This is a genomic window from Candidatus Binataceae bacterium (genome assembly GCA_035294265.1).
Classification (GTDB): domain Bacteria; phylum Desulfobacterota; class Binatia; order Binatales; family Binataceae; genus DATGLK01.
Map to the genome: position 1 here is coordinate 1 of DATGLK010000052.1, position 55,067 is coordinate 55,067.

Sequence of the window (55,067 nt, forward strand, 5' to 3'; positions counted from 1 at the left end):
TGGGCCTTCTCACCGCTGCTGTTTCATAACGAGATGAGCGTGCTGCTGATTTTCCTGATGTTCACCAACATGTTCGCCGGCGTGCTGGTGCTGCCAGCCTTCATCGCCTGGTCGCGCACCCGCTTCATCTCCAAGTACGAAACCCAACGCGTGACCCCAACGACGGGCCAACTGGCAACCAATTAATCGCCTCTCGTGCACCGAGCGCAGCCGGATGTCCACAGGCATCCGGCTGCCGACCTCTTCTTACTTCAACAGGATGGTCAGCAATGGGATGCAGGCGGTGGATTGTGGCAGGCATGGTAACCTTGATGCTCGGGCTGGGCCCGGTTGAGAAGGCGCAACCCGCTCCCCCCCAATTATCCGGCTATGCGGGACGGCTTCCCGATTCTCAGTTTCTTAACCTGCCGGCGGTCAACCGGCCGCTACACGAGCTGCTTGGCGCCCGTTATACCGCCTTCAGGAACCGCTTCCAGGTGCTATTTCCGATAGGATTGGTAGGACGCGACCTCGTTGCGGAAGCCTGCGTGCGTAGTCAATGCGCCACACGCCGCGCGGCTTTTGCGCTGGATTTGGATACTGGCAAGGTTGCCGCCGCCTTCTTTACCCGTCACACCTTCGAGATCTACGGCGACGCCGACCATCGCTATCTTGATCTGCCACCCGGCCTGCGTCATTGGATAACCCGGGTGACCGACGAAAATTCCCCCGGTCGAATCCAGTTTCAATTTCGCTAGGTAAACGGGCTCTGATGGCGCCCTAGGGGCGACAAATCACTACGCGCTGCCCGCGCGTTCCACCCTTAGTCTGCGCGTCGGCTGTCACGGAGAGGTCAGCTAGCGCCGCAAGCCGCGCGCGCGCTGACTTTGCGCCGGTGCCTGTGTCGCGCATCTCGTGGCCGGGGCCGTTTGTTATTTAATGGCAAAGAATACTTGCGTGTCCGAGATCCACGCGCCACAGTTAGAAGCAGCTTTATGCTAATTGATGAAGGTTTGGCCCGATATATATCGATGTAAAAAGCGGCCTACAAACCTTTTGGCTGATAATTAAGCAGATAAACTCAAGACTCCAAGAGTGGCGTTACCGATGCGTATTCTGTTGGCCCATCCTGGTCCGCTTACCTACAGCGAGATTTACCTGCGCCTAGAGCCGCTAGGCTTGGAACGGCTGGGCGCGGCGTTGCTGGCCGCCGGCCATGAGGTCCGTCTGGTGGACCTGCAGGTTTTTTCCGGCGCCGATTATGCCCGCGAGTTGCGCTCCTTCAAGCCGCGTGCGGTGGGGCTATCGCTCAACTATCTGGCCAACCTACCCGAGGTGGTGGAATTGGCCAAACTGGCCAAAGCCCAGGGCTGCTTTGTATTCGTGGGCGGCCACAGCGCGTCGTTTGTAGCAGGCGAGCTTATCGAACACGGCGCAGGTGCCATTGATTGCGTGTTGCGCGGCGAAGGGGAGGCAGCGGGCGCGGATTTGATGGAGGCGATCGGGGATCGCGACCTGCTCCAGGTGCCCGGGGTGGTGACGGCGCAGGGCTTTGGGCCGCCGCCGCGGATGGTGGATTCACTGGAAAGTTTCCTGCCCGCCCGTCATCTGGCCCGCCGCCGGCGGCGCTATTTTATTGGCATGCTCGACCCTTGCGCCTCGGTGGAATTTACCCGCGGGTGCCCCTGGGACTGCTCGTTTTGCAGCGCATGGACTTTTTACGGACGCAGCTATCGCAAGCTGTCACCGGAGGCGGCGGCGCACGAGTTGGCCTCCATCCACGAACCCAACGTATTCATCGTGGACGACGTAGCTTTTGTCCATCCCGAAGACGGCTTCGCCATCGGGCACGCTTTGGAGCAGCGCCGGATCCGCAAGCGTTATTATCTCGAAACCCGCACCGATGTGCTGTGCCGCAATCAGGAGGTGTTCGCCTACTGGCGCCGCCTGGGGCTGGAGTACATGTTTTTGGGTCTGGAGGCGATCGACGCCGACGCCCTGCGCGCCCATCGCAAACGCTCTTCGGTCAGTGTTAACCTGCAAGCTTTGGAAGTGGCGCGCAAATTAGGATTGACGGTCGCGATCAATCTTATCGCCGATCCTGACTGGGACGAGCAACGCTTCCGTTTCGTCCGCGAATGGGCCCTTTCCATTCCGGAGATCGTCCACTTGACGGTGGCCACTCCCTATCCTGGCACTGAGATTTGGCAAACCGGCGCGCGTAAACTGACTACCCGCGACTATCGTCTATTCGATATTCAGCATGCGGTACTGCCTACGCGTTTACCGCTGCTTAAATTTTACCAGGAGTTGGTCAAGACCCAGGCGGTTATCGATCGCAAGCATCTCGGCTTCGCCGCGCTGCGCGATCTGTCGTGGACTACTCTGGGTCTGCTGCTGCGCGGGCAGACCAATTTCGTGCGGATGTTATGGAAGTTCAACCAGGTCTACAATGCCGATCGACAGTACGCGGACCATTTCCGCGAGGTTACTTACCAAATTGACCATACCGACAAAGCGGCCGGCCGCCTTCACAACACCGAACTCTACGTCTATCGCAATCCGGCGGCCACCGAACGAACCAGGGCTATCCACGCCGCACCGGTCGCGATGGGCTCGGGTTAAGCCTCACCCGCGCTGGCTGCCAGTGATGGTATTGGCGGCGGGGTGTGCGCTGGCCAGCGCGCCCTCCCAGTCCTCGTCCGCGGCGCCGCCCTCCCAGCCCGCCTCCGCCGCGGATGTGCCACCTGGACCATGGGATCCACCGGCCGCCCTGGCGGACTTGGCGCGCACTCCAGGAGTGGTCTTTTCCTTCCGCGAAGAGCTTAGCCACGACCACGTGACCTTGCCAATGTGGCGCACCGCTTTCGATCCGCGCACCTATGCCGGCCATCCCCTGGGCTACTATCAAGTAACCGCTTTCGCTTCGGTGGCAATAACGCAAGGCGCCCAAGTTCTAGGTAATTACACCGCGCAAGCGCAAGTGGAACAGCCCTACACCATCTATTCGGGCCCCACCTTCATGCAACTGGAGCGACGCGCCCGAGCTGAGGTACGCCGGGCTCTGGCGGCCGATCTGGTGAGCGATGCCGCCCGCCTGCGCGCGGCGGTGGCGCACGCTCGCCAGCCCCCCGTTCAAGGATTTACCGAGTGAAGGCCCGCGCATGTTGGGTTATGGTTGCGGGCTTGATGCTCGGGGCCTGCGCCAGCAGCGGACCGGCCTTCAAACCGGTTGCCATCCAGCCGCAAGACGCGGTGATTTACGTCTATCGTCCCTATCGCTTCGGCGGCTCGCTACTCCATCCCGTGGTAACCTGTGGCTCACTGCGCGCAGCGGTAGGCCCAGGTGGTTACCACGCGTTCGTCGTCAAACCCGGCACGGTACGCTGCCGTGCTTCCACGGACCGGGAAGATCAGGTCGAGCTGGATATTGCACCTGGAAGCGTCAATTATGTGCAAGAAGAGATTGGTTGGGGCGTTTGGGTCGGCCATCCCCATCTCTATCCGATGGACGCCGACCGGGCCCAGAACGACGTCCAAAGCTGCTGCAAGCTAGACCAGTAAGCGACAACAAGCCTCGCGTTGCATTGGCGGCGATCGCGAAGCGCTCTTGGTCAGAGACGCGACACTAGCCCTCGGCGATTACCGCGACCACTGCCTGCTCGGCGCTGTGGCTGATACTGAGGTGAAAGGCGTTGATTCCGCGCCGCGCCGCCAGCGTAGCCGCTGTGCCCCACAGCTTGATGGTGGGTGGCCGCCCGCGCTCGCGCACCACCTCGATATCGCGCCAGCCTACGCCGGCGCTCCAACCCGTGCCCAACGCCTTCATGGTCGCCTCCTTGGCCGCGAAGCGCGCGGCGTAACTTTGGTAGCGCGCCCGCCCGCGGGCCTCGCAGTAGCGAGTCTCGCCGGGCGTGAAGATGCGCGCGCAAAAGCGCGGCCCGGTATGCGGACGTTCCAGCGCTTGACGTACCCGCGCCACCTCGATCAAATCGATGCCGCTACCAATTATCAACTTGCCACTCCTTTCCAGGTTGAGGACCCTGCCCGGGCACTTGCGCAGCCCGCCCGACAAACCTATTGTGAGGCAATTTCACGAGCAACCCCAACCGATGGTCTCGGCGCAGGAGGGAGCGATGGCCAAGCTTAAAATCATGGTTGACAAGGAGCTGTGTATCGCCAGCGGCGATTGTGCTGAAACGGCTCCTGCGGTTTTCGGCTTTGACGCGGAAGGCAAGTCGGAGGTGGTCAACCCCGAGGGCGCGTCCGCAGCGGTAGTAATCTCCGCAGCGCGCAGTTGCCCAGTACGCGCTATCACGGTGATTGACGAAGAGAGCGGCGCACAACTTTTCCCACCCCAAGCCTGATCGCCAAGCGCGCGTGCACCCGCTCACCCGCGGCTACGCGCCTACACTCTATGGCACTGTTCGAACTGATCGTGGCCGCCGCGGGCTATGCGCTTGGCGGCTTTTTCATGAAGCTTTCTCACGGACTATCACGACCACTGCCCAGCATTTCCTTCCTGGTCCTGTTCGTGGCCTCCGCCAGCCTGCAGGCGGTTGCGATGCGCCGCGTCGACCTGGGCTTGGCATACATCTTTGTGCTTGGGGTAGAAGCTTTGTTTACGCTGGGGCTGAGCCTGTTCGCTCTGCATGAGAGCTGGAGCCCGGCACGCCTGGGCGCGGTGATGCTGGTGTTGGTTGGAATCGCCTGGCTGTCGCAGACCTAGCCAGCCCACGGCATGTTGAGCGCCGTTTGCCTAGCCGCCTAGGCGATCGGCCTGAAAGATCCCCTCCTCTACCAATCCGCCACCTTGATAGCATTCGTAGCTACCGTTCAACTTGCTTCCCCTCAGCCTTCCATTGAAGCGGCAGGTCGAACCGTCGGAAAGAATCTCCACCGTTATGAAAACATTGGCGCCGCTAACCCAGCCGTTGCTGATACGACCGGCATCATCGGAACCGCCATCGCGACAAATCATATTGCCGTACGAGCAATGATAGGCTCCGCTCAAGTCGGTACCGTTTTGACTGAGCGAAATGCTGATCAAATTGATGGCGTTGCATCGCGCCATCGAACCTGTCGCCATCAGCCCGCAATTAGTCACCTGGCTCTGACCATCCCAGGTGCCAGTGGCATCCACCGCCGGCACGTTGCTGGCCGGGTGAACGCTGGCACAACCGCCCACGCCGGCCAGCAGGCCGCTGACGATGGTGGCTATCAAGATCCGTCTTAAGCCGGTCCAGTACGCTGCCATGGCAACTCGTGAATCCAACACATACTGACAAAGCGTCCGCCGCGCAAACCCGCGGGGCTACTTAGCGATATTTTGTTGCGTGGCGCTAGCGAGCGGTTAGCCTTGGTTGAAAGGCAACGCCTGGCCTGCTCTCGGTTTGAGATTTCAAACCATTTACTAGGTGGAGGTTTCGCTTATGCGCACAGCTGCACCAATTTCGTTCAAGGTTTCCCTACTTATTGTCGTGCTTGCCCTCCTGGTGGAATTCATTGCCGATCCCGTTCAAGCCCAGACCCCAACCAAAGCCGCCAAGCTGGTAGCTGCCTCGATCGTTTTTCACACTACCGACCGCGCCAAGCCGGCGGACACCGCGGTGTCTGTCACCCTAAGCCGGGCCGGAGCGCAAATCGCACAGGTACGCGATCTGACCGGCCGCTTTGATTCCAACTCCACCAACGGTCCCTTCGCCCTGGATGTCGCTACCTCGATTAGCGCCGACCAATTGCCAGGCTTAACGCCACTGTCAGCTTTGTCCCTAAAAAAAGTGAGACTTGGAAATTCAATTACACCATCCGTTTGACGTTTTCCGACGGCACCAAGCTGGGTCGCGACGTCAACGATGTAGTACTCACTCAGGACACTCGTACCCGGGTGCAGACCCTAACTCCCACGGCTTGAGGGAGGGCTCTTCTCTCAGGCGATGCCGGCTTATCTCGAAAAGTGGCACCGCGGCCGGTATCGCCTGCGTTTACCTTGCAGCTGCTAAAAAGTGCTCATAAAGCGCTTAAGAATTCGAGTGCCCGAGGTGCGCCCTTCGATCTTACACTGCCTGACCTGCGCACCAGCCACTGGCCCAGGCCCATTGGAAGTTATAACCGCCCAGCCAGCCGGTCACATCGACGGCTTCGCCGATAAAGTACAAACCAGGGACCTCGCGCACCGCCATTGTGCGCGAAGAAAGAGCAGCCGTATCGACCCCGCCTACTGTCACCTCGGCCTTGGCCCATCCCTCCGACTCCGATGCTCGGATAGGGAACCTTTTGAGCCTGCGCGCGAACGCTTGCAAGTCTCGGTCGGACAGGCTGGCCATTGGGCCTGACAAACCCTGCAGAGCAACCAGCGCGCGGGCCAACCGCGCAGGCATCATCTCGGCCAGCACGGTTTTCAGTTCCGCCGCAGGCCGGCTGCGCTTGCGGTCCTTGAGCCAGGCCTCGCTATCGACATCAGGTAGGAGGTCGCATCGCACCATATCGCTGGCTTGCCAGTAAGACGAAATCTGAAGTATCGCGGGACCTGAAACGCCGCGATGAGTAAACAAGAGATTCTCGCGAAAGGCCTGCCTGCCGCAGCTTACGGAGATTTCGAGCGAAACCCCCGCCAGTTCCTGGCACAGCGCCAGCGCTTCGCCCTCAACACGAAGCGGCACCAGCCCCGCCCGCGGCTCGATTACTCGCAGACCGAATCGGCGGGCAACATCATAAGCAAAGCCACTAGCGCCAAGCTTAGGAATCGACAGGCCGCCGGTGGCAATCACCAAGGCCGCAGCCTCCAGCGCGCCTCTAGCCGTGGCAAGGCAAAAACCATTGGCATGGACAATCTCCCTCAGCGCGCAATTGAGTCGAATCTCGACCCCGGCCTGGGCGCACTCGTGCAGCAACATTTCGACAATCTGGCGTGCCGAACCATCGCAAAACAATTGTCCGAGGGTTTTTTCATGATAGGCGATTCCATGGCGTTCGACCAAAGCGATGAAATCGGATGGCGTGTAACGGCTAAGGGCCGACTTGCAAAAATGTGGATTGACAGAAAGAAACCGCTCCGCGCTCACCTCGCGATTGGTAAAATTACACCGCCCTCCACCGGAAATCAGGATTTTCGCTCCCACTTGCGGGCCATGTTCAAGGACGCAAACGCGCCGGCCCCGCTGGCCGGCGGTAAGGGCGCACATCAGGCCGGCCGCCCCCGCACCAACGACCACCGCGTCGAACTTTTCCATCTACTAAAAATTATTAAACGGCTACTTGCCAAACCAGGCGATTGTTGATAATGATTCTCAATATCTGAGGTGTCCGCATGTATGTCTGTGTCTGTAATGCCCTAACCGACCGCCAACTCCGCTCGCGCGCCGCGAGCGCCGAATCGGTCGCCGCGCTGTATCGCGCGATGGCTGTACGCCCAGCCTGCGGCAAGTGCGTACCCTCGATGCGCACGTTTTTGCAGCCCTCCCAGCAGCAAGCGGCCGCACGTACCCCGTTGGAATGCGCTAGCAAAGGGTGACAAGGCATCCACCCATCCCTGCGACCCCCGCATCGCCGTTTCTGTGATAGGCTAACCAATTGGCAGGAGGCTGGTCGATGAAGACCGACCCTCGGATCATCCAATTCCTCAACCTCGTTTTACGTAACGAACTGACCGCCATAAATCAGTACTTTCTCCATTCGCGCCAGTTGAAACACTGGGGCACTCACAAGCTGGGAGAGTACGAATATAAGGAATCGATAGCCGAAATGCGCCACGCCGATGCAGTCATCGAACGGGTGCTGTTTCTGGAAGGTCTGCCCAATCTACAGGATCTCGATCGGCTGCTAATCGGAGAAAACGTCAAGGAAGTGCTTGACGCAGACCTGCGCTTGGAGCGCAAGGCGCTGGGAGATCTGCGCGACGCGATCGCCTATGTCGAGGGTGCGCGCGACTTTGCCACGCGCGACTTGCTGCAGAAGATTCTGGTGGACGAAGAAGCCCACGTCGATTTTATCGAGACTCAGTTGGACATGATCGCCCGGATGGGCCTGGAGAACTACATCCAGTTGCAATCCAGCGCGGCCTGAGCGCATTTGCTCAGCCCGCGGGATGGCGCAGACGGACGAAATTCAGCGCCCGCATGCTCATCACCAGCTCGTTCCGTTGATTGAAGACTTCCATCAAGGATTTGAGCAGCCCGCGGTCGGGCTTGGTGCGCGAGCGGCGTGCCTCTAGCACCGTCACCCTGACGCGCAGTTCATCACCCGGCCGGACCGGGAGCAGCCAGCGCAGCTCATCGATGCCGGGCGAGCCCAGGCTGGAGGCGGCGGGAATGAAATGCTCTACCAATAGCCGCATTGTAATACTAGCAGTATGCCAACCGCTGGCGATCAAGCCGCCAAAAGGGCCGCGAGCGGCTGCCTCGCGGTCGATATGCAGGTATTGCGGATCGTAACGGCTGGCGAAATCGATGAGTTCCGCTTCATCAACCCTGGCGCTGCCAAACTCGTGGATGGCGCCCACATGGTAATCTTCGAAGAATTCCGGTTTCACGTTTTAAGCTTTCTTCCAACGCAAGGTGGGCGCCGTCAGATCACTTTGTCCTGGCGCAATTTGCCGATCGCCGCGTCGTCGTAACCCAGCTCGCGCAGGATGGCCTCGCTGTCTTCGCCCAAGTCCGGAATCCGATCGAACCGCGGCGGGCTGTCCGATAGCCGCATCGGCGAGCGCATCACCGGCAGCCGCCCCACCGGCGAATCGACCTCTCCAATCATCTGTCGAGCCTCGATCTGCGGGTGGTTTAGGACCTCGCCGATTCCTCGCACCAGGCCATAGGCCATGTCGGCGGCGCGCAGGCGTGCCAGCCATTCCTGATGGGGCTGGGTCAGGAACAATCTTTCGACAATTTCCTCCAGTACCGCGCGATTGTGTCGCCGATGCTCGACGGTGTCGAAGCGCGCGTCCTCCAACAAATCAGGGCGCTGAAGCACCAGCTTGCAGAATTTGACCCAATCCTGGGCCGTCGCCACCGCAACGCTAACCCAAACTCCGTCACCCGCCCGATAGGGTCCGTAAGGCGTGATATAGGGATGGCGCATTCCGGTACGCTCGGGCTCCTCGCCGCGATGCCAATAGTAATGGGGGAAGTAGCCCAGCCAGGCGGTCATCGCTTCGAACATCGACAGATCGATGGTCTGCCCGCGACCGCTGCGTTCGCGCTGAAAGAGCGCCATCATGATGGAAAGCGCGGCATACATCGAGGAGGTCAGGTCCGCGATCGCGATGCCTGCTCGTGCCATCTGATCCTTGTAACCGGTGGTGGCGATAATTCCGCTTTCACCCTGAACTAGCAAATCGTAGGCCTTGACGTCACGATAAGGGCCCTGCTGGCCGTAGCCTGAAAGCGAGCAGTAGATCAGACGCGCATTGAGCTGGCAAAGGTCGGCAGGTCCCAGTCCCAGCCGTTCGACCACTCCAGGCGCGAAGTTTTCCAGAAACACGTCGGCCTGGGCGACCAGTTTGAGAATGACTTCCTTGCCCGCCGGTTGTTTGACATCGATCGCAAGGCTGCGCTTGTTCCAGTTAAGCCACACATAGCCTGATGACAAGCCATGCACGGCGCTGTCCCAATGGCGAATCAGGTCACCCTCCCCCGGTCGCTCGATCTTGATTACCTCGGCGCCCATGTCGGCTAGCATCCGGCTGCAATGGGGCGCGGCTACCGAGGCTTCGAAGGCCACCACCTTGATTCCGTCAAGCGCGCGCCGCACCGGCGCGGGAGAAGCCGCCTTGCCCTCGCTCATCGCGCCACCGGCTCGGGGAACAGGTCCTGTTTGGGGGCATAAGCCCTCTTCCAGACCATTACGCTGCGTACAAAATCGATCACTACCTTGCCCTCCTGCTGGATGCCGCGGGTGCGCACCTTCAGAATTCCCCACTGCGGCTTGGACTTGGACTCGCGCTTTTCAATCACCTCGGATTCCGAATACAGGGTGTCACCGGCGAACAGCGGGTTAGGCAACGTGATCTGATCCCAGCCCAGAGCAAAGCCGTTTTCACTCACGTCGGCCACGCTCATCCCAGCGACGATCGCCATGGTAAGGGCGCTGTTGATGAGGCAGCGGCCGAACTCAGTGCGCTTGCCGTACTCGTTGTTGAAATGGATTTGGTTGGTATTGTTGGTCAGCAGCGTGAACCAGATATTGTCGGCTTCGGTGACCGTGCGCCCCAGCCGGCAGCGATAGATGTCGCCGGGAGCGAAATCCTCGAAATAACGTCCTTCCCAGCCCGCTTTGATGGGCATGTTGATCCCTCCTGAGCCTCGCCTAAAAATGACGCGGGACGTGCGACGAAAGGCAGCGGGCGCAAGTTGGCGCCCTGCTTCCCACTATGCTGGCGCATATATTACAACCGTAGGGTGAAGGAACAACAGATGAGCAGCGGGAGTGCCGAAGATCAGGCCGAAATTCGCGCCGGTGTACAACAGCTATGCCGCGAGTACCCCGACGCCTACTGGCGCGAGCTGGATCGCCGCGGCGATTATCCGCAGGCTTTCGTCGACGCCTTGGCGCGCAGCGGCTATCTGGCCGCGCTGATCCCCGAGGAATACGGCGGCTCGGGCTTAGGTATCACCGAAGCCAGCATCATCCTTGAAGAGATCAACCGCTGCGGTGGCAACTCGGCCGCGTGCCATGCCCAGATGTACACGATGGGCGTGGTCCTGCGCCACGGTAGCGAGGCGCAAAAGCGCCGCTACTTGCCCGCGATCGCGCGCGGCGAATTGCGTTTGCAGGCCTTCGCCGTGACCGAACCCAATGCCGGATCGGAAACCACCAAGCTGGAGACCCGCGCCGTGCGCCGCGGCGACCATTACGTGATAAACGGCCAAAAAATCTTCATCTCGCGAGTCCAGGAGTCCGATCTGATGCTGCTTTTGGCCCGCACTACGCCCTACGCCGAGCTCAAGGACAAAACCCAGGGTTTGTCGGTGTTCTTGCTCGATATGCGTGAGGTCAAAGGGGAGTTGGAGGTCCGGCCGCTGGACTTGATGATCAACCATCACTCCAACAGCCTGACCTTCACCGACGTCGAGATTCCCGCCGATTGCTTGGTGGGCGAGGAAGGGCGCGGCTTTCGCTACATCATCGACGGTTGGAACGCCGAACGCATCCTGATTGCCGCCGAGGCCGTGGGCGACGGCCGCTGGTTTATCGAACGAGCGACTAACTATGCGCGCCAGCGCGAGGTTTTCGGCCGTCCGATCGGCGCCAACCAAGGTATCCAGTTTCCAATCGCGCAGGCTTATGCGCGGATCTGCGCCGCCGATCTTATGCGGATGGACGCCGCAGCCAAGTTCGATCGCAATCACAAATGCGGGGCCGAGGCCAACATGGCGAAATGGCTGGCCTCCGAGGCCTCCTGGGAGGCCGCCAACGTCTGCCTCAATACCCACGGCGGTTACGGCTTTGCGCGCGACTTCGACATCGAGCGCAAGTTCCGCGAAACTCGACTCTTCATTACCGCCCCCGTCAGCAACAATCTGGTGCTCGCCTTTCTCAGCCAGAACGTGCTCGGCCTTCCCCGCTCCTATTAAACGGCCGCGCTCAGGGAGAATTACGTGCAAAAGCTCTTACGCTCCTGGATGTTCGTGCCCGGTAGCCGCCAACGCATGATCGACAAGGCGCTGGCTTTGACCAGCGTGGACGCTATCATGCTCGACCTCGAAGACGGGGTAGCACCGGCGGAAAAGGATCCTGCTCGCCTGTTGGTCGGTCAAAGCTTGGCGCGAGCCCACCAAATGGGGCCGACACCCGCCCGCTACGTGCGAATCAATGCTATCGGCCATCAACGTATGCAGGACGACCTGGCCGCCGTCCTGGCCCCGGGGTTGGAGGGGTTGTTGCTGCCCAAGGTGGAAACGGCCGAACAAATCAAATTGGTGGCTGGCCTACTCGATGCGCGCGAGACACACTGCGGGCTGGAGGCAGGCGGAGTTAGGTTGATGGTCGCGATCGAGAGCCCACGTGGCCTAATGCAGGCCCACGCTATCGCCAGCGCTTCACCGCGGGTCATTGGTCTGATGTTCGGGGCCGAGGATTTCGGCCGGGAATTGGGCTTGCCCATCAAGCGCGAGGGCGAGGCCAGCGAGCTACTCTATCCGCGCTCGGCCATCGCCCTAGCCGCCGCCGCAGCCAACGTCCAAGCTGTCGATGGCGTCTGGCCCAATCTGCAGGATAGCGCGGGTCTGACCCGCTACGCGACCCAGGCCCGCCGGCTAGGCTTCACCGGGATGTCGCTGATCCATCCCTCGCAGATCGAAGCCATCAACCAGGTCTTTACCCCCACCCCAGACGAATTGGAACATTGCCGCCAGGTCATCGCCGCCTTCGAGCAGGCCCAGGCTCGGGGCGACGGCTCAATCGCCTTTGGCGGCCAACTCATCGACTTGCCCATCGTCGAGCGCGCCCGCCGCACCCTGACTTTGGCCGGATAGAAAAGGCAGACAGGAGAGACCGTCCGCGGCACCGCCGCCTGGGGACGATTGCAAAGCGCGATAACGCTTTCGCAATTCGCATCAGATTCTCTTCGACGGATCGTTGAAAAGTCTAGTCGAATGGTTAGGTTTATCTTCAAAGGGCGCTGGTCCAGAAATTGCTTATACCAGTGCTCGTCAGGAGGTAAACAAAATAATGACACTACTAATTGCGGTTTTTGCGGCAGCGGCGGCTTTTATCCCAGCTATTTGGTGGCCCGCTCGCGACGACGCTCTGGCGCGAGCTGCTCAGCCCGCGCTCACCAAACGGCCTGCTTCGCCCTCCCCTAACGCGCGGCGGCCGCGGCTGGTTGCGGCCAATTAGGATGGCGTCTACCTTGAAGCGGCCTCCGCTGCCGCGCGGCGTGGTGAGGGCGGAGGTCGAGGAGGAGTGTGGCGACGCCGACCCAGTTCGGCCCACTGTTGGCACCACGGGGTTAGGGAATGATCGGCAAGACCAAATGAGAGGGAGCGCGGACATCATGGAAGACGCGCTGCTGCGCGACTTGCATACGTGTCCCCAACATAGGGTCCTCGCCGGTGTTGAGGTTGCGGTCATAGCGCGGAAAGTTGCTGGAGGTAATTTCCAGCCGCAAGCGATGGCCGGGCTTAACCACATGACTGGTTGCCCATAAATCAATTGAAAAGCGATAGACCTCGCCTGGCTTGATGGGGCTTGGCTGCGACAACGATTCGCGAAAGCGAGCGCGGATGACGCCTTCTACTAAATTCTGCACGTAGCCGTCGAGCCGCACGTCGCAAAGCTTGGCGCAAAAATCCGTATCTGGCGCCGACGATGATGCAAATAGCGTCAAAGTAACCGGACCGGTAATCTCCAGCTCTCGCTCTAAAATTTCTCCCGTATACACCAGTACGTCAGCTCGCTCTTCGATTTCCCGCTGGTCGTAAACCCCGTTGGGAAGGCTGAGCACGGTGCCTCCGCGAGTGGCAACTGGATTGCGCGGATCGTAGGCATAACCATCTGCCGGCTGCTCGCCAGGCGGGGTGAAGGAAAGCCGACCGTCGCCGCGAAGGCTATTGGCATGCCCCTCGCTATGCAGATAAAGCTTGGTATAGCGCGTTCTTGTCAGCGGCCATTCCTGTTCGTCGCGCCATTGATTACGCCCCATCACGAAAATGCGTACCGGCGGCTCCTCCAGTACCCCGTTAGCCATGCCCTTGAGAAAATAATCGAACCAGCGAAGCTGATAAGCGTTGAGTTCGATTAGGGCCTCCGAACCAAAATCGCTTTCCCCAGTGCCCTTGGAGGTGGGGATCGAATAGGGCAGCAGATGGGCCCATGGTCCCATCAGCAGCTTCTGCGCACGTCGGCTCGCCTCGCTTTTAGCCTGCCGGCGCATCCCCTGGTACATCATCAGGGTGTCGTACTGAAAGACGTCGTACCACGAGCCGATATGGAACATCGGCAGGTCGATCTCACCTATTCGTCCACGCAGGTCGGTTTGCTCCCAATACGAACCGTAGCGCCAGTTGCGCAAATAATCGCTGAAATAGGGTGCGCCTTGGCCCAATCGCTCGCCCCAATCGGCCAACGGCAGATGGAGGTAATGCTCCAGGGTAAGTGGCGAGAAGCGTTGCTTCGGATCCTCCAAATAGCTGTCCAGTCGCGCCCGCTCCTGCTCGTAAAGCCCCTGGCGGGCCAAGCTGTCACGTACCATTGTGATGAAATAACCCAGCATCCAGCCCAGCTCGAAGACTCCGCGCCGATAGATGAAGTCTTCGAAATAAGTGACCGGCCCCGATGTCACCGCGGCCGCGCGCAGTTCGGCGGGAGCGTTGGGCGCGGCCAAGTACTGCACCAGTCCCAGGTAGGATTGGCCCACGCTGCCTACCACCCCGTTGCATTGCCCCAGCCGCGCCGCCCATCGCAGGGTATCGTGGCCGTCGTTGTGCTCGTGCACGAAGGGCACGAACTGGCCCTGGGAGGAATGGCGGCCGCGGGTGTCCTGCACGATTACCAGATAGCCACGGCTCGCAAAGTATTCGCGCTCGGGGGAGGTGGATTGCCCCTTGTCGTAAGGGGTACGCATCACCAGGGCAGGAAAGCGGCCAGGCGCGTCGGGGCGATACAGATCGGCGTAAAGGATCGTGCCGTCGCGCATCGGCACCGCCAAATCCCGCTCGACCACCATTCGAAAACGAGCCTCGCGAGCCGTGGCTGACATGACTTTGTCCTCCCCGCGCGATTAGCGCCACGTCGAGTGCTAGCATTTTTAGCAATCCGCTTTAAGGGAGCTGCGTCGGGATGGCTTTTTGGCCGCTACCCGCCTAGCCTGTGGCGCAAGCTTCAAAGCTCGCCGAGGAGGGTCCAGAATGAAGCTGGTTTTATTTCAGACGGAGCAAGGAGAAATCTGCCCCGGTCTGATGACCACGCGTGGAATCGTCAATATTGCGGCGGCGGTGCCGCGAGGTCACACTCCGGAACTCACGATGGAGGGGATCATTAACCGCTTCGAAGAGCTGCGGCCGGTGTTGGCGGAGCTTGATTCCAAAGGCCCCGCGCTACCCTCCGATCGGGTGCGATTGTTACCGCCGTTGCCGCGGCCGGGCAAAATCCTGTGCTGCATCGCCAATTACTGGGAGCACGCCCAGCGTGAGCCGCGCCCCCTCAACATGTTTCTGAAAAACCCCGACGCCGTGGTCGGGCCCGGTGACACGATTCGCCTGCCCGAGTTCACCGAGCCTTGGATGTTCATGCACGAAGCGGAGCTCGCCCTGGTAATCAAGGGGCCGGCCAAGATGGTGGCGGCGGCGGATTGGCGGCGCGCGGTCTTCGGCTACACGGCGCTGATTGACGTGTCGGCGCGCGGCCAGGGACGCTACACCTGGAAACAGGGGAGCTGGCTGGGCAAATCCTTCGACACGTTTGCGCCAATCGGTCCCTGTATCGCTACCGCCGACGAGATTGCCGATCCCAATGATCTGCACGTGCGGTTCTGGAATAACGGTGAATTGCGCCATAACTACAGCACCGACGACATGGAACATCGCGTGCCGGAGTTGGTCGAGTTTGCCTCCACCGTCATGACCCTCAACAGCGGCGACTTGATAGCCTGCGGCACCAACCACGAAGGGTTGGGTGCGCTACAGGACGGCGAGCTGGTCGAGATCGACATCCAGCATATCGGGCGGATGGCACTGCGGGTGGCCGACCCCTTGAAGCGCACCTGGGAGCGAGGCGTTTACATGGGTGCCGATTCCACTAATCCCGAGGCTGTGCGCCGCCATCGCCCACCAAGCGCATGAGCCCCGAGCGGGGGATCGTTGAAGCCTAAATTCGCCTGGCTGACGGTTGTTGGAGCATGGCTGGTATGCGCCCTGCTTTTTGGCTCCGCTATCCCTACTAGCGGTTTGTACTACCGCGCGGTCACGCTGGCCTTTCATACCAGCCGCGCCGGCGTCTCGCTGCTGACCAGCGTGGGCGCGGTCGGGATGTGCCTGGGCGCGCTCGTCTCTGGCGCGCTGCTGATCCGGTGGCCGGCTCAGCGCGTCATCATGGCCGGAGCGCTGCTGGAAGCGATGGGCTTCGTATTGGCCAGCCGCGCTCATAGCTTCCGATTGTTGTTGGGCGCCAACAGCCTGCTGGGCCTGGGGGTGGGAATTGGCGCCCTGATTCCGGTCTCCTTCATTATCGGCAATTGGTTTGGCACCGGCGCCGGCCTGGCGATGGGCTTGGCGATGACGGGAACATCGATCGGCGGCAGCGTGATGGCCCTGGTCATCAACTTTCTCCTAAGCCATTGGGGCTGGCGCACGGCGTACTGGGTGCTGGCGCTACCGGTCATGCTCATCATCCTCCCTCTTGGCTTGGTTTTGCGCGGGTCCCCGCCTCAATCTGTCGGCGCCGGCACCCCTGCCCCGCATCTGTACGGCCTGGAAGTTGGCGTGGCTCTGCACGGGCGAGAATTCTGGCTGATCGCGCTTTGTCAATTTCTGTTCGGTGCCGTGGCGGCCGGCATCCTGGCCCACTTGCCCTCTTACCTCCAAGGTCTGGGCTATCGCGCCGGGCAAGCCGCGCTGGCAGTCAGCGTGGCCTTGGGCATCACCGCGATCGGTAAGATTTCGCTGGGTTTGGTCGCCGACAGGATTGGTAGCCGAGTGACCGTGTCGCTGAATTTTTTGTTGGAAGGCATGGGAGTGGTGCTGCTCATCGGCGCCGCGCGCCCGGCCTTTTTGATCGCAGGGATCGCCTGTTACGGCGTGAGTTGGGGCGCTCCGCTAGCGTTGTTGCCGCTGCTTACCATCGAATCGCTAGGGCTCAAACGCTACGGCGCCATTTCCGGCCTGACCAACTTGGCCTTTACCGCCGGTAACGTGATTGGGCCATTGGCTGCCGGTCGGGTCTTCGATTTAACTGGCAGCTATCGTCCAGCCTTCGTGGCGATGGCGCTGGCGGTCATGATTGATGCAATGGCAGTACTCGCCTGCCGTCCGCTGGCCAGGGTTTCCCGCGGCGCGCTCGCCGCGCAAAGCAGCGCCGCGGTAATTTAGCGCGCTCGGAGAACAGAGGGATGCGATGACGCAACGGACCCGAGGATGGTTGACTGTGGCAGGATTATGGATCTCGCTGGCCCTGCTGTGGGCCACCGTGATCCCGACTACCGGCCTGTTCCTGGGCCCCATTTCGCAGGCCTTCCACACCAGCCGCGCCGCCGTCTCGCTTATTTCCAGCCTGCTAGCAGTCGGCGCCTGCGTGGGCGCTCTAATTTCGGGCTGGCTTATCGGCTTTGTCGACGCACGCCGCGTAATGCTCCTGGGCGCGCTCGTGCTGGTGTTCACTTATGTCGTGGCCAGCCAGGTCCAAAGCTTCTCCCACCTGCTGGTCTGCTATGTGATTCTGGGCATGGGAGTTGGAATCAGCACCTTGGTGCCGGCTTCCTTTATCGTCGGCAACTGGTTCGAGGAGGGCAGCGCCGGGATTGCGATGGGAATCACGATGACCGGTAATTCCGCCTCCTCCGCGGTCACCGTGATGCTCATCAACTACGCCATCACCCATTGGGGCTGGCGCCATGCCTATCTAGCCCTGGCCATTCCGATCGTGATCATCGAAATTCCCTTGATCACCCTGTTACGGCCGCGGCCCATTCGCGAGATGCCGGAGGGCGCGGCCAAGCTACCGCTGCCCTCGGAAGGATTCGAGCTGGGCCAGGCGCTGCGCACGCGCGAGTTCTGGCTTATCGTGGTTGGCCAATTCCTTTTCGGCTGGGTCGCCAATGGCATCCTCACTCACATGGTGCCCTACCTGCAAAACCTGGCTTACACCCGCAGCCATGCCGCCGAGGCTCTCAGCCTGGTAATGTTGCTGACCTCGGTGGGCAAAATTTCGCTCGGCTTGACCGCGGATCGCGTCGGCGCGCGCTGGGCGGCGGCGCTCAACTTCGCCATCGAGGCAGTCGGGGTAGCCTTTCTGATTGGTGCCGCGCGGCTCCATTTTCTGATCCCCGGCCTGATCTGCTACGGCCTGACCTGGGGCACGCCCCTCGCCTTGCTGCCATTTCTGACCATTCAATCCTTGGGTCTCAAACGCTACGGCGCGATTGCCGGCCTGACCAACGTTGCCTTCACCGCTGGCAACGCTTTGGGGGCGCTGGCCACTGGCTGGATTTTCGATATCACCGGCAGCTATGCCGACGCCTTCGCGGTGATGGCTGCCTTTACCTTCGTGGGCGTCTTTGCCGCCGCCGCCTGCCGGCCGCTGAGCCAGACCATGCCGCCGGGAGAGCGGCAAACTGTACGCGCCCGTCAAGCCGGCGGCGCGCCGCTGTAGCCGCGCAGCGCAAGCCCGGATGGGGACGATGAAACAGCGACACCGAGCCTGGCTGATGGTAGCCGCCCTGTGGCTGATCATGGCCCTGCTCTACGGCTCAGGCGCCAGCGTCACCGGCCTGTTCTACAAGCCGTTATCGTCTTTCTTTCATACCACCCGCGCGCAAATCTCGCTGCTCTCAAGCTTGTTTGGAATCGGCGCCTGCGTGGGTTCGCTAACTACCGGATGGCTGCTGGGGCGACTCAATCCTCGCTATGCGATGGCCTTGGGAGCCGTCCTGGAAGGCACGGGCTTCCTTCTGGCTTATCACGTCCACAGCTTTCACCTCCTGCTGCTGTGCTATGGAATGGTCGGTGCTGGCGTGGGGTTGAGCACGCTTATCCCGAGCGCGCTGATCGTGGGCAACTGGTTCGGCGCCCGACCGGGCTTGGCGATGGGCGTCGCTATGACCGGCCCGACTTTGGGCGGAAGCGTCATCGTGATGGTGATCAGTGCCAGCATGGCGCACTGGGGATGGCGCACCAGTTATCTGCTGCTGATGACCCCTGCGCTGCTCGCGCTACCCGTGATCTATCTGTTACGGAGCCATCCCGAAGGCGAATTCGCGCCGCGCCAAACTCACGCCACTCTGGCCCCTGGACTGGAAGTGGCGCAAGCGGTGCGCACTCGCGAGTTCTGGCTTATCGTGCTGGCGCAGCTGATCTGTGGCTCGGTCGCCAACGGTATCCTGGCCCATCTTGTCGTTTATTTGCAGGGTCTCAGTTATCCCACCCACCAAGCCGCCGCCGCGCTGAGCGCCGCGCTGGCCCTGACCTTTGTCGGGAAGATCTCATTAGGGGCCGCGGCCGATCATCTGGGCAGCCGCCTGACCGTGATGATCGATGCCCTGGTCGAAGCCAGCGCCGCGATTTTACTGATCGGCGCTGCCCGCGGCTTCATCCTGGTCGCCGCGGTCGGCGCCTTCGGCATTAGTTGGAGCGCGCCAGTGGCTTTGCTTCCGCTGCTGACGATAGAGTCGCTTGGTCTGCGCCGCTACGGCGGTATTGCAGGGCTAACGATGGTCGCCTACACCGCCGGTAGCGCGCTTGGACCCTACACCGCCGGGCGCGTGTTCGATGCTACCGCGGGTTACAATGCAGCCTTCATCGCCTTTGCCATCGCCGCGGTTACCGCCGGCCTCGCGGTCCAAGCATGCCGCCCCTTGGCTGTGATCAGTGCCGGCCTACCTGCACCGGCCCAACCCTCCGTCGTTGGTGCGTAGCAGTGTCCCGCCTCGTTGGCTGTCGAGGACGTGGCGCGGTGTTTTTCATGGCATTTTGAGAGCCTTTTGGTAAGCCTCGCGCTCCAGGCATCGATTGAGCCAGGAAGAAAGCGCTGGGTAGGCCGCCAGATCCACCTTGACCCGCGGCAGTGTGCGCAACATTCCAGCCACGTTAAGATCAGCCACGCTGAAGCTGTCGCCGATCAAATACTGGCGCCCGTTCAAATAGTTGTTGAGCACGCCCAGGGGATGGGCAAACTGTCCTTTGACCTGCTCCACCACCTCCGCCGAGCGCTGCTCGGGAGGCAAAATGACGGTGTGGCGCAGGACCAGCGCATAAGCCCATTCCACCTCGGTCTGACTCCACAACGTCCACTGGTAGAGCGTGGCTCGATCACCCAGAGTGGCCGGCCAGAAGGGCGCCTTACCGTAGGCTTCGGCCAGATGCATGTTGATCGCCAGCGACTCGAAAATGAGCTGACCGTTGTCCTCCAGCACCGGCACATGACCATTGGGATTGCGCTTTAGATGCTCTGGGGTGCGTGCCTGCCCCGGCAGCACCGGAAAATGCTCGAACTGCAAACCCAGTTCGTTGAGGGTCCACAAAACCCGCACGCTGCGCGACTGCGATGATCCGTAAAGTTTAAGCATCGGTTACGCTCTCCACTCTTCCCGCGATATACCGCCAGTGGCCATTAAATAGGATAGATCCGCTCCCGGTGGAAGAGCGGACACGGACGACCTTTGTTTATCGCCACTTGCCGCCGGGACCGCTTCTCGCTCCACTCCTCATTGCCGTGCACCACCGCGTACGGGCAAACTGCTGTTTCCCACCGCCCCAAGCGCCAAGTCCTTCGCATATGCTCGCCGACTCGCCGCACCAACTCGACGGTGGCGAGCGACTGCGTTGACCGCGGTCGTTTTACGCAAGCGCGGAGCCGTGGTAGGATTGCCGCGATTTCAGCCTAGGACGCCTTGTGGCACGCCACAAAGCCCGAAAGATGTGCCATTGACCGACAAGGTAAAGAGTATAGCCGAAGTCGTCACGGCCATTCCCGACGGCAGCCATATAGCCTTGGGCGGGTTCGCGATCGCGCGCAATTCGATGGTGGCGGTCCACGAACTGATTCGCCAGGGAAAGCGCGACCTGACCGTTTCCCAGGCCGTAATGGGGATGGACACCGATTTGCTGGTGGGGGCCGGCGCGGTCAGCCGCCTGATCGCCGGCGGCGGCTCTCTCGATCGCTTCGGACGCGTCGAATGTGTCAACCGGGCGCGCGCTGGCAGCACCCTAGTCGCCCTTGACATGAGCAGCCTGTCGGTGACTTTCGCTTATCTGGCCGGCGCGCTTGGGCTGTCCTGCATTCCGATCAAATCCTTGATGGCTTCTGAGATCGAGCGCCGCTTGCAGGCCGGCCCCGGCGCCGAGATGTTACGTGATTTCACCTGCCCCTTCACCGGCGAACAATACCTTTTGCTGCGCGCCCTTACCCCCGAAGTCGCCTTCGTCCACGTCCAGCGCGCCGATCGCCAGGGGAATGCGCAGATCGACGGCCCCCGCTGGGAAAACGAAGAAGCGGCCAAAGCCGCGCGCCAAGTGGTGGTGGTCACCGAAGAGCTAGTTCCCACCGAGATTATTCAGCAACAGCCCGAACGCACCCTGATTCCCGCCCATCGGGTCGGGGCGGTCGTCCATCAGCCCTTCGGCGCCCATCCCAGCGCCGTCTTTCGCTGCTACGATTACGACGCGCGCCACCTGGAGCTGTACGTTTCGCATGCCCGCGCGGCCGATCGGATTGGCGTCTACATCGACCGCTTTGTAAGGGACACGCAAGACTTCTGGCAATACCTGGAGCTGGCGGCCGGCTTCAAACATCTGGAGAGCCTGCGCGCGGATCGAGTGCTGGGCTACTGAAATTTTCCGGCGCGACGAGTCAGACAATGGCGCAAGTGCGAGGAAGCGAAATCATGGCGGCGGCGGGCGCGCGCGAGCTGCGCGATGGCGAAGTGGTGGTGGTGGGAATTGGCCTGCCCCAGGTCGCCACGATCCTGGCACAGCGCACCCACGCTCCAGGCCTGACCACGCTCTTGGAGATCGGGGTCACCAACATGAGTCCGATCGACACGCCCGCCGGCCTGGCCGATTCGCGCATCTTCTATCGCGCCACCTGCTGGAGCGGCTTCGTCGACATCTTCGGCATGAACTTGCATCGGGGCGTGGTCGATGTGGGCTTTTTAGGCGCCCTGGAGGTCGATGGCCAGGGCAACATCAACACCACTCTGCTCGCCGAGGAAGGCGGCCGGGTTCGCTACTTCAACGGCAGCGCGGGCGGCAACGACGTGGCTTCGCTGGCCCGCCGCGTGATCGTGATCATGCGCCACGAAGCGCGTAAGCTGCCGGCCGCGGTAGCCCATCTGACCAGCCCCGGCTTCGGCCAGGGCCAGAGCCGCGAGATGATGGGGTTGCGCGGCGGCGGGACCTACCGCCTGATTACCGATTTGGCCGTGATCGGTTTCGATCCTCAGGGTGGCGGCGCGCAACTGCTCTCGGTCCATCCCGGAATTGATCCGGAACGGGTACGCGCCAACACCGGCTTCGCCTTGCGCATCGTACCGCCGGTAGCACTCACCCCGTTGCCTACCGAACATGAACTGCGTTTGCTGCGCGAGGAGATCGACCCCAAGGGAATCTACCTGGGTGCGAGCTAAAGCCGCGCCGGGCGCGACGCTTAAGGTCAAGGAGGAGCCGTGCATTACGATATCGAGCTCAATTCCGCCGCCCATTATCCGGTGGCTGGGTTGCTGGAACTGGCGCCTGCGGTTGAGGCCGCGGGCTTCGGCGCGTTTTGGAAAGGCGAGTCCAACAGCACCGACCCACTGGTGCTGATAAGCGGAGTAGCGGCGCGCACCCGCACGCTCAAGGTCGGCACCGCCATCTATCACATCTACGGCCGCAGCCCGGTCACGATGGGGATTCAGGCCGCCACCTTGCAGGATATGTCGGGCGGACGGCTGCTACTGGGACTGGGCGTGGCCAACAAGACTATCGCGGGCTGGCATGGAGGTACTTTTGATCGGCCGCTGAAACGAATGCGCGAGTATCTGGAGATTGTACGCAAGACCGCCGCCGGCGAGCGGGTCGAGTATCAGGGCGAGGTCTATTCCACCGGCGAGCGCTTCCAATTGTCTTGGAAACCCGCCCATACCCATTTTCCCATTTACCTGGCCGGACTCAGTCCGCGGATGCTGCGCCTGGTGGGACGCATCGCTGACGGCATCTTCATCAACATGGCGATTCCCTCCAAGATCAAGGAGCTGGCCGAGGCGGTGCGCGAGGGCGCGCGCGAGGCTGGACGCGATCCCAACCAGATCGAAATCATCGCCAAGGCGCGGGTCTCGCTCAATCCCAATCGCGCTACCGCGCGCGGCCGCCTGCGCCAGGTGTTGACCTTCTACAATATCGCCGACTACTACAGCGATATGCTCAAATCCTCGGGTTTCGAGCCCGAGGTAAGCGCGGTTCAGGCGGCCTTTCGTGCTGGCGGCTTCAAGGCCGCGATGGCTAAGCTAACCGATGAGTACATGGACAAGTTGCCGGTGGTGCCGGGCACTTCGATCGCCGAGATCAAGGAGCGGCTGGCCCCCTTCGAGGCCGCAGGCGTGACCCGCCTGGTAACCCCTTACGTGCCCGCCACCGACGACGTGATTGCAGACGCGCGCCGCTTTATTGAGGCTTGGGGCCGCCAAGCCTGAGACGCGGAGCCCAGATCAACCCCTACCCTCACGAGGATTTACGAATGTGTGATTTCGCCGCTGATGCCGCCGCCGCCGAGCAGCTCCTGGTCGGACGCGTACTTACCGTCAAGCGCGTGCGCGAGCTCAACGCCAAGGATTACTTCTACCAGATGCTCAAGGACAACCCCGAGATGCTCAAGATCTATCCGGGGATCGAAAACGAGCTGCTGGTGGGCGCGATCGATTGCCATATTCACGCCTATCCTGATTTTGTCCATCGCTCCCAGGACATGATTCAGATTGGAATCGATGCCTCCAAGGCGGGGATGCGCGCGCTGGCCTTCAAGGATCATTGGAATATCAGTTGTAACGCCGCCTACCTGGCCCAGCGCCACCTGGACTACCTGGTCGAGAAGGGCGAGTTGACCCATCGGGTAGAAATCTATGGCGGCAGTGGCACCTGCTTCGGGATGAATCCCGAGGCGATCCGGGTTGCGCTCCAGTATCCCAACTTCAAGATGATTTGGTTCCCCACCTTCACTTCACTCGGCTTCTGGCGCGGCGCCGGCCATCCCGAAAAGGGGCGCGTGCGGCTGGTCGCAGAAGATGGCAAGGTACTGCCCGAAGTGGTCGAGATCATGGAGATGGCGACCGAGAAGAAGGTCGGAATCGGGTTTGGCCACACCGATTTCACCGAGCTTTTGCCGCTAGCGCGCAAAGCCAAAGAGATTGGCGTGCGCGCGACCTTGGACCATCCGCTGCTGGAACTCAACAAGCTGCTGCTTGACGAGATGAAGCAGCTCGCCGACCTGGGGATTTACGTCGGCACCTACTGCCAGCCGATGATCCCCAGCCTCTACCAGCCAGTGGCCGATCCGATGGAGACCATCCGCACCATCAAGGAGATCGGCGCCGATCGCTGCATCATCGGCAGCGACTTCGGCCAGGTCCTGCACATGGACAGTATCGACGGGATGCGAGTGTTTATCCGCGCTTTGCTTGCTTTCGGGATCAAGCCCGAGGAGGTCAAAGTAATGCTACAAGACAATCCCGCCAAACTGATGTGGCTAGACTGAACGCACTTTAGTCAACGGCGCCCGCAAACGCGGGCGCCGCGCGCGCCGGTACAGAACGAACATGAGGCAGGACAGCCATTACGATTACGTAATCGTGGGCGCAGGTACCGCCGGATGCGTGCTGGCCGAGCGCCTCAGCGCCGATTCAGCCCTGCGCGTGTGTATCCTGGAGGCCGGCGGCCAGGATCGCGATCCGCTCATCCATATCCCGATCGGCCTGGGCAAAATGCAGCAGCATCGCTTGCACGATTGGGGCTATAACAGCGAGCCCGAACCGGGACTGGACAATCGCTCAATCCCGGCGCTGCGCGGCAAGGTGCTGGGTGGCTCCTCCTCGATCAATTACATGACTCATGTGCGGGGTAACGCTGGCGATTACGATCGCTGGGCGGCGAATGGCTGCGCGGGTTGGTCATACGCCGAGACTCTGCCCTACTTCCGTCGTTACGAGCGCTGGGAGGATGGCGAAAATTTCTGGCGTGGCGATCATGGTCCGCTAGGCGTGCGCCGCCTGCCCAACACCGATCCCTTTTTCGAGGCGCTAATCGCGGCGGCCGGCGAATGTGGCTTTGATAGCAATCCCGATTACAACGGCGAGCGTCAAGACGGCTTCGGCCGTACCGAATGCACTCTGCGTAATGGGCGCCGATGCAGTGCGGCGGTGGCCTTTCTCCATCCCGCGCTGCGGCGCCCCAACCTGACCTTGCATCGTAACGCATACGCCACGCGGATTTTGATGGAGGGGCGGCGCGCCGTGGGCGTGGAGTACCTCGCCGGCGGCGAGCCCTCGCGCATCGTTGCCGATCGCGAGGTAATTGTCGCCTCCGGAGCGTACAACTCGCCCCAGCTCCTGATGCTTTCGGGAATCGGCCCCGCGGATCATCTGCGCGACGTGGGGATCGTGCCGGTGGTCGATCTGCCCGGCGTGGGCGGCAATCTGCAGGACCACCCCGCCGTCTCACTGTTCTTTCTGCGCCAGACCCCGGGACCGTTTCACGCCCTGATGCGGGCCGATCGGGCGGCCTTGGCGATGCTCCAGGCGTACTTCTTCGGCTCCGGCCCGGCCACCGCGATTCCTGGCGGCGTGACCGGTTTTCTCAAGACTGGCGGCGCCAATCTGGCCGTGCCCGACGTGCAATTTTTCACCCGCTCCACCGCGCTCTTCGCCGACGTCTGGTTTCCCGGCCTACGCCAGCCCTATATCGACGGATTCGCCATCTCGCCCGTCCTGCTCCATCCGCGCTCGCGCGGCCGCTTGAGCTTGCGCTCCGGCGATCCCAGGGACAAGCCCCGCATCCTGCAGAATTTCTTTGTCGAGGAAGAGGACCTGCGCACGTTGCGAGAGGGCGTGCGCATCGCGCGCGAGCTGGCTGGCCGCGCCCCGCTCAAACCCTATCGCAGCGGCGAGAAGACTCCTGGTGGGGAAGTCGCCAGCGCCGAGGAAGTCGCAAATTGGATGCGGCGGACGGCCTTTTCCGCCAATCATCCATGCGCCACCTGTGCGATGGGCACCGATGAGCAGGCGGTGCTGGATCCGCAACTACGGGTGCGCGGGGTCGATGGCTTGCGGGTGGTGGATGCGTCGGCGATGCCCGATCTGACCAGCGGCAATATCAACGCCTGCGTCCTAATGATCGCCGACAAAGCCAGCGACCTGATCCTGGGTCGCCCTCCCCTCCCCCCCGCCGCGCTCCCGCCTGCACCGAGATAAAATGTTGCTGTCGAACCTCACTGGTCAAGGTACCGCTCCAGGTCCTCTTACGTGAGAACGCCTTTTTGCTTGGCCTTTCGGCTCCAGTAACGTTGCGCCCCCTTCAGTTCACGCTTGAGGCGCTCCGCCCTGCTGCGGCGCAAGGCATCCTGAATCACCGCGCTGAGCGTTTTGCCCTCGGCGCGCGCGGTTTCCTCCGCCTCGCGCGAAAGCTTGGCGGGAAGCGAGATGGTCTTTTTCACTGCTGTGGTGGACATCTCTAAACCCCGTTTGCACCGCAGTACGGATAATTCCTTAGCAGAAAGACTGTGGTAGCGCACAACGCGGACCGCACGGTTGGCTGGCCAGACCGAATTTCCTTAGGCATCGATTAAGTAACCGTTTTCCGGCCTGGGCCGGACTCAGTCCAGCGAAGACAGCAGAAAACCGCTGAGGTAGCCGCCTTCAACATGGCCCAGGAGGGTCGGATGGTCGGGTCCGGGGCCCAGGGTGGCGAGCAAGCGCAAATTGGCCCCGGCCTGGGTTTGCGCCACCCGCACGGCGCGCAAAAAATCATCGCCGCGCAAATGGGTGGAGCAGCTAAAGGTCATCATCATCCCGCCGGGGGCCAGAGCGCGCATCGCGATTGCGTTGATCTCGACATAGCGATGTTCGGCCTGGCGCACGTCCTGGCGGCTGCGCGCCAGCGGCGGCGGATCGAGAGCGATCAGATCAAAGGCGCGCGGATGCTGGGCCAGATAGCGCGGGAGGTCGGCGGCTAGCAACTCATAGCGGTCGGCCTCGATACCGTTGAGTTCGAAGTTGCGCCGCGCCCAGGCCAGCGCCCGGCTGGAAGTATCGACCGCCACCACGCTTTGCGCCCCGCCCTTCATCGCGGCCAGGCCGAAGCCACCGCCATAGCAATAGCCATCGAGCACACGGCGACCGGCGGCGAGTTGGCCGAACCAGCGCCGATTGACCCGCTGATCCAAAAAGGAGCCGGTTTTCTGCCCGTGATAGGGGTCGACGACGATCGGCCAGCCGTTCTCAAGCACGCTCACTTCGCCCCCGCTCTCGCCCGCAACCAGTTCGACGCGATCGGGTAGGCCTTCTTCCTTGCGCACGGCGCCGGCGCTGCGCTCGATAATCGCGCGGGGAGCGATCAAAGTGGTCAGTTGCTCGATGACAAGCGGGCGCAAGCGCTCCATTCCGGCGGTCAGGATCTGGAGTACCAGCACTTCGCCGTAGCGATCGACGACCAGCCCGGAGAGACCGTCGCCGTCGCCGTTGACCAGGCGATAGCAGGAGGTGTCCGAGGCTACCATCTGCTGGCGCAGCGCCAGTGCCTGGCGCAGCCGGAGCGCAACGATCTCGCTTATGTCGCCCTCGCCATCGAAGCTCAGCATCCGCACGGCGATGGTCGTGCGCGGATGGTAATAGCCCTGGCCGAGCGCCGCTCCCAGGTGAGCGTGCACGCTCACCACACTGCCGGAATCGAGTGCGGCGGGTTCGACACGTTCGATCGCGTGGGAAAAAATCCAGGGATTGCGCCCGCGCACCGGCCCCTCGCGCCCCGGCTTGAGAATCACCCGCGCAACCGTTGGCGGGGCAGTCCCCAGCCCCGTGGGCGCTAAAGCGTGACCGGCCATGACCGCTCTCCCGGGCGGCGAAACTTACCGCTGCGCCCCCCTTCCTTGCCGACCAGGCGCACTTGCTCGACCACCATCGCACGGTCGATCGCCTTGGCCATGTCGTAGATTACCAGCGCGGCGACGCTGGCCGCGACCAACGCTTCCATCTCCACCCCGGTACGCGCCTGAGTGACGGCGCGCGCCTGGATCTCCAGCCGCGAATGCTCCGGATCGGGCTGAAAGTCGATCTCCACGACGTCCAGAGGAATCTGATGGCACAGTGGAATCAGCTCGCTGGTGCGCTTAGCCGCCATCACTCCGGCAATTCGCGCCGCCGCCAGCGCCTCGCCCTTCTTGAGCGAGCCGCCGAGGATGGCGCTGAGGGTCTCCGGTTCCATCCGCACCGCGGCGCGCGCCAGCGCGATCCGGCGGGTGGGCGGCTTAGCGCCGACATCGACCATCCGTACCCGCCCGCGCGGGTCCATGTGCGTTAGCGCCGATTCGGGCGGCGGGGCGGCACGCTCACGCATTCGGCGCGCCGGCGACATTTTGACCCTGGGCATCGTGATTATTGAAAACCTCGCTTGATCTTACCCTGCTAGGCTGCGGAAAAAGTCTCCGCAGCACTCTCTCTTATCTCCCCCTTGGTCAGGGGGAGAAGATTGAGCAAAGCGGCCATCTTTTACGCAAAGTGCTACTTTCAAGAGTGCGCATCGGCCTAGCCGGAGTGGTTTTTTCAGCACCCTGCTGATCGAGAGAGCGGGCGCTGCTTGCCCGCGCCGGCGCCGCTAGCTATCCCTAAATGCCTGGGTAGGCGCAAAGCAACCGAGCGCCGCTCAGGCTAGGATCTATAGCATGGCTCAGCAAACTTATCGCGTCGTGATCGTCGGTTCGGGGCCTGCCGGCCTGACCGCGGCTTTGTATAGCGGGCGTGCCAATCTGGCACCATTACTCATCGAAGGGGCCCAGCCGGGCGGACAATTGACCATCACTACCGAGGTAGAAAACTATCCCGGCTTCGAGCAGGGCGTGCAAGGGCCCGAGATGATGGAGATCTTTCGCCGCCAAGTGGAACGCTTCGGCACTCGCTTTGTAGCAAGCGAGGTCACGGCCGTGGATCTGCGCCGTTACCCGTTCGTGCTGAGCGCGGGCGAGGAGGAGATCCTGGCCGAAAGCCTGATTATCGCCACCGGCGCCTCTGCCAAGCTTTTAGGACTGGAATCGGAACGGCGCCTGATGGGATACGGGGTAAGCGCCTGCGCCACCTGCGACGGCTTTTTCTTCAAGGACAAGCGAGCCCTGGTAGTGGGCGGTGGCGACACCGCGATGGAAGAAGCCACCTTTTTGACCAAATACTGCTCTCAGGTCACGGTGATCCATCGCCGCGACCAATTGCGCGCCTCCAAGATCATGCAGGAGCGTGCGCGCGCCAATCCGAAGATCGATTTCATCTGGGACAGCACGATTGAACAAATTCACGGCGAGCCCGACCAGACCGGCGTTATCGGCGCGACTTTGCGTAACTTGAAGACCGGGGCCAAGAGCGAGTTGCCCACTGACGCGGTCTTTATCGCGATCGGGCACAAGCCCAACACCGACCTGTTCGTGGGCCAGCTTGATATGGACGAGGTGGGCTATCTACGGGTGCGTCCCGGCTCGACTTATACCAGCGTGGAGGGGGTTTTCGCCGCCGGCGACGTGGCCGACCGGGTCTATCGCCAGGCGGTAACGGCCGCGGGCACCGGCTGCATGGCGGCGATCGATGCCGAGCGCTGGCTGGAGGCGCATCGCGGCCATTAAAGCGGCCGGCCACACTGCTTGCTTGCCGCGGATTGCGCTTGCCCCATACAATCAAGATACGCGCAAGCCTTGCGGTCTAAAACCCAACTCCCCGCGCAATGCGAAGGATGGATGATCTGAGCAACGGCTCCGGCCTCGATCCCGCCGATAGCGACGAAAGTCAAAGCCATAACGGCTGGCGCCACGCCCTGGCATTGCTGACTGCCGCAACCGTCTTGTATGTAGCCAGAACGGTCCTGATTCCGGTCGCGGTCGCCTCGCTGCTGACGGTAGTACTGAGCCCATTGGCCTCGCGTCTGGAGCGTGTGGTTGGGCGCGCGCTGAGCGCGGCGGTGCTGGTTCTGCTCTCGCTGGCGATCGTCAGCGGCGCGGCTTATTTCTTCACCGACGAGCTATCGGGCGTGATCCACGAAGTCGCCGGTTATTCGGACAACATTACGCGTAAAGTCCAAGCCCTCAAACATATCGCTCCCTCCTCCTTGGGCCAGATCGAGCGCCTGGTCGCCACCGTGCGCAGCCAAGTCGAGGGCCCCAACCCTCATCACCGGATCCAAGTGGTGCAGATGATGCCCGAGCCCAAGAGCATCTCTGCGCAGCTGTCGCCCACCCTGCCGGTGCTGGGCGGTCTGTTCCAGAGCTTCATGGTGATCGTGCTGATGTTCTTTCTGCTCTACGATCGGGCCAGCTTGCGCGACCGCCTGGTACGCTTGGCCGCCCGCGCCCGCATCCCGGTAGCGGCCAAGGCGCTGGACGAAGCCGGCGAACGCATCAGCCGCTACCTGCTGTTCTACGCTTTGATCAATTTCTGCTTCGGTTTGTCGGTGGGGCTGCTGTGTTGGGTGACCGGGTTACAGCGGCCGCTGCTGTGGGGAACATTAGCCTTTTTTCTGCGCTTTATCCCTTACATCGGTGCAATCACGGCCGCCTTGCTGCCCACCTTGGTCGCGATCGCGGTCTTTCCTGGCTGGTGGAAAGCCCTGGCGATAGTCGGCATCTATACCGGTATCGACCAGTTTACCGCTCAGTTCATCGAGCCGGTGGTAATCGGTCACGGCGTAGGCGTGTCGCCGGTGGCGATGCTAGGTTCGGCGATTTTCTGGGCTTGGTTGTGGGGACCAGTGGGGCTGGTACTTTCCACCCCGTTTTGCGTCTGCCTCAAGGTGGCTGGCGATTACATTCCGTCCCTGGGCTTCTTCTCGATCCTGCTGGGCGAAGACGAGCAGCTGGAGGGCTACCACGATTATTATCGCCGCCTGCTGGAAATGGATCTGGATGGCGCGCGGGCCTTGGTGCAGCACTTTTGCGATTTGCACGGGCTGCAGGAAACCTTCGCCAAGATGCTCGCGCCCGCGCTCGATTTGGCCCAACGCGAGCGCGCGCGCGACAATATCACCGCCTCCAGTTACCGCCTGATCGAAGACATCTCGCGCGAACTGGTGATTCAGTTGGGTGAGCGCTTTCCTAAACCGCAAAGCGCGCCGCGCCTGCGTATTCTGGGAGTTTGGCCGCTTGAGCAGACAACGCCAGTGATGCTGACGATGGTACTACAGCTCCTGCGTCTTGATGGCTTCGCGGCTGGCCTGCCCCCGGGCGACGCCGTCAAGAGTTCCGACGATCTCGTCCGGTTCGTCAGCTTGCATCGCCCGGACTTGATCTGCATCGCCTGGAGTAATGAAGAACAACTTGGCGCGGTTGAGGAATTAGTTCACACTCTGATGGCCGGTCCAGGCTCGGCAATCGTCGGGATGGGACCCAGCGATCCCGAGCAGCGCCAGGAACTGAGGCGAGCGGGCTGTTTGCGGGTATGCGACGACGCGGTGGAAACCCGCCGTGCCATCTGGCGCTTGGCGGCTAGGCGTGAGCGCGGGCGCAAGGACGGGTTGGGCGGCGCTTTCAGTGCAGCGGGAGGCTGGAGACCAAAATGACCTGTGAGTTCAACGTCGTTGCGCCGCCCAGCGTAGCTGGATACCCAAGCGCAAAACGATGGTGGCTAGGCGATTTTGGCACTCGCTCGCTGCTTGTCGGCGACGCCGGCCTTTGCTATGGCCAAGCCCGGTGCTCGCGCGCCAGACGACCACAACAGCGCCGACACAAGCTACACGAGATGCGTCCTACCAGCGCGCTTCATCCTGCCATTCTCACTTCAGCATTTCGGCTGGCGCCAACCGGAAAATAGCCCGATATTCATGAGTTTCTATAAAGGCGGCGTGAGTCTCGATATAGTTGAACTGAGGGCGGCGTTCAGCAAGCCGGCGCTCGTAAGCATGGCGCAAAAGAGCTGGGGCACCGCGCGCCTGGCAGCCGCGAATTTCATCGCCAATAACGATCTGCTGTGGGCCTCCGCCCTGACCTATACCGTCATCCTGTCAATCATACCCATGCTGGCGCTGGCTTTTTCGGTGTTGACTGGTCTGGGCGGCGCCGATCGCCTGCGCGAGATGCTCACCACCTACCTCGCCTTGGGCTCGCCCGACGTCGTCAACTACATCATGCATTTCGTGCGTAACATCAATTCCGCTACCTTGGGCTCGGTGGGCGGCGTAGCTCTACTGCTGACTGTGCTCTCCACTTTGGGTACGATCGAACTAGCCTTCAACACGATTTGGCAGGTGCCCTCGGGCCGCAGTTATCTGCGCAAGTTCGCCGACTATCTAAGCGTCGTCTTCACGGTCCCGCTCATCCTGGTGGCCGCGCTGGCGGTAACCGCCCACGCCACCACCAATCTGCATCGCGTACCCGGGATGGCGCTGCTGGTGCCCTTCCTGATTCTCTGGCTGGGCTTCTTCTTTCTCTTCGTTTTCTTCCCTTACACCAAGGTCAAATGGAGCGCGGCGGCGATTGGGGCGCTGGTCAGCGCGCTGCTATTCCAGTTTGCCCAGTTCGCCTACATCCACTTCCAGGTTGGAGTTTCTAGCTATCGCGCGATCTATGGTGCGCTGGCCACAGTGCCAATTGTCCTGGTGTGGATTTACGTTGGTTGGAATATCGTCCTGTTCGGAGTCGAGGTTTGCTTCGCCTTGCAAAGCGGACGCAACCGCGCCCCCGAATTAGTCCATTCCCCGAGCTTCATGCGTTACGCGGTATTGCTAGTGATGCTGCGCCTGACCGAACGCATCTATGGTAAACAGTCCGCGATCACTGGCCAAGGCTTAGCGGCGGAGCTGGGGATCAGTCAGACTGCGCTGGACCCGATAATCCAACGCCTCAAGGAAGCTGGTTTGGTGCTGGAGAGTGAGGCCTCGCCTGACGCCAAGACTCCCGTTGGGCTGTTTCTGGCCCGCGCCCCCGATCACGTTCGACTGGGCGAGGTACTGCAGGCGGTAGATGCTGATGGCCATTCCGCGCAGCAAGGCGACCCCCGCATCGCACCGGTCCTGACACAGTTAGCCAGCCTGGAGGTCGACCAACTAAACGCCTTGACCCTGGCAGACCTCGATCGCGGCGGTGCTGGTTAATCCTGTCGCTCCTGACTGTGCGGCTCACTACGTTGCTTGAGCTGACAGGCGACGTGATTGCAGTAATCCTGATCGCGGGCGACAAATCGTGCGCCGCATCCCAGGCATCGACGTACCTGCTCGCCTTCTCTCAAAAGTGGGGCCAGCTCGTTGGACATGTCATTGACGGCTACGGGCGCGGTCTCGACCGTCTTGCGAATTGCGGGCGACTTGCGTTGGGCGACCGCCTGGGCTTGCGCCAACGCGATCCGATCGGCGCGCTGGTTGTACTGGTCCACGCTGTGGCCGCGAACCCATTCCAGCTTAACCTCGCGTTGGCTTAACTCGCGGTCCAGTTGCTCCCACAGGTCTGTGTTGGCGTTGCGCCGCCAGCCTAGGTTGACCGACTTGACTAGATATTCGCTATCGCTGCGCAGCATCGCGCGCGCGCCGGACGGCAACCGGCGCAGCCCCTCGATCGCCGCGGTCAACTCCATCCGATTGTTGGTGGTATGAGGATGGCCACCGCCATCCTCGGTCAGCTCGCCGGCTTGGTTGATAATCACTACACCCCAACCACCGGGTCCGGGGTTACCCAGACAGGAGCCATCGGCGTAAACCAGATAACTTTCGGCCGCCTTCATCCTCACCTCGTTATCCGCCAAGTGCGAGCGCGCTCGAACAACGACAAATAAGCACGCGCGGCGTGACTCCAAGAGAAATCCGCCGCCATCGCGTTTTGGCGCAGCGCCTCCCAAGCCCCGCGATCGGCGAAGCTATCCAGCGCGCAGCCAACCGCCTCCAGCAAGGCCTCACCTTCGTAGGCCTGGAAGCGAAAGCCAGTACCCTGGCGCGCGACCGGATCGAATTGGGTCACCGTGTCGGCCAGTCCGCCGGTCGCCCGCACGACAGGAATCGTGCCGTATTTGAGTGCATACATCTGGGTCAGCCCGCACGGCTCAAAGCGCGAGGGCATCAAAAACAGATCGCACCCAGCTTGAATCCGATGGGCAAGCGGATTGTCGTAATCCATTCGTACCCGCAGTCGATCGCCATAGCGCGCCACAGCCTGCTCGAGCCTTTGCTCGATTTCCGACTCGCCTCGCCCCAGAATAACCAGTGCGGTGTCTTTGGCCAGCAATTTGTCTAAAACCGCCAGCAACAGGTCGAAGCCCTTCTGCGAGGACAGTCGCGAAACCATCCCGATCAACGGACGGCCGGGAATATGGGCCAGGTCGAGTTGACGGCACAGTTGCTGCGCGCAAACGTCCTTGCCCGTCATGTCGTTGGCACTATAGGTGGCGGCCAGGAAACGATCGCTGGCCGGATTCCATTCGTTGTAATCGGCTCCGTTCAGAATCCCTACAAAGTGCTCGCCCTTGGCTCGCAACACCCCTTCAAGCCCGAAACCCAAGCCGGGCTCGCGCACTTCGCGCGCGTAAGTCGGGCTGACGGTGGTAACCGCGTCGGCAGTTACCACCGCGGCCTTAAGCAGATTGCCGCGGCCATAGAATTCCAGGTACTCGGTGGCCATGTAGGCTGGATCAAGGTTGAGCAAAACAAAGTCCGAACGGTCAAATTGGCCTTGAAATGCCAGATTGTGGATCGTGAACACCGACGCGCAGCTAGCAAAGCGTGCGCGCAGCTCCGGGTGGGCACGCATGAGCAAGGGCACGGCGGCAGCATGCCAATCGTGGGCGTGGATCAAGTCGGGTGGCGTCAAGCTGGCCAGCACCTGTAGCGCGGCACGAGCGAAAAAAACGAAGCGGCGAAAATTGTCGGGATAATCGCGTCCCTGTTCGCCATAAATCTCGGGCCGGCCAAAGAAGCCCTCGTGCATGATAAAGAACAGCGGCACTCCAGCGGGACCGATACCGCTGCGCAGGGTGAAATGCTCAGTCCGCTCACCCAGCATCACACTTAAGCCGTCCCCCATCGGCTCGGTGGCAACCGAGCGCAGCGCGCTGGCGTAACCGGGCATCAGGACACTGACCTGGGCCCCGCACGCGGCCAATTCTGCGGGCAACGCACCGATCACGTCGGCCAAACCACCAACCTTGGCAAAGGGGGCCATCTCGGCGGCCACCAACGCGATTTTCATCCTGGCTTGTTATCCGCCCCTGGCGGGATCGAGCTTGAGCGCTTCAGCGTACGCCAGCGGCAAGCTTGGCGCGAGCGTAAGAACCTCGCGCCAGGTTTGCCTTGTCGCCCAAGCAGTCTTCAGTTGAGCACGGTACGAGAGCCGTCGCCCCGGGCCTCTTCTTCGACTGCCGCGGCGGGTGCCACCGCGGCATCGCGCAGCGCATGGGCCAGGACTTCGTCGACCGTATCGACGAAAACGAACTCCAGCTCCTTGAGCACTTCGGGGGCGACGTCTTCGAGGTCGCGTTCGTTGCGCCGGGGTAGCAGCACGGTGCGAATTCCGGCGCGCCGCGCCGCCAGCACCTTCTCCTTAATCCCCCCCACCGGTAGGACCTTACCGCGCAGCGTGATCTCCCCGGTCATCGCGACATCGGAGCGCACCGGACGGCCGGTCAGGAGCGAGGCCAGAGAGGCCGCAATCGTCACGCCGCCCGAAGGACCGTCCTTGGGGATCGCGCCCGCCGGCACGTGGACGTGCAAGTCGGATTGCTCGAAGAAGTCTGCTGCGATACCCAGCCGCTCGGCCCGCGAGCGCACCCACGATAGCGCGGCCTGGGCCGATTCCTTCATCACGTCGCCCAAGCTGCCGGTCAGGGTCAGCCCCTTCTGCCCCTTCATCCTGGTGCTTTCGATGAACAGGATATCCCCGCCGTTGGGGGTCCAAACCAGGCCGGTGGCGACCCCCGGCTCCTGGGTACGCTCGGCAAGCTCAGAGAAAAAGCGCGGCGGTCCCAGATAGCGCGCCACGTCCTTGCCCCCGATGCTGGCGGGCACCGCGCTGCCTTCGGTAAAGTCGCGCGCTATCTTGCGACAGATGCGCCCGATTTCGCGCTCCAAATTGCGCAACCCCGCCTCGCGGGTATAGCTGTGAATGATCTCGATCAGGGCATCACGCCCGAAGGCAACCGGATGCTCTTCCAAGCCGTTTTCGCCCAGTTGCTTGGGCACCAAATGGCGCAACGCAATCTCCAGCTTCTCCTCTTCGGTGTAGCCCGGCAGTTCCAACACTTCCATCCGATCGCGCAGCGGCGCGGGAATGGGGTCGAGCACGTTGGCCGTGGTTAGGAACAAGACCTGCGAGAGATCCACTGGGACGTCGAGGTAATGGTCGACGAAGGCGCCGTTCTGCTCGGGATCGAGCACCTCCAGCAAGGCCGACGCGGGGTCGCCGCGGAAGTCCATACCAAGCTTGTCGACCTCATCCAGGATGAACAGAGGATTGTTGGAACCGGCATTGCGTAGCCCCTGCACGATGCGGCCGGGCAGCGAGCCAATATAGGTGCGGCGATGGCCGCGAATCTCGGCTTCGTCGCGAATCCCACCCAGCGACAGGCGCACGAATTTACGCCCCAAGGCGCGCGCGATCGACCGCCCCAACGACGTCTTGCCGGTGCCCGGCGGTCCCACCAGACACAGGATCGGTCCCTTGCTGGTGCGTTTGAGCTTACGCACCGCCAAGAACTCGAGAATTCGTTCCTTTACTTTTTGTAGATCGTAATGGTCCTCGTCCAGCACTGCACGGGCATGCGCGATATCCAGGTTATCCTCGGTCGCCACCGCCCACGGCATGCTTACTAGCCAATCCAGATAGGTCCGGACCACGGTGTGCTCCGCCGACTCGGGCGGAATCAGGCGCAGTCGCTCCAACTCCTTGTCGGCCGCAGCACGGGCCCCCTCGGGCATCTTGGCGGCTTCGATCTTGGCCTGCAAATCGTCAATTTCACTGGTGCGCGCGTCGCTCTCGCCCAATTCCTTCTGAATCGCACGCAACTGCTGGCGCAGATAAAACTCGCGTTGATTTTTGGACAGTTCGCTCTGGACCTCAGATTGAATCTTATGGCCCAGTTCCAAAAGCTCGATTTCGCGGTGCAGAATCGTACCTAGCTTTTCCAGCCGCGAGCGCACTTCCAGGGTAGCCAGCAGGTCCTGCTGCTCCTCGACCGCAATCTTCAAGTATGAGGCCACCAAGTCGGCCAAGCGCCCCGGCTCGCGCACGTGAGTTGCCATCACTTGCAGTTCGTCGGGCAAGTAAGGTACCAGCGAGACGAACTTAGAGAATTGCCCCACGATCGCTGTCTGCAGAGCGCCCAATTCTTTGCTTGGCGTTACCTGATCGCGCAGCCGGGTGACCTTGGCAACGAAATAAGGCTCTTGCTGCACGAAGCTGCTTAGCTCCACCCGCGCCAACCCTTGCACTAGTACGCGCATGCTGTGGTCTGGATAACGAATCATTTTCAGCAGGCGCACCGCGGTACCGCGCGAGTACAGACCGGCGGGTTGCGGATTTTCGTCCTCGGGATTCTTTTGCGTGGCCAGCGCCAGCATTCCGGGCGCCCTGCTGGCGGCCTCGATCAACCGCAACGACGCCGGTCGCGAGACCAAAAACGGATGGATCTGGCCCGGGAAAATCACCAGCCCCCGTAGTGGCAACACCGCGAGCGTGGGCCCGATTTCGAGGTTGCCCTCAGCCTCTTCGATTTCTATATTAAAACTCTTGTCATCCGGATCGGGTGAGTTTTGTACGGTCTTTTCTCCCATAATCCTCTTTAACCTTCGTTGGAAAGGGCTCTCCTCCCGCCATTCTTCCGCCCCGCGCGCGGCGCTATGCTGGCAACTGGGATCAGGGTTTTAGCCGCGCGCCCAAGAACCCCGCCTTACCTTGTAAGGCCAATCTAATCATAGTAGTCCAAGGACGCTACCGGCGAGGTGATCTTCTTGGCTAATGACGAATTTTCCCGCTTGTTTACGGTATCGGAAGCCAACGCTTTGATTCCGCGCCTGGAGCTGATTGTGCGGGAATTGCAGAAACAGGCCCAAGTTGTCCGGGTGCATGTGGCTCAGCTCATGGAAGGGCAAAGCGAACCACCCGATCTGGAAGCCTTGAGCCGCCGCGATCCTGCGGTTGGCACCGCGATTCGCGCGATCGCCGAAAATGCCCAGGCCATTGAGGAAATGGGCTGCTTTCTGAAGGATATCGACCTGGGGTTGGTGGATTTCCCGGCGGAAATCGCCGGCGAGGTGGTTTTTCTCTGCTGGCAGTATGGAGAGCCACAACTGCTAGCTTGGCACGCCCTCGATGCCGGCTTCGCTACCCGCCAACCTCTGGCGGGCAGCAGGAAACCGATGCTTAACTGACGTGGCCCAGAAAAGTTAAGGAGTCGCGGCGCGATGATTGCTTTGTTTATCTACCTGATGGCCCTTGGCTGCTGGCTGGGCGGTATGGTCTTTTTTGCCTTTTTTACCGCACCGGTGATCTTTACTCGCTTATCTATCACCGACGCTGGTAAAGTTGTGGCCGGAATCTTTCCCCTCTATTATGGCTTGGCTTATGGCGCTGGCGCAGTCTCTATACTGCTTTCGCTCTATCTGGCCCTCACTCGTGCCGCGCGCGGATGGTGGCTGGCGAGCTGCCTGTTGCTGGCGGTGGCACTGGGCTTGATCGCTTACGCCGGGGTGGTGGTGGGACCCAAGGTGGATGCAGTCAAAAGCGTGACCGAAGAGGCCCATCCCGACCCCGTGCGCAAGGCCCAGTTCGACCGCCTACATCATCTATCGGTCCAGCTCAACGCCAGCGCGATGGTGCTGGAAACAATCGCAGTGCTGACCACGGCCGCGGCCCTGGTCTAAGGGTTGCCAGGGTGCGGGCCTGGGCGGATTGACGCGGTGATTTGCCAGGATTGGAATTCGCCCGCCAGGGGTGCCCGTCCGATGAGCGTAACACGGCCCAAAGCGCTGGTGCTGGACCTGTTCGACACACTCGTCAAATGGGAGCCCGCGCGCTTGCCCCGCTTTGAGTGGAACGGTCAGAGCTTTCCCAGCACCGTCCCGCTCCTGCTCGCCCATCTTCAGCGCACCATCCCCGGGTGGGCGCACGACCAGGCATGGATCGAATGCTACAACGCGGTGATCATGGAAATCGCCACTCGACGCGAGACCCAAGGGATCGAGGTCACCTGTCTTGAGCGGTTCAGCCGGACCATGGCTCGAATGGCCCCGGCGCTCGCCTGCGATCGAGCCGCGCTGGCCGAGGAGCTGCGCGCGATTCATATGGCCGCGGTACGCGCCGCGACCACCGCGCCCCCGGCCAATATCGCTGCGGCGCGCCGCCTGAGCGAGCATTTTCGCCTCGGCCTGCTGTCCAACTTCGACGACGCCGCAACCGGTTACCAGGTGATCGCCGACACCGGCATCGCGAACCTGTTCGAGGTCATCGTGCTTTCCGCCGAGGTCGCCTTGCGTAAGCCCAATCCCCGCATCTTCCACCACCTGCTTGAGCGGATGGAGCTAGCGCCTCACGAAGTCCTGTTCGTGGGCGACACCCCACACGAGGACGTCGTGGGTGCGCAGCGCGCCGGTATTCCCGTGGTCTGGTTGTCCCATCGCCACGGCACGCTGCCACCCGAAATCCCGCCACCCGCGCTAATCGTACCCACCCTCGTCGAGCTTCCCGCGGCGCTAGGCTTATGAACCGCGCTCCAACGCTCGCCGTAATCGGCGCGGCCCAGGCCTCGCCGGCCCTATCCACGCTGGCCTACGAAGTCGGAGCGGAAATCGCTCGCCAGGGCGCGGTGCTGATTTGCGGCGGACGCGGCGGCGTGATGGAAGCCGCGGCCCATGGCGCTCGCGACCAAGGCGGTCACACCATCGGGATCCTGCCCGGCTATGAGCGCGCGGCGGCCAATCCCTACATCGAATTTCCGATCGCCACCGGAATCGGCGAGGCGCGCAACGTAATCGTGGTCGCCAGCGCCGACGCCGTGATCGCGCTACAGGGCGCTGCCGGCACCCTGGCCGAAATCGGCTTTGCCCTCAAACTGGGCCGCCCGCTGGTGGCATTGGCAAGCTGGCCCGAGCTTGAAATCTCTGAGCGCGCCGAAACCCCAATGGCCGCTGTCGCCCGCGCGCTGGTAATGGCCGGGCGATGAAAGACCTGGAATTCATCCGCGACCGCGCCGCGCGTTGCGGCCTCAATCTGGTAGCCGCGCTTGCGGTGACCCGCTACGACGCCGTGGTACCAGAGGCGGCCAGGCTAGGACCCATCGAGCCGCAAGCCCGCACCGTGGTGGTAATCGGCAATGGCGGCGGCGAGTTCTGGCGCCATTATCAGCGCTACCTGAAGCTGCATCCTGAGCACGCCGCGCGCGCCGATCCCCTGGACGATTACACGCGCACGCTGGTCAACGAGGAGCTGGTCGCGCCCTTGGCCGATCGCGCAATCCGCGCTCGCGCTCTGTTTCCCTTTGTCCAGGAGCCTATCGCGGTTAGCTTCATGGATTTGGCGCGGCTGGCCGGTTTGGGCGCTCCCAGTCTGCTCGGCCTCCTGGTCCATCCGACCTACGGCCCCTGGATCGCGATGCGTGCGGCCTTGCTGATCCGATTGGAATTGGATGCCGCCGGCCCAGCCTTGAACTTCGACCCCTGCCCCCAATGCACTTCACGAGCCTGCATCGCGGCCTGCCCCACTGCCGCGATCGGCCGCGATGGCTGGAACGCGCGTCGATGCGTCGACTATCGTCTTATGGCCGCCTGCGCGGATGCCTGTCATGCACGCGTCGCCTGCGTACTAGCGCCGCAGGCTCGCTATTCAGCCGAGGAGCTAGCCTACCATCAGGAGCACTCGCTACGCGCCATCCGCGCGTATCGAATTTCCTAACTCGCTCGCGGTCGAACCACTCGAACAACTTGGTACGCCGCTGACGCTAGCGGCACGGCCTAGGCCACCGATGGGCGGGCGCGGCGGCTCGCTTGACCAAGCCAATATCGGCCGCCACGCTTGGCGCTATTCGAACCAGGCGTCCTGATGCAGGATCAAGGGCACCTCCTTGTTCTCGGCGGAATCGCCCGGCATGGGCTCGCCCTTAATATTAATACGCCCCATGATGTCCTCGTTAGGATCGACGCAAGCACCAACACGCAACATTACCAGCGGCTCCTGGCTGACGGTCTTGAACCAGTAGAAGGAGCCGCGCGGCAAAAATACCCCGTCCATCCTGCTCACCACCTGGGTCTCGCCTTTGGGGCCATAAAACTCGGCCGAGCCCTGCAAGACCAGGAACATATGGTCTTCGTTGGGATGGGCGTGGAGCTCGTTTTCGCCACCCGACGCGTAGGTCTTGAGCCATACGTACATGCGGTCGGTGGTGGCCACCGGCAGGTTAGTGCGCCCCTGCTTGGGCAGTTGTGCGCGCAGGTGAAAGAAACTCGGGGTCGCCTTCGCGCTTTGCTCCGCCATTATGCGTGACAAATCGCTGCGACTTTTGGGTAGCTCGGGACCCGCGTACGCGCTCGCCATGAGTTCTCCTCCCTGGGTGCCTTGAATATCGGCGGGGGCGCCGGCGCGCCGGCCGCTGCTCTGTGATTTGATTAACTTGCCCGCCGCGCGGGTGTCAAGGCGCCCTCTCGCCACCCATCCAGTCGGGGTTTTTTTCCGATAGACCGTCCTTTGCCACGCCCGGCTCACGGACTGGAATGGCCTCCCAACGCCGGCAACGGAACCGTGATCCCAGCGTACAGGGTACGGCGCGGTCCATAGGCAGGCTCGAAAATCCCGATTCCCGTGCCATTGCGCAGTTCGTTTATCCGGTCCATCAGGTTGACCAACACCACGCGCCCCTGCACCTCTCCCAGTCCTGGCACCTGCCAGCTTCGCATCGCCGACACATCGATCTGATAGTTTTCCGGCAACTCCTGGGTATTGGCAAAGCCCGCGCGCAGCCCGCTTCCGTACACCCCGCTCAGGCTGAACAGATACTGGCGCCAGCCATAGGTGATTCCACCCGAAGCTGTGTAGTACTGTTCGTGATCGAGATAAATATAGTGATTGGCGATATAGCTTAATTCCTGCGGCGTGAAATTGTATTGGCCGGTAACCACGTCGTTGCCTTGCGCGATCGAGTAGGCGAAATTGGCCCACACCGCCAGTTTTTTCCAATTATAGGTCGCGCTGGTCTCGGCACCGTAGATCCGGCCGTTGCGATAATTGAAAGGAACAAAAATCGGTACGTAGCCGAATTGGCCCAAGTCGATTAAATCGTGCGACAGGCGGAAATAGGCGTTTTCCTCCAGCGTCAGATGCTCACCGATATGGCGCACCACGCCGGCGTCCCAATAATAATCGCGCTCGGGCAAAATCGCCGAGGAGCCTTGGCCCACAGCCGCCGTGGTGTTCTGAAACAGGGCGAAGCTGCGCGGCGAGATGGTCTCGAAGGACGGGGTTTGAAAAAAGCGCGCGAAGCCGGCGTGTAGGTCGGTCGCCCGGTTAAGTTTGTAAAGCAGGTTGATGCGCGGGCTGAACTGGTTGCCGCTGGTCAGCCCCGTGACCATATCCCAGCGGATACCGGCGGTCAGGGTCAGCTTGGGCGCAATTTGCCACACATCCTGCAGATATACCCCGTAAAGCATGTTGATGGCGTTTTGGTTGTCCACGATCGAAATGGGCACGTCGCTGGTCTGCTGCCCCGAGGAATTGGCCGGAAAAGTCCGCGAGGTATCGTCCAGCTCGACCCCGTATTCGCCCACATAAAAGCCGGCGCCAAACAGGTGCGATCCCAAGTTGTAGGTCAGGTCGGTTTGCAGAGTGTTAGCAAAATCACTGTGGAAGGTATCGGAGGCAACACCCTGATAGATGAGGTCGCCAACGTCGTCGGGATTGAAGGTGATCGTGCTATAGCGCGCGGTATAGGACACCTGGTAGCCGATTCCCGAGGGCATCACGCCGCTCAGCGACAAAACGGCAAAGTAATAGTCCTGATCCAGGCTTTCATTGAGCATCGAGGAGGGATAGTTAGCCGGATTCACTCCCGCCAGACTGTATAGCGGCGTTTGACCGGGGACATTGGGAAACTCGCTGTTGTTGATCGAGACCCCGGTTATCAGGCTAAGCTTGGCGGTGGAACTTAGGGCGTAGGAGAAATAACCGAAAAATTGCCCCTGGTCCGACAGATCGTGCAGCGGGGTGTGGTTAGGGGTAGATTGGCTGAAGCCCAGGTTGTCGTGAAGATAGGTGCCGGTCATGAAATAGCTCAACCCACCGTCGCACCCCCCATAATCGAAGCTGGGCTGGACGGTTTCACGTTGGCCGCCGTAAAACGACACGTTCCCGCCACCCTTGGAGCAACCGTCCGGGGTTTGGATATCAAGCACTCCGGCGTCTCGATAGCCCAAATTGGCGGGCAACACACCGTCGATCAGGCTCAGACGCTGAACGAAAAAACTGTTGAGGATCTGGCCGAACCCGCTGAAGCTGTCCAACGGTAGCATCACGCCGTTGATCCGCCATTGCAGATCCGCGTGTTCTCCCTCGATATGCACCTGCTGATCTTCGTCACGCACCACCCCCGGCATCTGCTGAAGGACGTCGTTGATCGGCGTATTCTGGCCCTCGGGAAGGTTCGAGATCTGCTGACGGGTGAGCGTGTATTGGCTGTTCCCGGTGACGCTCACGCTATTGCTCGGGCGGCTGATACGGGTGGCTACCACTTGCACGCTGAGCGCTTGCTCCGACTCCATCGCCAGGGTCACCGCCGGGCCGGGAGCGGCGCCCACGCTAACAATGCGGGTGGAGGGCTTGTAACCCGCCTGACGCGCCACGATCGCGTAAACGCCCGCGGCCAGATCCTTGAAATGGAACTCACCTTTGGCGTCGCTGTGGGTGCGCGCCGCCACTTTGCCGCCGCCATCTTGCAACTCAATCGCCACCGTGGCGAGCGGCCGGCCCAACGCGTCCGTCACGTTTCCTGATATCTCATGTGAATGGGTTGCTTGGGCACCGGCCGGTGCTGGATTAGCGCCCAGCAGCAGAATCATTCCAACCAAAATAGCATACTTGCGCACTCCGATTTCCCTCTCGTATTCGAGTCGTTATCCGCCCCAGCCCGCCCGCTTAAGAACAACAAGCGCGGGGCTCGAGAGGCACTTTGTAGTAAAGCTGGGAACTCAGAGCGCGACAGGAGGTGCGCGGGAGAAAACCTTGGCCCAAGTGATTAGTACCAATGGCACACGGGCACCAGCCATGCGTTGCCGCGCGCCCTCGACAGGCAGTGTCGGCCCGCAGCTCTGGCTGAGCTGGGTAGGCGAATGAAAATGGAACAAGCACAGCGCACAAAAGACGTCGCTGACCTGCGCCGACGGACCGAAGTACTCCTGAAACGTCTGTTGATGGAAATGGGCCGCGGATAGCGACTGCGCCGCCAGCAACAGGACGGCCATCGCCAGGATTCCAACCCGGCGACCGCGTTCGCGCGCTATCCCGGCCAGCATTCCCGGCCACCAAAGATGCTGGCGCGCAACAACGTAGAACCCCCCCGGGCCTCCAGGCCACCGTGCGAGCGATGGCGCACGTCGCGCGCGCACCGGCTTACAGCTATCGGGCGAGCCCCTAAAAATGTACAAGGGCGCATGGTTATTGCGGCCAATCCTGTTTACGAAGGCTCTAAATAATAACAGTCAGGGCCACGCCGTCAAGTGGCAGTGACCTGGCCGAGCTGCTGGTTAATTTCTTTTCATTGAATAGTCAGGGCGGCCGGAAGAAAATCGCGCTGGGTGTGTAACACGGAATTTACCGTGTATAGTGGCAGCGTGATTGGTTTTACCCGGCGCGCAAGCTAGCATTCCGCATCGCATGACGCACGGGCCCCGCGACCCGTTCAGGATTTCCAAGCACCAGGACGCGGCTTTGAATTAGTCGCGCCGAAGTTGGATTTATTACAGGTTTGACGATGCGAACCAAGAACGTGTTGTTCGGCATAGCGCTTTGCTTACTCTGGATACCCAGCCAGGCTCACGCCCAGGTGATGAGCCTGGATCAGGCTATCCACGAGGCCCTGGAAGTCAACCCGCAGGTGCGGGCGGCGCGCGCCCGCTGGGAGGCGGCCCAGCATCAGATTGTCCAGGCATATACTCCCAGCGACCCTCAGGCCTCTTTTCTCAACGGCGACAGTTGGCGTGGCCTGGGCACCCCAGCCTACCAGAGTTACGCCATCACCCAGTCTCTTCAGTTTCCGGGCAAAGCGTTGTTGCAGGGCACAATCGCCAAGCACACCGCCGATATTAGCGAGTTGGCCTACCGGGCGGTGTTGCGTGACGTGCGCGCGCAGGTCCAGACCGCCTATTACCAGCTCCAGTTGGATTTGGCGCTTAATGATCTGATTGTGGCCAACGCCGCGAGTCTGGAACAAGTACTGAAGGTCACCGAGATCTCTTACACCGCCAATCTTTCCAGCCAAGGCGATGTCATCAACGCTAAGTTCGCCCTGGAAGCGATGCGCGAGCAGGGCCGCCAACAGCTAGTCACAATCGCCAACGACCAAACCGCGCTTAACGTGCTTCTGATGCGCCGAGCCGAAGCGCCCCTGGAGGTCACGCGCCAATTCGATCTGACCGGATTCGAGGCGCGCTTGGAGCAGATAATCGATTTGGCGACGAGCAAACGGCAGGAAATCCTGGAAGCGGCGCTGGCCCAACAAAACCAAGCCAGCGCGCTCAAACTGGCGCGACTGGAATATGCACCAGACTATTCCATCGGCTTTGGCCTGGACCACTTCGAGGTCGCCAATTTTGCTCCGACGCTGGCGCATACTCAGGACTGGAACGTGACTTTGGCCTTCAATCTGCCACTGTTCTTCTGGGCCAAGAACGAAGACTTCGCCGCCGCCGAGCGCAACCTGGAGGCGGCACGCGAGGACCTCGACTCAATCCGGGTGCAGACCGCGGGTTTGGTGACGACCACCTATCGGCAAATCCTGCGATCGCGGGAGACCGCACTGCTTTATCGAAACACGCTGATTCCGCTGGCTCGCCAGGCATTCGCCGTGATGCTGGTGGCTTACCAGGGTGGCAAGGCGGATTTCACGACCCTGATTACTACCTTCCAGCAGGAAAGCAGCGCGCAGAGTACCTATCTGCAAGCCGTCAATCAGTTGCTCGCGGGCAAGGTCGCGCTGGAACAAGCCGCCGGCGGTAGTCTGCAATAAGCGTGCAGGAGTTGTAGGCGACACGTGAGAGCTTGCGACAATCGGGCGTCGACGTGCTCGCCCTGCCCCGCGACACGCCCGCTCGCGAGGCGGTCGAACGGACCGGTGGGCACCTTACCGATGAGTTCGAGGGTCAACTCAATGTGCGCTGGAGGCAGGGCGTCCGACTTCGCCTACGCGGATATCGATCGATCAGCGGCTGGGCGAAGAGCTTTGAAGGCACCCCGCGCGGGTACACCAAAATCTCAAGCTTTGCGCGCCAGCACAGTCAAAGTGCGCAGGCGAAAATGAAGCTTGCCATCGACCATCCGCACCCCAAGGTCGGCATCATCGCGACCTAGGCAGCCCCGCATCAAGTCGGCCGCCTGCGCGATCCGCTCGGCACTCTGGAAAGTACGGCTTGACCATTCTTCAAAGTCCATGTCGAGGTTGCCCGGCTGCGCTTTCTCGACACGTAGACCAACGTCGCGGCAGACTTGAAGCAACTCGGCGGCGCTCAGCGCACGCACATGCGAGGGATCGCGCAACCATTCGATGCGGTTGTGATAGGCCGCCTTGACCGGATCATCCGAACAAATCTCATCCAGGATAACCGCGCGCCCCCCAGCTTTGAGTACTCGCGCCAGCTCACCCACGACCACCTTTGGCCGGGGCAAATGGTGGACCGTATAGCGCATCACGCCCAAATCCATCGTGCCGCTTAACAAAGGGATCTGCTCGGCGTCCCCACGCACCAAGGCAACTGGGAATCGGGCCCGCTCGCCGGCCTCGCGCAGCATCCCCTCCGTCAGGTCCAGCCCGATCACCCGGCCGGTGATAGCGGCAAAGGCTTGCGCGACCAGTCCCGGGCCGCAGGCCAAGTCGAGCACGCGCGCCCCTGCCTGCACGCCGCTCAGCTCGACCAGCTCGCGCAAGCGGTTGGGATCGCGATGGACCGGACTACCCGCCAGCGAGCGCGCCTGCTTGGCAAACTCTCGCTGAACCGTCTGCTGATGGGCCGAGGCCACCGGCTACTCCTGACCCAGGATCGCCCCGGGATTATGGCTCACCATTCGTTCGATATCGCGGGCTGGGAAGCCTGCCTCCAGCATCTTGCTGATAAAGTAGGTTAGTCCTTCGTCAACATACGGATTGTAAGTTTGGCCCAGGTCGGTGGCCAGAATCGTAGTGCTGGTACCGATCGCGCGGATGTTGTTAACAACATGCTCCCATGGAATCTTTTTGGTATAGGCAGTGGTGAAGCAGCGCTCGAAGAGCACGTCGTAACGTGCCAGTTCGCGCTGCTGATCCAGACTGAGCAAAGTAGTAGGAAATTCCGGATGGGTGATGACAATGCGCTTGACCCCGGCCTCGCGCGCCGCCTTGACCACCGGGGCCATCTCGGGCGGGCTGATATGGCCGGTGGCCAGGATCATATCGTGCTTGGCCATCACTTCCAGACATTGCCGCGTGGCCGCTTTGACCTTCAGCCCCTCGTCGGTCACTCGAATCCATTCTCCCGCGATACCCAGGGCCCGCATCTCGCGCGCGATTCCCATCCAATACGGCAGCTTGCTTTCGTCCTTCTGCCCCGCCACGTTCTCTAGCTCGTTGGCTGAATCCACCGTGGGGAGCCAAACCACCTTGGCGCCCAAGCGACCGGCTATATCGACCGCAATCGGGTTGAGACCGCCCACCGCGTTGTTAAGCACCAAGCCGCCGAAGGCATGAATCTGGGGAAAGACGCGATTGAGGAGCGTGGCGCGGTCGGCCGTGCAGGTGTAATGCGATTTCAGCACGAAGCCTGACATCCCGCTTTCGACCGCACGTTTGGCCAACTCCAGGTCGTCGAATTTGCGCGCCATCACGTCAGGTCCGCTATGCACATGCATGTCATAGGCGCCCTTGAGCAGAGCCTTGGCCTCATCCTGACCAGCCATTTTCGAGCCTCCTTGCAAAACCGTGATGGTTGCAGTTGTAACGCTACATGACCTGGCTGCCGCCAAGGAAGAGCGCCGGTCGCGGCCGCCCTCATCCCTAGCGGGCACGGCGCGCTAGCGGCTGCTGGCGGCGCTGGATACGACGCCAACGGCGCCATAGCGAATAGAGCAGATAGGCCGCCAGCGCTCCCGCCAGATCGAGCTCCAGATCGGTGGGGCTGCAAGTGCGCGAAGGTACGAAGAATTGATGGATTTCATCGGCTATGGCGGCAAGCAGGGTGACTCCCAGGGCACCGGTCGCCGACAGGCGCGAACACACGACCAAGACGAAAAACAGAACGAAATACTCGGCCGCGTGCGCAGCTAGGCGAAGGTTGATGTTGAGCCAGCGCTCGGTGGGCGGCGGCAGATTAATGGCTAGCGTACGCAAGCCGTGATGCAGCAACGCACCGCTCCATTGAAAAGAGAACAGTCCCGTGCCCAACAGGTAAATTACCAAAGCCGCCAAAATTCCAATACTGACGGCGATTGAGCGTGACCGTGCCGATGGCAGCGAAGCGGTCACGTTTGGATACGAACAGATGTCATTGCAGCTTAAAGCTTTCATCAAAAGCTTTAAGCGTCAAGGTGCCCGCGACTGTGAGCCGCGGGCCGCAAGCAGCTTCACTTTTTTGTCTTCCTTTTGCCGTATATGGAGAAGAAATCAGCGGTTCCTATAGCCACGATAAGGTAGCGGAGACCGAGAACTCGCTTTTTTCAATGGGACCGACCGCGGGCCCATCTACCCCGCTAAGCGGGCAGACCTCACGCGATTTGGCGGCCAAGCTTAACGGGTAGGCGCCCCGCCATCACCAAGTCGATAATCTCGCCCAGCCGTGCGCGTCTGCGGGCGCGGCTGTAAGACTCGGCCACTCGTTGGCGCCCCTTGATACTCTGGCGCTCCCACAGCTGGGGGTCAGTAGCCAGCGCATTTAGCTGCTGTGCAATCTCGCCGGCCTGGGCCGGATCGCAATATTGAGCCGCATCCTGAGCTATCTCCAGGGTCAGAGGGCAGCGGGTAGTGATTACCGGCAGGCCGTGACTCATCGCCTCCAGCTGCGCAACCGCCAGGTTTTCATAGCGCACCGGATGGACCAGCATCAGCGCGCGCCGATACAGTTCGTCGCGGGTCTCGAAGCTGACCCGCCCGCGCAGAGAGATCCGATCGGCAACTTGCAGATTGCGCGCGGTCTGAATAAAGCGCTCGTAACCGGGGCCCGGGCTGCCGATGAAATGGAACCGTAGTCGCGGTTGGTCCTTGGATACCAGCGCGATCGCCTTCAGCAAGCTGTCCAAGCGCTTGCGCGCGCCCGGATCTATGCCGACGGTTCCCACGCACAGCACGATTGGCTCGCGCTCCGAGCGCCGGGCAACACGGCTATCAACCTCCAGCCCGAGGTGAACCAGGAACAAATTATGCGGCCGCAGCCTGTGGACCGAGTCATAGTCGGTCTGCGACAAGACGCCTACTGCAGTGGCATGACGCACACCGTAGCGGATGAGTATCCGTTGGTATTTAGGCCGTGCGCCGTCCAGCTCGGAATCGAGATTTCCCATCAAAAAGCAGGGCCGGCGCATAAGCTGCGCTCCCAGCACCGCGCGCACGCCCGAGCCGAACCACCAAGCCATCACCAGATCGCACCGCCGCGGGATGTCGGCCAGGTTAGTGGCCACGGTAACCTCATGCCCTGACTCCTCCAGCAGCGCGATATCCTGGCCGTAAAAGCTCTTGGGCAATGCGACGCGGTCGGAAATGCTTGCGAAGAAGCACACTCTCATAGGCCTTGCGCAACCCCATCGCTGAGCAGAATAAAACGAGCGCCTGTCGAAATCTTGGGATAGAGATTATCCAAGCCTGGGAGGGGCGTTAAGCAGATGATGATAGAAAGAGAAAAATCCGCTGATCCGACAAATATCTCGTGATTAAAGTTGCTTACTTTGCCCGCTTCCCATCATCGACCGCAATTAGCCATCGGCGCTATGCTGACGACTGGGCTGAAACAAGATGGCTTGCCTTGGGGAGGATGTGCGATGCGCGCAGCGATTTTTCAGGAGATCAAGCGGCCGCTGCTCATCGATGAAATCGTGATCGACGACCCGCTCGGTCGCGAGGTGCGAGTTCGAACCGCCGCCTGCGGCGTGTGTCACAGCGATCTGCATGTGATCGAGGGCGACCTGCCGATGCTCCCGCCGATCGTGCTGGGGCACGAGGCTGCGGGCGTAGTCGAGGCAGTAGGCCCCCAGGTGCAAGCCCTCAAGCCCGGCGATCATGTGATTGCCTGCCTAACTGTCGCTTGCGGGAGCTGCGATCGATGCCTGACCGGCAAGCCTCATCTGTGCTATCGCCGCGGCTTGACCCAAAGAGGTCGGGGGGAACCACCACGGCTACGCTATAAAGGCGCCAAGGCCGAGGCTTTTACCGATATTGGCGGGTTCGCCGAAGCGCTGTTGGTCCATGAAAGCGCGCTGGTCAAGGTGGACCCTGAACTACCGCTGGAAAAGGTCGCCTTGATTGGCTGCGGCGTGGTCACCGGTGTGGGTGCGGTGCTCAACACCGCGCGGGTGGAGGCAGGCTCAACGGTGGCGATTTTTGGCTGCGGTGCAATCGGTTTGGCCGCCGTCCAAGGTGCGCAGCTTGCCGCCGCCGCCCGCGTCATCGCGATCGACAAGGTCGAGCACAAGCTGGCACTGGCCAAGCAACTGGGCGCGACCGATACAATCGACGCCTCCGCCGGCGACCCGTTAGACGCCCTGCGCGCCCTGCTCCCGGCGGGGGTGGACTATGCTTTCGAGTGTATTGGGCTGAAACTCACCGCCGAGCAGGCCTTCAAAAGCCTCAAACCGGGCGGGATGGCCACGGTGGTGGGAATTTTGCCCTGGAATCAGAAGATCGAATTGGAATCGCTGCTCCTGCTGGGTGAACGCAAATTGCAAGGCTGCTTTATGGGTTCGACCCGGTTTCAGGTCGATGCGCCGCGCTATCTGGAACTTTATCGCCGCGGACGACTGAAGCTGGACGACATGGTCAGCCGCTGCGCGCCCTTGAGCGAGGTCAACGCGGCGTTCGAGGCGATGAAGGCGGGCGAGGTCGTGCGCACCGTGCTTACGTTCTGAGCACGAGCGGAGGAGGCGACCCCGGCGTCGTCCGGGGCCGCTCATACCGCCCGCCTAAACCATGCTTAATCCGACGCGGTGCGGCTTGGGTTACCGTTTTTGGCCCGCGCCAACTCGCTGTTTATCGTCTCCTCAATTGCGCTGGCGGGCTGCGCGCCGCTCATCACGATACCGTTGATGAAAAAGGTCGGCGTACCGTCAACCCCCAGGCTATTGCCCTCGGCCTCGCTCTGATGAATCTCGGCGGTATGCTCTCCCTTGTCCAAACATTCGTCGAAGCTCTTGGTATCTAACTTCAGGTGGGCCGCAGTAGCCTTCAGGCCGGCGGGGTCCAACTTGTTCTGATCCGCGAACATCGCGTCATGCATCGGCCAGAATTTCCCCTGATCCGCCGCGCAGCGACCCGCTACCGCCGCCTGCATGGCGTGCGCATGGATGGAGAGCGGAAAGTCCATATAGACGAAATGGATCTGCGAGGGGTACTTCTGCAAAACTTCTTTGATCGAATCTTCCGCGCGCCGGCAGAAGGGGCACTGAAAATCGGAAAATTCCACCACCGTCACCGGGGCCTGCGCCGGCCCCAACACGCCCGCGCTGTTGGTGGTCGCCACCTGCACCCGCGGCACCTGCATCAGGACGTCGATCTTGGCCTTGGCGCGCAGATCGGACAGGAGCTGATTTTGCGCCGCTTGAAGCTGCTGGCGCTCCATGAACGACACCAAAGGAGCGCGGATCTTTTCCAGCGGCTGGTGAATCCGCGATTGATTCTGCTTGTAAAAGGCTTGGATCTCGGCCTCGCTGGGCGGCTTGACCTTATCGTTAACCTCTTTCTTCAGGTAAGCCTGCTCGCTCAGGCCTGCCGCCTTAGCCGCCTGCTGGATCAGGTAGTCGTTGATCATCTGGTCCAAAGTCTGTTTGCGAATCTGATAGATCTGCGTCTGGATCGCAGCCAATTGCGGCTTGGCCTTGGCATCCACCTGGGCCTGAGTAATCTTGGTTTGGCCCACGGTAGCCAAGACCGTCGAGGAATCCCCACTGGCCGCCCATCCCGCGGCGGCTACTATCACGCTGCCTAGACCCAGAAGGCTGACGGCCAGCAGCGCCGACGTGTTTCTCTGTACCATGTATATTTTATGCTCCAGTGTTCAAATGCCCAGACGAGCATAACATGACCGCAAGGCCTTGTCTCGCCAGCCACGGCGCGCGCGCCCTTGACCCCGTCGGTATTCAGGCGTTGTATGAAGTTAAACCGATGAAAGCCGCGCTTGCAATCGCGGCCCTTGCCGCGCTCTGGCTGGCCCTCGCGACCGCGGTCCACGCCGATACAACTCAGGTCGATCCGCTCTCGGCGGCCTTATCAGGCTATCTCCATGACCACCGGCTGCCGCTGGTGGAAGCGCGTATCACCACCGACCAGTTGGGCTTTCAGACCTTGGTCCTCTATGGTTTCTGCGCCACGCCCTTTGGCAAGATGGATGCTGAGGCCAAAGCGCGCGAGTTTCTAAACCAGCAGGATATCGTAATCGACAATCGGATCATGGTGCGTCCGCAATTGCTCAACCCGCCCCAGCCCAACAATCCAACCGCGATGGTGGCAGCTCAAGCCACCACGCCCACCGGGCCTACCGATGACGAAGATGCGCCGCCCGCCGATCCCACGGCAGGCGAGAGCATCGCAGGGATTGACGCCTATGAGAATCAACAGCAGGACGACCCGCTGATCGGTGGCCCACTGATGCCTGCCATACCGCTCTTGATGGTGGGGATGTTTTCACCGGCTTGGGGTTATCCCGGAGCCTTTGTGGGTACCCCCATTCTCCCACTGGCGCCGGGTTATCTGTATGGCTACCGTTACCTGGGCGGCTACCGTTACGCCACGCCCGGGTACGTGCCCCGACCCTTCGTGCCAGTTACCGCGGGTGGGCCGCCGATATTTGGCCGCACCATGCCTTTGCCCGGTCAGCTCCCGTCCAATTACGTGCCACCGGTTCCCTTTGTCGGAACCTATCGTGGTATGGGCGGATACCACGGCGTGGGCAGCTTCGGGGGCTACCACGGGGTAGGCGGCTTTGGTGGCTTTCACGGCTTCGGGGGCTTTCACGGCGGCGGCTTCGGCCATCGCTGACCTCTTCGGCCGCCGCTCAAGAACAGCGCGGGCTCAAACCCTGAACTAGGTTGTCACCAACCAGGCCTTGGGTTCGTTACAATAGAAGAGTTCGGCAACAACCAATACCCGCCAAAACGCCGCAGCGCTCTCTCCACTCGCCCTATCCCGCGATGGCCACGGAACGTTAATACATCACCATGCCGCCATCAACCACGAGCACTTGGCCAGTGACGAAATCGCTGGCGGAAGAGGAAAAATAGATCACCGCACCGACCAGATCCTCGGGCATCTCATCGCGCTTAAAGGCGCGCGCCTGGATTTCCATCTCGCGCGCGGCCTGCAAAACCCCAAGCTTGCCCCGAATATTGTCGCTAAGCGTTAGTCCCGGGGCGATGCAATTGACGCTGATCCCGTCCTGGCCAACCTCCCGCGCCAGGGCCCGGGTAAAGCCCACCACCGCCCCCTTGGAGGCCACGTAATGGAGGCGGCCGGGAATGCCGCTGAAGAAAGTGCCCGAGGAAATATTGACGATCTTGCCGTAGCTACGCTGGCGCATCAGCGGCACTACCGCCTTGGCGCACTCGAAGAAGCCGCGCGCGTTGATCGCCATCACGCGTTCCCATTCGGCCGAGCTTATCTCTAGAAACGACTTGGGAGTGCCTTCCCCGGCCCACGCGGCGTTATTGATCAATACCGTGATCGGACCCAGCTCGGCTTGGCTGCGCGCGACCCACTGCGCCACCGCCTCAGGCTGAGTAACGTCCACCACGCTGCCGATCGCCCTGCCTCCCGCCGCGTTGATTTCGGCCACCAGCGGCGCCGGATCGCGCACGTCGCAGATGCTGACGCGCGCCCCTTCGTTGGCCAGCGCGCGAGCGTAAGTCCCACCCAGGCCTTGCGCAGCGCCGGTTATCAACACCGTCCTGTCATCCAATCGACCCATGATCAACCCTCCACCACGACTGCGTGCTCGATCTTGAGTCCGAGCGACCCGGTTCTAGATCCGCTCCAGGGCGCCGGGGGCAAAGAGCGGCGTCATCTGGTAGTTGGCAACATCCGCCTCCATCGCGGCCGGTTCGGGCAATCGCAGCGGTGCCCCGGCCGCCTCCAGCGTATCACGCAAAATTGCGGTATCGCTTGAGGAGTTGAGGAACAGGTCGGGCTGCGCGAGCACGAAATTAACCGCTCGCGCCACCGCCGCCGGATCGCGCAGCGGCTCGTACCAACTCGCCTTGCGCGGGTCTTGTAGGTTTTGCCAGCGCCGACGCGCTACCGACTTGATAGTCTGAATCGCGACTCCGCGCGCCCGGCACACGCCCAGCAACGCCGCCACGTCGGCCGCGTATTGCGGCTGGGAAAGCATCGGATAGTTATAGGGCAACAGCACCGAGTCGAAGGCGAAGCGCTCCAGCGATCGGCGATGCATCGCGGCGATGCGGGTGCCGTGACCAGTGACCCCAATAAATCGCACCAGCCCTTGCGCGCGCGCCTCCACCAGCGCCTCCAGCGCCCCACCTGGCCCCAGTGCTATCTGCCATTCGTCTTCCTCGACCAGGTTGTGCAACTGAATCAGGTCCACTTGCGCCACGCGCAGGCGCTCGAGCGACCGATGCAGCCCCGCGCGCGCACCCTGGTAAGTGCGCTCCCCGGTTTTGGTCGCTAGGAAAAACCGGTCGCGATGCTCGCGCATCCAGGCCCCCACGCGCAATTCGGAATCGCCATATTGAGCGGCGGTGTCGATATGGTTGATAGAGTACTCTAGCAGAAGCTCCAGCAACCGGTCGGCTTCGTCTTGGCTTTTATGCCACAACGCGGCCGCACCGAAGATTACCCGGCTGCTGAGATGACCGGTTTTGCCAAAGGGTAAGCG

Annotated in this window: 55 protein-coding genes; 31 read left to right on the forward strand and 24 right to left on the reverse strand. The window is 61.5% G+C overall.

Annotation, left to right across the window (positions count from 1 at the left end; genetic code table 11):
* From VKV28_09020 to VKV28_09040, 5 genes are all read left to right on the forward strand, one after another.
* Positions 1–186: hypothetical protein (locus VKV28_09020; protein ID HLH76929.1), on the forward strand; the 186-nt coding region annotated here is incomplete at its 5' end.
* A gap of 104 nt (positions 187–290) precedes the next feature.
* Entirely contained in the window at positions 291–737 is a 447-nt protein-coding gene (locus VKV28_09025; protein HLH76930.1) for a hypothetical protein, read from the forward strand.
* A 349-nt stretch (positions 738–1,086) separates the two neighbouring features.
* Positions 1,087–2,604 carry a hopanoid C-3 methylase HpnR gene (gene hpnR / locus VKV28_09030; protein HLH76931.1) on the forward strand — a complete coding sequence of 506 codons (1,518 nt, stop codon included), beginning with the start codon at positions 1,087–1,089 and terminating at the stop codon, positions 2,602–2,604.
* A 25-nt stretch (positions 2,605–2,629) separates the two neighbouring features.
* On the forward strand, positions 2,630–3,133 hold the full coding sequence (locus VKV28_09035; GenBank protein ID HLH76932.1) for a hypothetical protein: 504 nt from the start codon (positions 2,630–2,632) through the stop codon (positions 3,131–3,133).
* Positions 3,134–3,153: 20 nt separating this feature from the next.
* Positions 3,154–3,543: a hypothetical protein gene (locus tag VKV28_09040; GenBank protein ID HLH76933.1), complete on the forward strand. Its 390-nt coding sequence runs from the start codon at positions 3,154–3,156 to the stop codon at positions 3,541–3,543.
* 64 nt (positions 3,544–3,607) lie between these two features.
* Here VKV28_09040 and VKV28_09045 read toward each other — a convergent pair whose 3' ends face one another.
* On the reverse strand, positions 3,608–3,994 hold the full coding sequence (locus VKV28_09045; protein ID HLH76934.1) for a holo-ACP synthase: 387 nt from the start codon (positions 3,992–3,994) through the stop codon (positions 3,608–3,610).
* A gap of 121 nt (positions 3,995–4,115) precedes the next feature.
* On the opposite strand from VKV28_09045, the gene VKV28_09050 reads away from it, so the two are divergent.
* Both VKV28_09050 and VKV28_09055 read left to right on the forward strand, forming a co-directional pair.
* The gene (locus VKV28_09050; protein ID HLH76935.1) at positions 4,116–4,346 is read left to right on the forward strand and encodes a ferredoxin; all 231 of its coding nucleotides are present in this window, start codon (positions 4,116–4,118) and stop codon (positions 4,344–4,346) included.
* Positions 4,347–4,396: 50 nt separating this feature from the next.
* Positions 4,397–4,708 carry an SMR family transporter gene (locus tag VKV28_09055; GenBank protein ID HLH76936.1) on the forward strand — a complete coding sequence of 104 codons (312 nt, stop codon included), beginning with the start codon at positions 4,397–4,399 and terminating at the stop codon, positions 4,706–4,708.
* Between the two features lie 30 nt (positions 4,709–4,738).
* Here the strand turns inward: VKV28_09055 and VKV28_09060 are convergent, their stop codons facing one another.
* Entirely contained in the window at positions 4,739–5,236 is a 498-nt protein-coding gene (locus VKV28_09060) for a hypothetical protein (GenBank protein HLH76937.1), read from the reverse strand.
* Between the two features lie 175 nt (positions 5,237–5,411).
* Between VKV28_09060 and VKV28_09065 the strand changes: the two genes are divergently transcribed.
* Complete coding sequence (locus VKV28_09065; protein HLH76938.1) at positions 5,412–5,795, forward strand: hypothetical protein; 384 nt, start codon at positions 5,412–5,414, stop codon at positions 5,793–5,795.
* Positions 5,796–6,035: 240 nt separating this feature from the next.
* On the opposite strand, the gene VKV28_09070 is transcribed toward VKV28_09065, so the two are convergent.
* Positions 6,036–7,211, reverse strand: a complete 1,176-nt coding sequence (locus tag VKV28_09070; protein HLH76939.1) for an NAD(P)/FAD-dependent oxidoreductase — start codon at positions 7,209–7,211, stop codon at positions 6,036–6,038.
* A gap of 358 nt (positions 7,212–7,569) precedes the next feature.
* Between VKV28_09070 and bfr the strand changes: the two genes are divergently transcribed.
* On the forward strand, positions 7,570–8,043 hold the full coding sequence (bfr, locus tag VKV28_09075; GenBank protein ID HLH76940.1) for a bacterioferritin: 474 nt from the start codon (positions 7,570–7,572) through the stop codon (positions 8,041–8,043).
* A gap of 10 nt (positions 8,044–8,053) precedes the next feature.
* On the opposite strand, the gene VKV28_09080 is transcribed toward bfr, so the two are convergent.
* The 3 genes from VKV28_09080 to VKV28_09090 are packed head-to-tail and all read right to left on the reverse strand — an operon-like array spanning position 8,054 to position 10,259.
* Positions 8,054–8,509, reverse strand: coding sequence for a MaoC family dehydratase (locus VKV28_09080; protein ID HLH76941.1), 456 nt, complete (start codon positions 8,507–8,509; stop codon positions 8,054–8,056).
* Between the two features lie 35 nt (positions 8,510–8,544).
* Positions 8,545–9,759 carry a CaiB/BaiF CoA-transferase family protein gene (locus VKV28_09085; protein ID HLH76942.1) on the reverse strand — a complete coding sequence of 405 codons (1,215 nt, stop codon included), beginning with the start codon at positions 9,757–9,759 and terminating at the stop codon, positions 8,545–8,547.
* The gene (locus tag VKV28_09090; GenBank protein HLH76943.1) at positions 9,756–10,259 is read right to left on the reverse strand and encodes a MaoC family dehydratase; all 504 of its coding nucleotides are present in this window, start codon (positions 10,257–10,259) and stop codon (positions 9,756–9,758) included. The genes VKV28_09085 and VKV28_09090 overlap by 4 nt, the downstream gene beginning before the upstream one ends.
* A gap of 129 nt (positions 10,260–10,388) precedes the next feature.
* On the opposite strand from VKV28_09090, the gene VKV28_09095 reads away from it, so the two are divergent.
* Positions 10,389–11,549, forward strand: a complete 1,161-nt coding sequence (locus VKV28_09095) for an acyl-CoA dehydrogenase family protein (GenBank protein HLH76944.1) — start codon at positions 10,389–10,391, stop codon at positions 11,547–11,549.
* Positions 11,550–11,573: 24 nt separating this feature from the next.
* Positions 11,574–12,449: a CoA ester lyase gene (locus VKV28_09100; protein ID HLH76945.1), complete on the forward strand. Its 876-nt coding sequence runs from the start codon at positions 11,574–11,576 to the stop codon at positions 12,447–12,449.
* Positions 12,450–12,925: 476 nt separating this feature from the next.
* On the opposite strand, the gene VKV28_09105 is transcribed toward VKV28_09100, so the two are convergent.
* A complete protein-coding gene (locus VKV28_09105) occupies positions 12,926–14,674 on the reverse strand; it encodes a CocE/NonD family hydrolase (protein ID HLH76946.1) in 1,749 nt (582 codons plus the stop codon).
* Positions 14,675–14,822: 148 nt separating this feature from the next.
* On the opposite strand from VKV28_09105, the gene VKV28_09110 reads away from it, so the two are divergent.
* Genes VKV28_09110 through VKV28_09125 form a run of 4 tightly spaced genes read left to right on the forward strand, consistent with a single transcriptional unit; the run spans position 14,823 to position 19,540 of the window.
* A complete protein-coding gene (locus VKV28_09110; GenBank protein HLH76947.1) occupies positions 14,823–15,755 on the forward strand; it encodes a fumarylacetoacetate hydrolase family protein in 933 nt (310 codons plus the stop codon).
* A gap of 18 nt (positions 15,756–15,773) precedes the next feature.
* The gene (locus tag VKV28_09115; protein HLH76948.1) at positions 15,774–17,000 is read left to right on the forward strand and encodes an MFS transporter; all 1,227 of its coding nucleotides are present in this window, start codon (positions 15,774–15,776) and stop codon (positions 16,998–17,000) included.
* Between the two features lie 25 nt (positions 17,001–17,025).
* On the forward strand, positions 17,026–18,279 hold the full coding sequence (locus VKV28_09120) for an MFS transporter (protein ID HLH76949.1): 1,254 nt from the start codon (positions 17,026–17,028) through the stop codon (positions 18,277–18,279).
* Positions 18,280–18,307: 28 nt separating this feature from the next.
* The gene (locus VKV28_09125) at positions 18,308–19,540 is read left to right on the forward strand and encodes an MFS transporter (protein ID HLH76950.1); all 1,233 of its coding nucleotides are present in this window, start codon (positions 18,308–18,310) and stop codon (positions 19,538–19,540) included.
* 45 nt (positions 19,541–19,585) lie between these two features.
* Here the strand turns inward: VKV28_09125 and VKV28_09130 are convergent, their stop codons facing one another.
* A complete protein-coding gene (locus tag VKV28_09130) occupies positions 19,586–20,191 on the reverse strand; it encodes a glutathione S-transferase family protein (GenBank protein ID HLH76951.1) in 606 nt (201 codons plus the stop codon).
* Between the two features lie 358 nt (positions 20,192–20,549).
* Between VKV28_09130 and VKV28_09135 the strand changes: the two genes are divergently transcribed.
* The 5 genes from VKV28_09135 to VKV28_09155 all read left to right on the forward strand — a co-directional run bounded on the left by VKV28_09135 (position 20,550) and on the right by VKV28_09155 (position 26,062).
* Entirely contained in the window at positions 20,550–21,455 is a 906-nt protein-coding gene (locus VKV28_09135; GenBank protein ID HLH76952.1) for a CoA-transferase, read from the forward strand.
* A gap of 26 nt (positions 21,456–21,481) precedes the next feature.
* A complete protein-coding gene (locus VKV28_09140) occupies positions 21,482–22,249 on the forward strand; it encodes a CoA-transferase (GenBank protein ID HLH76953.1) in 768 nt (255 codons plus the stop codon).
* Positions 22,250–22,288: 39 nt separating this feature from the next.
* A complete protein-coding gene (locus VKV28_09145; protein ID HLH76954.1) occupies positions 22,289–23,293 on the forward strand; it encodes an LLM class flavin-dependent oxidoreductase in 1,005 nt (334 codons plus the stop codon).
* 44 nt (positions 23,294–23,337) lie between these two features.
* On the forward strand, positions 23,338–24,351 hold the full coding sequence (locus VKV28_09150; protein HLH76955.1) for a DUF6282 family protein: 1,014 nt from the start codon (positions 23,338–23,340) through the stop codon (positions 24,349–24,351).
* 61 nt (positions 24,352–24,412) lie between these two features.
* Positions 24,413–26,062, forward strand: coding sequence for a GMC family oxidoreductase N-terminal domain-containing protein (locus VKV28_09155; protein HLH76956.1), 1,650 nt, complete (start codon positions 24,413–24,415; stop codon positions 26,060–26,062).
* Positions 26,063–26,109: 47 nt separating this feature from the next.
* Here VKV28_09155 and VKV28_09160 read toward each other — a convergent pair whose 3' ends face one another.
* From VKV28_09160 to moaC, 3 genes are all read right to left on the reverse strand, one after another.
* A complete protein-coding gene (locus tag VKV28_09160) occupies positions 26,110–26,319 on the reverse strand; it encodes a hypothetical protein (GenBank protein HLH76957.1) in 210 nt (69 codons plus the stop codon).
* A gap of 144 nt (positions 26,320–26,463) precedes the next feature.
* Entirely contained in the window at positions 26,464–27,690 is a 1,227-nt protein-coding gene (locus VKV28_09165; GenBank protein HLH76958.1) for a class I SAM-dependent rRNA methyltransferase, read from the reverse strand.
* Positions 27,672–28,202, reverse strand: a complete 531-nt coding sequence (gene moaC / locus VKV28_09170) for a cyclic pyranopterin monophosphate synthase MoaC (protein ID HLH76959.1) — start codon at positions 28,200–28,202, stop codon at positions 27,672–27,674. Before moaC ends, VKV28_09165 begins: the two co-directional genes overlap by 19 nt.
* Before the next feature lie 325 nt (positions 28,203–28,527).
* Here moaC and trxB point away from each other — a divergent pair, with 325 nt between their 5' ends.
* The 3 genes from trxB (at position 28,528) to VKV28_09185 (ending at position 32,927) form a co-directional block, all read left to right on the forward strand.
* Positions 28,528–29,472, forward strand: coding sequence for a thioredoxin-disulfide reductase (gene trxB, locus VKV28_09175; protein HLH76960.1), 945 nt, complete (start codon positions 28,528–28,530; stop codon positions 29,470–29,472).
* 107 nt (positions 29,473–29,579) lie between these two features.
* Positions 29,580–31,397 carry an AI-2E family transporter gene (locus tag VKV28_09180; GenBank protein ID HLH76961.1) on the forward strand — a complete coding sequence of 606 codons (1,818 nt, stop codon included), beginning with the start codon at positions 29,580–29,582 and terminating at the stop codon, positions 31,395–31,397.
* Positions 31,398–31,658: 261 nt separating this feature from the next.
* On the forward strand, positions 31,659–32,927 hold the full coding sequence (locus tag VKV28_09185; protein HLH76962.1) for a YhjD/YihY/BrkB family envelope integrity protein: 1,269 nt from the start codon (positions 31,659–31,661) through the stop codon (positions 32,925–32,927).
* Here VKV28_09185 and VKV28_09190 read toward each other — a convergent pair.
* From VKV28_09190 to lon, 3 genes are all read right to left on the reverse strand, one after another.
* Positions 32,924–33,550 (reverse strand): ribonuclease H, encoded by a 627-nt coding sequence (locus tag VKV28_09190; GenBank protein ID HLH76963.1) that lies wholly within the window; start codon positions 33,548–33,550, stop codon positions 32,924–32,926. The two genes, VKV28_09185 and VKV28_09190, sit on opposite strands and share 4 nt — an antisense overlap.
* A gap of 2 nt (positions 33,551–33,552) precedes the next feature.
* Positions 33,553–35,007 carry a glycogen synthase GlgA gene (gene glgA / locus VKV28_09195; protein HLH76964.1) on the reverse strand — a complete coding sequence of 485 codons (1,455 nt, stop codon included), beginning with the start codon at positions 35,005–35,007 and terminating at the stop codon, positions 33,553–33,555.
* Positions 35,008–35,126: 119 nt separating this feature from the next.
* Positions 35,127–37,586 (reverse strand): endopeptidase La, encoded by a 2,460-nt coding sequence (gene lon, locus VKV28_09200; protein HLH76965.1) that lies wholly within the window; start codon positions 37,584–37,586, stop codon positions 35,127–35,129.
* A gap of 177 nt (positions 37,587–37,763) precedes the next feature.
* Between lon and VKV28_09205 the strand changes: the two genes are divergently transcribed.
* The 5 genes from VKV28_09205 to VKV28_09225 all read left to right on the forward strand — a co-directional run bounded on the left by VKV28_09205 (position 37,764) and on the right by VKV28_09225 (position 40,701).
* Entirely contained in the window at positions 37,764–38,183 is a 420-nt protein-coding gene (locus VKV28_09205) for a DUF2203 domain-containing protein (GenBank protein ID HLH76966.1), read from the forward strand.
* Positions 38,184–38,216: 33 nt separating this feature from the next.
* Complete coding sequence (locus tag VKV28_09210; GenBank protein ID HLH76967.1) at positions 38,217–38,675, forward strand: DUF4149 domain-containing protein; 459 nt, start codon at positions 38,217–38,219, stop codon at positions 38,673–38,675.
* 81 nt (positions 38,676–38,756) lie between these two features.
* Positions 38,757–39,515 (forward strand): HAD family hydrolase, encoded by a 759-nt coding sequence (locus VKV28_09215; protein HLH76968.1) that lies wholly within the window; start codon positions 38,757–38,759, stop codon positions 39,513–39,515.
* Entirely contained in the window at positions 39,512–39,973 is a 462-nt protein-coding gene (locus VKV28_09220) for a TIGR00725 family protein (protein ID HLH76969.1), read from the forward strand. Before VKV28_09215 ends, VKV28_09220 begins: the two co-directional genes overlap by 4 nt.
* Entirely contained in the window at positions 39,970–40,701 is a 732-nt protein-coding gene (locus VKV28_09225; protein ID HLH76970.1) for a hypothetical protein, read from the forward strand. The genes VKV28_09220 and VKV28_09225 overlap by 4 nt, the downstream gene beginning before the upstream one ends.
* A gap of 126 nt (positions 40,702–40,827) precedes the next feature.
* On the opposite strand, the gene VKV28_09230 is transcribed toward VKV28_09225, so the two are convergent.
* From VKV28_09230 to VKV28_09240, 3 genes are all read right to left on the reverse strand, one after another.
* Positions 40,828–41,340 carry a cupin domain-containing protein gene (locus VKV28_09230; GenBank protein ID HLH76971.1) on the reverse strand — a complete coding sequence of 171 codons (513 nt, stop codon included), beginning with the start codon at positions 41,338–41,340 and terminating at the stop codon, positions 40,828–40,830.
* A gap of 164 nt (positions 41,341–41,504) precedes the next feature.
* Positions 41,505–43,880: a TonB-dependent receptor gene (locus VKV28_09235; protein ID HLH76972.1), complete on the reverse strand. Its 2,376-nt coding sequence runs from the start codon at positions 43,878–43,880 to the stop codon at positions 41,505–41,507.
* 102 nt (positions 43,881–43,982) lie between these two features.
* A complete protein-coding gene (locus tag VKV28_09240) occupies positions 43,983–44,306 on the reverse strand; it encodes a hypothetical protein (protein ID HLH76973.1) in 324 nt (107 codons plus the stop codon).
* Positions 44,307–44,764: 458 nt separating this feature from the next.
* Between VKV28_09240 and VKV28_09245 the strand changes: the two genes are divergently transcribed.
* Positions 44,765–46,018: a TolC family protein gene (locus tag VKV28_09245; protein ID HLH76974.1), complete on the forward strand. Its 1,254-nt coding sequence runs from the start codon at positions 44,765–44,767 to the stop codon at positions 46,016–46,018.
* Positions 46,019–46,263: 245 nt separating this feature from the next.
* Here the strand turns inward: VKV28_09245 and VKV28_09250 are convergent, their stop codons facing one another.
* From VKV28_09250 to VKV28_09265, 4 genes are all read right to left on the reverse strand, one after another.
* Positions 46,264–47,025: a methyltransferase domain-containing protein gene (locus VKV28_09250; GenBank protein ID HLH76975.1), complete on the reverse strand. Its 762-nt coding sequence runs from the start codon at positions 47,023–47,025 to the stop codon at positions 46,264–46,266.
* A gap of 3 nt (positions 47,026–47,028) precedes the next feature.
* Complete coding sequence (locus VKV28_09255; GenBank protein ID HLH76976.1) at positions 47,029–47,937, reverse strand: DUF6282 family protein; 909 nt, start codon at positions 47,935–47,937, stop codon at positions 47,029–47,031.
* Positions 47,938–48,034: 97 nt separating this feature from the next.
* Positions 48,035–48,445, reverse strand: coding sequence for a VanZ family protein (locus VKV28_09260; protein HLH76977.1), 411 nt, complete (start codon positions 48,443–48,445; stop codon positions 48,035–48,037).
* Positions 48,446–48,741: 296 nt separating this feature from the next.
* Entirely contained in the window at positions 48,742–49,755 is a 1,014-nt protein-coding gene (locus tag VKV28_09265; GenBank protein ID HLH76978.1) for a glycosyltransferase family 4 protein, read from the reverse strand.
* A 252-nt stretch (positions 49,756–50,007) separates the two neighbouring features.
* On the opposite strand from VKV28_09265, the gene VKV28_09270 reads away from it, so the two are divergent.
* Entirely contained in the window at positions 50,008–51,090 is a 1,083-nt protein-coding gene (locus VKV28_09270; GenBank protein ID HLH76979.1) for a Zn-dependent alcohol dehydrogenase, read from the forward strand.
* A 65-nt stretch (positions 51,091–51,155) separates the two neighbouring features.
* On the opposite strand, the gene VKV28_09275 is transcribed toward VKV28_09270, so the two are convergent.
* Positions 51,156–52,214, reverse strand: coding sequence for a thioredoxin domain-containing protein (locus VKV28_09275; protein HLH76980.1), 1,059 nt, complete (start codon positions 52,212–52,214; stop codon positions 51,156–51,158).
* A gap of 128 nt (positions 52,215–52,342) precedes the next feature.
* Between VKV28_09275 and VKV28_09280 the strand changes: the two genes are divergently transcribed.
* Positions 52,343–53,215: a hypothetical protein gene (locus tag VKV28_09280; GenBank protein ID HLH76981.1), complete on the forward strand. Its 873-nt coding sequence runs from the start codon at positions 52,343–52,345 to the stop codon at positions 53,213–53,215.
* A gap of 166 nt (positions 53,216–53,381) precedes the next feature.
* Here the strand turns inward: VKV28_09280 and VKV28_09285 are convergent, their stop codons facing one another.
* Positions 53,382–54,140 (reverse strand): SDR family oxidoreductase, encoded by a 759-nt coding sequence (locus VKV28_09285; GenBank protein ID HLH76982.1) that lies wholly within the window; start codon positions 54,138–54,140, stop codon positions 53,382–53,384.
* A 54-nt stretch (positions 54,141–54,194) separates the two neighbouring features.
* A partial coding sequence (locus VKV28_09290; protein HLH76983.1) for an aldo/keto reductase occupies positions 54,195–55,067 on the reverse strand: 873 nt, incomplete at its 5' end.

Excerpts from the sequence above, each read along its gene's own strand:
- VKV28_09060 (HLH76937.1), bottom strand. The coding sequence starts at position 5,236 with ATGGCAGCGTACTGGACCGGCTTAAGACGGATCTTGATAGCCACCATC.
- VKV28_09140 (HLH76953.1), top strand. The coding sequence starts at position 21,482 with ATGGCGCAAGTGCGAGGAAGCGAAATCATGGCGGCGGCGGGCGCGCGC.
- trxB (HLH76960.1), top strand. The coding sequence starts at position 28,528 with ATGGCTCAGCAAACTTATCGCGTCGTGATCGTCGGTTCGGGGCCTGCC.
- VKV28_09065 (HLH76938.1), top strand. The coding sequence starts at position 5,412 with ATGCGCACAGCTGCACCAATTTCGTTCAAGGTTTCCCTACTTATTGTC.
- moaC (HLH76959.1), bottom strand. The coding sequence starts at position 28,202 with ATGCGTGAGCGTGCCGCCCCGCCGCCCGAATCGGCGCTAACGCACATG.
- VKV28_09085 (HLH76942.1), bottom strand. The coding sequence starts at position 9,759 with ATGAGCGAGGGCAAGGCGGCTTCTCCCGCGCCGGTGCGGCGCGCGCTT.
- VKV28_09275 (HLH76980.1), bottom strand. The coding sequence starts at position 52,214 with ATGGTACAGAGAAACACGTCGGCGCTGCTGGCCGTCAGCCTTCTGGGT.
- VKV28_09040 (HLH76933.1), top strand. The coding sequence starts at position 3,154 with ATGGTTGCGGGCTTGATGCTCGGGGCCTGCGCCAGCAGCGGACCGGCC.
- VKV28_09210 (HLH76967.1), top strand. The coding sequence starts at position 38,217 with ATGATTGCTTTGTTTATCTACCTGATGGCCCTTGGCTGCTGGCTGGGC.
- VKV28_09095 (HLH76944.1), top strand. The coding sequence starts at position 10,389 with ATGAGCAGCGGGAGTGCCGAAGATCAGGCCGAAATTCGCGCCGGTGTA.
- VKV28_09055 (HLH76936.1), top strand. The coding sequence starts at position 4,397 with ATGGCACTGTTCGAACTGATCGTGGCCGCCGCGGGCTATGCGCTTGGC.
- VKV28_09270 (HLH76979.1), top strand. The coding sequence starts at position 50,008 with ATGCGCGCAGCGATTTTTCAGGAGATCAAGCGGCCGCTGCTCATCGAT.
- bfr (HLH76940.1), top strand. The coding sequence starts at position 7,570 with ATGAAGACCGACCCTCGGATCATCCAATTCCTCAACCTCGTTTTACGT.
- VKV28_09220 (HLH76969.1), top strand. The coding sequence starts at position 39,512 with ATGAACCGCGCTCCAACGCTCGCCGTAATCGGCGCGGCCCAGGCCTCG.
- VKV28_09240 (HLH76973.1), bottom strand. The coding sequence starts at position 44,306 with ATGCTGGCCGGGATAGCGCGCGAACGCGGTCGCCGGGTTGGAATCCTG.
- VKV28_09180 (HLH76961.1), top strand. The coding sequence starts at position 29,580 with ATGGATGATCTGAGCAACGGCTCCGGCCTCGATCCCGCCGATAGCGAC.
- VKV28_09225 (HLH76970.1), top strand. The coding sequence starts at position 39,970 with ATGAAAGACCTGGAATTCATCCGCGACCGCGCCGCGCGTTGCGGCCTC.
- VKV28_09150 (HLH76955.1), top strand. The coding sequence starts at position 23,338 with ATGTGTGATTTCGCCGCTGATGCCGCCGCCGCCGAGCAGCTCCTGGTC.
- VKV28_09160 (HLH76957.1), bottom strand. The coding sequence starts at position 26,319 with ATGTCCACCACAGCAGTGAAAAAGACCATCTCGCTTCCCGCCAAGCTT.
- VKV28_09130 (HLH76951.1), bottom strand. The coding sequence starts at position 20,191 with ATGCTTAAACTTTACGGATCATCGCAGTCGCGCAGCGTGCGGGTTTTG.
- VKV28_09125 (HLH76950.1), top strand. The coding sequence starts at position 18,308 with ATGAAACAGCGACACCGAGCCTGGCTGATGGTAGCCGCCCTGTGGCTG.
- VKV28_09050 (HLH76935.1), top strand. The coding sequence starts at position 4,116 with ATGGCCAAGCTTAAAATCATGGTTGACAAGGAGCTGTGTATCGCCAGC.
- VKV28_09230 (HLH76971.1), bottom strand. The coding sequence starts at position 41,340 with ATGGCGAGCGCGTACGCGGGTCCCGAGCTACCCAAAAGTCGCAGCGAT.
- VKV28_09215 (HLH76968.1), top strand. The coding sequence starts at position 38,757 with ATGAGCGTAACACGGCCCAAAGCGCTGGTGCTGGACCTGTTCGACACA.
- hpnR (HLH76931.1), top strand. The coding sequence starts at position 1,087 with ATGCGTATTCTGTTGGCCCATCCTGGTCCGCTTACCTACAGCGAGATT.
- VKV28_09280 (HLH76981.1), top strand. The coding sequence starts at position 52,343 with ATGAAAGCCGCGCTTGCAATCGCGGCCCTTGCCGCGCTCTGGCTGGCC.
- VKV28_09120 (HLH76949.1), top strand. The coding sequence starts at position 17,026 with ATGACGCAACGGACCCGAGGATGGTTGACTGTGGCAGGATTATGGATC.
- VKV28_09110 (HLH76947.1), top strand. The coding sequence starts at position 14,823 with ATGAAGCTGGTTTTATTTCAGACGGAGCAAGGAGAAATCTGCCCCGGT.
- VKV28_09155 (HLH76956.1), top strand. The coding sequence starts at position 24,413 with ATGAGGCAGGACAGCCATTACGATTACGTAATCGTGGGCGCAGGTACC.
- VKV28_09105 (HLH76946.1), bottom strand. The coding sequence starts at position 14,674 with ATGTCAGCCACGGCTCGCGAGGCTCGTTTTCGAATGGTGGTCGAGCGG.
- VKV28_09255 (HLH76976.1), bottom strand. The coding sequence starts at position 47,937 with ATGGCTGGTCAGGATGAGGCCAAGGCTCTGCTCAAGGGCGCCTATGAC.
- VKV28_09185 (HLH76962.1), top strand. The coding sequence starts at position 31,659 with ATGAGTTTCTATAAAGGCGGCGTGAGTCTCGATATAGTTGAACTGAGG.
- VKV28_09070 (HLH76939.1), bottom strand. The coding sequence starts at position 7,211 with ATGGAAAAGTTCGACGCGGTGGTCGTTGGTGCGGGGGCGGCCGGCCTG.
- VKV28_09035 (HLH76932.1), top strand. The coding sequence starts at position 2,630 with ATGGTATTGGCGGCGGGGTGTGCGCTGGCCAGCGCGCCCTCCCAGTCC.
- VKV28_09090 (HLH76943.1), bottom strand. The coding sequence starts at position 10,259 with ATGCCCATCAAAGCGGGCTGGGAAGGACGTTATTTCGAGGATTTCGCT.
- VKV28_09165 (HLH76958.1), bottom strand. The coding sequence starts at position 27,690 with ATGGCCGGTCACGCTTTAGCGCCCACGGGGCTGGGGACTGCCCCGCCA.
- glgA (HLH76964.1), bottom strand. The coding sequence starts at position 35,007 with ATGAAAATCGCGTTGGTGGCCGCCGAGATGGCCCCCTTTGCCAAGGTT.
- VKV28_09285 (HLH76982.1), bottom strand. The coding sequence starts at position 54,140 with ATGGGTCGATTGGATGACAGGACGGTGTTGATAACCGGCGCTGCGCAA.
- VKV28_09245 (HLH76974.1), top strand. The coding sequence starts at position 44,765 with ATGCGAACCAAGAACGTGTTGTTCGGCATAGCGCTTTGCTTACTCTGG.
- VKV28_09190 (HLH76963.1), bottom strand. The coding sequence starts at position 33,550 with ATGAAGGCGGCCGAAAGTTATCTGGTTTACGCCGATGGCTCCTGTCTG.
- VKV28_09265 (HLH76978.1), bottom strand. The coding sequence starts at position 49,755 with ATGAGAGTGTGCTTCTTCGCAAGCATTTCCGACCGCGTCGCATTGCCC.
- lon (HLH76965.1), bottom strand. The coding sequence starts at position 37,586 with ATGGGAGAAAAGACCGTACAAAACTCACCCGATCCGGATGACAAGAGT.